A 45,315-nucleotide genomic window follows, 5' to 3' on the forward strand; every position below is an offset into this window, starting at 1 on the left:
CGGGCTGAAAACTGCGCAGCTGCTGGCGAGCTTGCCAGTGCATCGGACCAATGCCGTCGGTCTGTAGGTCCGTAATGTGAGCGATCCTTACTGGCGCCGAGATGCGCCGATCCTCAATTGCGAAATGATCGGTCTGCAACTGTCTGGGTTCAATCGCTTCCGCGTACAGCTTCAGCAGCAGCAAGGCAAATGCCGCCAGGGCCAGCGCGGCGCGCGCCGCACCTGACCAGCGTCGAGCTATCAATATACAGCTGAGCGGCAGGGCCGCTGTCAGCATGGTCCAAAAGTAGTGAACCACGAGGAATCCAGCGTGCGGACGGGCCGCTATGAATATCATGGAGAGCGGGAAATGCAAGGCAAAGGCCAAAAGAGCGCTGCGTCCGGCGCTCTGCGCTGGCCCGCGCAGGCCGCGAAATAGCAGTGCGCATAGCAGCCAGACGACGCCAAATCCTCCTACAAAAGCCAGGTCGTAGCTGAGGTTCAGCGGACTCCAGTCATTCCAGTAGAAGTTCATGCGCTTGCTCCTCTGCGCAGCGCGGACGCTGCGTCACGATCCAGCATTGCCAGTGAAGATGGGAACGCAATGAAGCGGGAGTGAAGAGGGCATGAAGTTCGCTGCAGCGAGCTATTACAAATAGGCATAGTAAGAATAGGACATATCTATTTGCATTATGACTCGGAGCGTGCCATACCATTCCTCTGCCATTTGCAGAAGGAGAACTCTATGAATCCCTCCAATGCCGCCAGACTCTGGGCGGCCAATGCCGCCTACTACGATCCGGAACGACGGCGCTTGATTCCTTGCTTCGATGCCTTTTACGGAGCAGGTCTTAAATTTGCGGAATCCGAAACACACACGGCCAGCATCCTGGAGCTGGGCTGTGGAACAGGAATGTTCAGCGCCATGCTTCGCCAGCGTCATCCGGCGGCTTTGCTTACGCTGATCGATTCCTCGCCGGAAATGCTGCAAAAGGCCGGCCGACGCTTTGCCGGCGATGCGCGCGTTGTGTTACGGCAATGCGACTACAGCAGCGACGCTGATCGCCAGGCATTGGAAGGGGGGCAATTTGACCTGGTCGCCTCTGCGCTTTCCATCCACCACCTGGAGGATGAAGCAAAGCAATCGCTCTTCGCTGCAGCGTATCGCTGGTTGCGGCCCGGCGGTCGCTTTGTCAATGTCGATCAAGCGCGCGGAAGCGGCGCCTGGTTTGAACGGAGATTTGAGGAGGATTGGCTGGAGCAGGTACGGGCTACGGACCTCAGCGCTGCGGCAATTGCTGCGTCGCAGGAGCGGCGTAAACTGGACCGCAACGCCACGGTCGAGGAACAGCTTGGCTGGCTGCGCGCTGCTGGATTTCGCCACGCAGATCTGGTTTTTCGCGATGGGTTCTTTGCCGTTTTCGTCGCCCTGGCCTGACGACCTGCAGTCATTTGACCTGCGCCGCCGCGCAGATTCAGCGCGGCGGTAGCGAGGCGAAATAAGCGGAGAAGCGGCGTCGGCCTTGTGTGTCGAAGCTTCGCATTTCCTCGCGACCATCGGCATATAGCAGATGCCAGACAGTAACCACGCCGTCCACAGGCGGACCCGGCGGCGGATCTTCGGACTGAGCGCTTGAGCCTTCGACAGTAAAGCGCGAACCAATCGTTCCGGAGGCGTAGTAAGAGGGGAAGCTGAATTGCCGGAGATAAGGACCGCCAGCACCGCCCTGGTAGAAATTGTCGCCGTTGGCTACGCTGGGAGGCCCGACCGGCGAATAGCCGTCGGCAACGGCAGCCAGCTCAGCGGCGTTGGGCGTATTGGCGCCAGAGGTGTCCGGATACATGATATTGAGCGTAGAGGCAGTATGCTTGAGGCCCAGGCAGTGGCCCACTTCATGAGTAAAGACGGATTGCGCTTCCACGGATGAAGCTGATTGCTGAAAAGTGTCCAGCATTACGGCCGTTGTATCGACAATCTCGCCTGTTGCGGTGTAGTAGCGCGTGGCGCAAACGCCGATCACACCGCCAGAAAGCGGACAATTGCTGCCCTGCATATCCCCAGGCACCCCTTTGGCGGCACAGGTCGAACCGGCTACTGTAATCCAGTTCTTGGGATTGTACTGAAAGCTGCTGATCGTAGAGCGACCGCTGGCGCTGAGACCGGTCTGCAGTCCAATTTGCCAGGCATCAAGCGCATTGGCGGCTCGGTTGACATAGAGTTGTACGGGCGGCGGATTGTCGATGATCAAGTAGGCGACGAGAAAGGTCAGAAAGTCGTCGCTGCCATCTTCGCTGCTGGAACATTGCAACGCCCCGCACAGACTGCTACAAACTACTAGAATAAGTAATGCTCTTTTCGGCCTCATCGATGAATCTGCAATCGACGTCCAGCAGCCAGTTCTGGCAAGAAGCGATTGCAACCAGTATTTTGGAGCCGTCTGCATGGGAAGCAAGCGAATGTTCTCAATTCGACGCAAATTCAGGGCAATTGTCTGCAGTCTGTTCATGGGCCTGAGCGTCTGCCAAAGCCCTGCGGACGCACAAAGCGGGGGCCGGCAGTGGCAGGATGCAGATCTGCGACTGGATCTTCGCTCGGGATTTGTCAGCACGGCGCAAGCCTACAGCCATAGCATTGCAATCGTCGGCCCTCCAGGAGCGCGAGGCCTGGAGCTGGAGCTCAACGCCGGCTCTTACACTGGCGCAGTTTGCGCGAAAGCGATGATCGCGTTTGCGCTGGCCAGCAGCGCTTTTCGGACGCCCTGCGTCCCTTGATCGAGCAGGCATTGCGGCCGGGTTGCCCATCGCTTGCCGACATTCCGCTCAACGGGACGTAATCCAGCAGAGCGCCGCCATGATTCTGTCCGTCCCCAGCCGCAAAGCGCCGGACTTCAGGCCCTTTCCGCTGGCCGATAAGGCCGCTTCCGAGAGCATGGCCAGGGGCCGCACTTATGGACATTTACGAAGAATCCCTGCAGTTTCACCGCGAGATAGGCGGCAAACTTTCCATTGCTCCGCGCGCGCCCATTCGCAATCGGCATGACCTCTCCCTGCAGTATACGCCCGGCGTTGCCCGTGCCTGTCAGGAGATTGCGCTCGATCCCGCGCAGGCCTACCAGTTAACCATCAAGCGCAATACCGTGGCTGTGGTCAGCGACGGGTCTGCAGTACTGGGACTGGGCAACATCGGCGCACATGCCGCTATTCCGGTGATGGAGGGCAAGGCGGTTCTATTCAAGGAGTACGCTGATATCGATGCCTTCCCGATTTGCATCAGCACTCAGGATACCGGCGATCTCATTCAGATCGTTCGCAATATTGCGCCGGTATTTGGCGGCATCAATCTCGAAGACATTGCCGCCCCGCGCTGCTTTGAAGTGGAGGAGGCCCTGCAGGATCTAGGCATTCCAGTTTTCCATGATGATCAACATGGCACTGCCGTTGTCCTCTATGCCGCTCTGCTCAACGCGGCGCGCCTGGCGGAGAAGAAATTTTCAGAATTGCGCGTCGTGATCAATGGTTCCGGCGCTGCCGGCACGGCCATCGCCTATATGCTGCTGGGCGTCGGTCACGAGAGCGGTAAAACGGAGGCAGTGGCCGATGTGATCGCTTGCGATACCAAGGGAATCATCAGCCGCGATCGCGGCGACATCAAAAGCAATCCGGCCAAGGCGCGCCTGTCGCTGGCCACCAATAAGTGGGACCTGCACGGACAACTGGAAGACGCCGTCGCCGGCGCGGATGTATTTATCGGTGTAAGCGCGGCAAACCGCATGACCGTCGACATGGTCAAATCGATGGCGCCACGCTCGATCATCTTTGCTCTGGCCAATCCGATTCCAGAAATCATGCCTGACGTAGCGCTCGGCGCCGGCGCCTTTGTGGTCGGCACCGGCCGTAGCGACCTGCCAAACCAGGTGAACAATGTGCTTGCATTTCCCGGGATCTTTCGCGGCGCGCTGGACATACGCGCTCCGCGCATCACCAACCGCATGAAGCTGGCCGCCGCCAGAGCGCTGGCGGCCCATGTGCAGGAAATTGGCCCCGAAAGTATTATTCCTTCGGCGCTGGACAAAGTCGCTGCCAGTTCTGTTGCCAGCGCTGTAAAAGCGGAATGGGAAAAAGAGCGCGCCCAGGTCTGAGCCGCCGGCGGCTCAGTGCGTCAGCCGGAACATAGCGCCAGAATCCAGCTCAATCTTTTCGTCGGCTTCGGCCGGACTCAGTCGCGGACCTGGCAACTCGTCATAAAGGGCCCGAATCATTCGCCAGTAGGCCGGAACCAGGCGAGGTTCCCCGTAGCGTTCGCCATATGCGTGCGTGGCGCCGCGCAGCCCGCTATCGACGGCCGCCCATGTTGAAGCGCCGCTGATTCGCCAGAGCGGCTCGCCGTCGGTACAGCTCAAGAGCGTTGAGACAACGGCAAGCTGCACTTCATCGTCAGCGATTTGCAATTGCTCAATTTTGCTGCTCAATACTGCGTCTGCACTCCGTCCGCCGAAGCGTTGCCGGCAAAGGGTCGGCGGATTGCCGGCAGCGACCGAGACGTTAGCGGCCTCGGAGACAGGGCTTCCGCCGAGGATCAAGTATTCGCTGTGATGAGCTAGATAGTCGCGCAACATTCCCAAATACATCCACTGCGCCGCCGCCGACATCTCGGCGGGTCCGGCCAGGCTCAGAGCGATACGCTTCTGCGCTGCGGCGCCATCCGGCGCAAAACGAGGATGCGCGTAGCGCGACTGTACTACACAGGAAAAGAGCAACAGGGCGGCAGGCAACGCAGCCAGGCGGCGCGACGCGTTCCATTCTGGAAGCAGACGAATCGTTTTCATATTTTTGCAGATTCCTGAGCAGCAAGTTCCTCTTCATGGCGCCGAGCCTGCAGTCTGGCCTGATGGGCGCGCTCGCGGAGCGCCGGTGTAATCGGTTCCAGCGTACGTAGCAGAGCAGGCAAGAAGATCAGGGTAGCAATCATCATTGCTGTTAGACCGGCGACGGCCAGCAGTCCCATCGAACGCAGTCCTGGATGCGAGGTCAGAGCAATCGCGCCCCAGCCGGCCAGAGAGGTTAGTATGGAGCCGAGTGCAGCGGCGCCCGTGCGGTAGATAGTGCGAAATACATCGCCGCACTCCAGATAGCGATGGAAGATAAAGATTCCGCTATTTACGCCGTAGCCAAAGAGGATGGGAACAACCACGATGTTGAAATAGTTCAGAGAGATCTTGAACATCCCAAGAGCGCCGGCAGTGAGGACAATACCCGCTGCCAACGGGGCCATGGCAATTAGCGTAAATGAAAATCGACGCACGCTGATGGCCAGCATCAAGATAGTCAAAAGCAAACTGGATATCAAAATGGTACGCAGTTCGCGTTGTACGATTTCCATGAATTTGGCGAGGATGGAGTTGGCGCCGGCGGCGCGACCTTGCAGTTTGTGCGCCTGCAAAGCCTGCAGTGAATCGAAGGGACGGCCGTTCAACAGCGTTTGCACGGCCAGCTGCGAAAGTCCAACGCTGCGCCGCAAATAACTCTCATCGGCAAGGTTGGCTACTAGCAGTGCGCCCTGAATGTCGCTCTCGCTGAGATCCAGACCCTCGATGCCGGCGACCGGCTGAGGAATCCGCGAACCGCGCAGGGCCATTCCGCGGCTGGCAGCAAACGAGGGGCCAAAGTAGGCCAGATCGCGAATGCTCTGTCGACCAATGACCGGAAAGCGCACCAGTTCGATCAGTTTGCCAAAAGTCTGTACGCCCGCGGCATCATCGAGCTGGTCGATGATCGGATAGATGATGGTAAGCCAGACCTCTTCGCGGACATCAGGGGCCTGACGGAATGGCGCCAGTGCAGAAGAAGGTACATCTTCGATGCGGAAGGTCGGTTCATTGATCATTGAAAGCGCGTAATGATACAGTCCGCGGTATTCTTCGGGAACCGCGCCGGGCGGGATAGCGCTGCTCTCCGCCAGAAACTTCTGCATCAGACGATGGTTTTCCAGCTGCTGGGTGCGCGGCGGCACAAAGGTAAAGGGCGAAATTACCTGAGCGATCGACTTGCGTTGTTCGTCGGTCAGCGGTTCCATCGCTTCCCAGAGGGCGCGCGTTTGGTCGAGGTCGGGCAGGGCGATTACTGACGGCGATCCTGCCACATCAAAACGGACGGAGAGTTCGTCGGTCAAACGATCGGCAGGTACGCTTTGATCAACCATCGTGCTGGCGCGGCCGTCGAAGGAAACGCGGCTGGCAAAGAGCGCTGCAATGGTCAGCAGCGCCATCAGTGAAATCAAGGTGATGCGCACTACGCGCGGCCCGCTCAGTCGGTGTTTCAGCCGTTCCTCGTTGCGAGCATAAACCTTGCGAGCGCTGGCATCGCCAAGCAGTCCCGGCTGCAACTTGAGCATCAGAGCCAGAAAAATCGGCGTTACAAAGAACATACACAGCCAGGTAAAGAGCAGGCCATAGGCTGAAATCAGGCCGAGCTGGCTGAAGCCGCCAAAGGCGGAAGGAATCAAAGTTGCGAAAGCGGCAATCGTCGTGGCGGCGGAGAAGGCAGCCGCGGCGCCAGAGTGCCAGATCGCCTGCGCCACCGCCTCGGGAAAGGCAAGGCCCTCGGACAATTCCTCGCGAATCCGATACACCAGATGAATGCCAAAATCAATGCCAAAACCAGCCAGGATGCCGCCAAAAATTGACGTTAGGACGTTCAATTGTCCAAGCACATAGCCTGTGAATCCGGCGGCGATTGCGATTGAATAGAGCAGGCCAAGCATCAGCGCCACTACGGCGCCAATGCGACGGATGAATGCAGCCAGGACCAGCGCGACGCCGGCCAGCGCAATCAGCGTCGTTGGCGCGAGACTGTTTCGAATCGAATCGTAGCCTTCTACATACAACGTATAGTTTCCAGCAAATGCAGTCTCGATGCCTCGATCCTCCAGTTTCAGCCGGGTTACGGCCATCTGAATGCGCTGGATCAGGTCGCGGCTGCGCGCCAGATCATCCGAGCCAAAGACCGGCTTGATGCCGATTACCAGCATCTTCTTATCGATGGAGATGTTGTATTCGTCGCTAATATCCTTTTTGCCGACAGTGCGATAACGATCAATCAAGTCGCCGACGTCCAGGCGATAGCCGGGTTGACCGAGGTCGACGTAGAAGGGGCTGGCGCGCTCTACCAGTTCGTCGCGCTTCAGTCCAATGCGTCGAAAGCCCTCGCGTAAATCATTTGTACGTACAAAGTACAGAGCCTTGCGCCGCATCAGGTCCAGTTCAACCTTGTAGGATGCATACTGGACGTCGGGCATCTGCTGAATCAATGCGCCGAGCTCTTCAGCGGCCTGCTTCAAGCTTTGCGATTGTGCGCGATTGGCGGGCAGCAACCGGCGGTACTCCTGGCGCGCACGCTCCAGCAATGCGTCGCCCTCGGCGCGCGAGCCAGCGCGGCGCAGATCCAGTCCGCGGTAGAAGAGTTCATCGCCGGCATCGCGATCCTTCATGCGCAAAGCCACGGACAGATAGCCGGCGCCGCCCAGCAAACGGGCGACGCGAATCGATTCGGCCACAGTCGGATCGCTGGCCGGCAGCAAATTTAGCTGGTTCGAGTCGATGGTCAACCGCATCGCGCCGTTGACAGCAACTGCCAACAGCGCCATCACAACCAGCAGGCTGCGCCACGGGCGCGAAAGGTAGTAGACGCAAAAGCGTCGCAATCGTTGTCGAATCACAATATCAGTGCGACTTGTTGCGCAGCTCTTCGACCAGAGCGTTCAGTTTTTCCAGAACCAGGTCGATGCCGCCCTGCCGCAGCAGCGGTTGGATTTGACGATCGCGCGAACTCTGCATGCTGGATACGCCCTGCGCATTCAGAAAGTCGACCACTTGGTAGCGTCCTGCCGTTTGTTCCAGCACCCAGCTGAATCGGGCGCGTTCGCTGCCCAGATAGGCGATGGAAGAAGGAATGCGCACACGCCCTCCCGTGAAGGCCGGCGCACCGTAGCTGATATCGATATCCTTAAAATAGCCGCGGGCCTGAGGAAAGGCGTTGAGGCGAATGTATTCGCTCAGCAACTCCTCAAAACGAGCGCGCTTCTCCGGGGGCGTGCGTGAATACTCGGCGCCCAGCAATTGCTGGGCGAGGGCCTGCATATTTACAAGCTGCAGGGCACGATCGTCTCTTTCGTATCGAATGAATCCAACCAGCCGTCGAACGGCGGCCACGGCCGGATGATCGTCCGCACCGCCACCCGCCTGAAAGTCCTCGTCCTCGGCGCTGGCGCAGGCGGCCAGACCTGCTACAATGATCAAAGCTGCGATGGAGCGGGACCATCGGCTGCAAGCGCGTTTCCTGGTCAGGATATTCAGACGGAAGCTGGGCATGAGTTTGGGCTCTCCTCGATCGACGAACACATGACTGCGCCTGGCTTGCGCCGACGCAGCCACTTTTTTAGGCCGAGCCTGGGTTTCCTTTTCTTGTGGTCGTGAAGGCGGCGGCAATGCTTGCTGACTCCAGGATGACACAAATTGATCGCAGCGCTCCTGTTCTGGTCACCGGCGGGGCTGGTTTTATTGCGTCGTGGATTGTCCGCTATTTGCTGGAGGATGGATTTGTCGTCCGGGCCACGGTACGCAACCCGACCGATGAGCAACGGCTGACCCATCTAAAAGAACTCGGTCAGAAGTATCCCGGCAAGCTTCAGCTATTTGCAGCAGACCTGTTGCAGGCCGGCGCCTTTCAAGAAGCGATGCAGGGCTGCCAGCTAGTGATGCACACAGCATCGCCCTTCATGATCACGGGCATCAAGGATGCACAGAAACAATTGGTTGAGCCGGCCGTACAGGGCACGCGGGAGGTGCTGGAAGAGGCCAATCGTTGCGTCTCGGTCCGGCGAGTCGTTCTAACCTCAAGTATCGTCGCCATTATGGGCGATGGCGCGGACGCTGCTCAAGTCGACGGCGGCGTATTCAATGAGACGCACTGGAATTTCAGCAGCAGCTTGAAGCGGCAACCCTATGCTTTTTCCAAGAAACTGGCGGAGGAGGAGGCCTGGAAAATCGCCCGGCAACAGCAGCGCTGGGATCTGGTTGTCGTCAATCCAGCATTTGTGCTGGGTCCGGCGCTGTCCGGTCGCGCCGAATCAGTGAGCATCAATTTCATTCGGTCAATGACCAATGGCGAGTATCGTCCTGGCTGTCCTGATTTGACGATGAGCATTGTCGATGTCCGTGATGTGGCTCGCGCTCACATCCTCGCCGGCCTGATTCCGTCGGCCAGCGGGCGCCATATTCTGGCGGCGGACACAGTGCCAATGATCGAGCTGGCCCGGCAACTGAGCGCCCACTACGGCCGGCGTTTCCCCCTGCCAACGCGGGTGCTTCCGAAATTCATGCTCTACTTGATCGGGCCTTTCTTTGGGTTGAGCTGGGATTATATTTCGCGCAACGTAGGCGCGCCTTACTCCTTCGATGCCAGCTACAGCAAGAAGGACCTTGGTCTGGAGTATCGACCGATCCAGCAAACCCTGGTCGATGCGGTGGAACAAGCGCTAAGCGCCGGCCAGGTCTAATAGCAGCTGCCGTTTCGCCTCTGTGGCAAAACGGCTTGCCTCTGCATCCTTAGCGGCGCTGGCTGGCCTATGGCCGGCAGCGCTCATTTTCCCTTTGAAATCGAAGAACGCAAACGCGGCAAGGTTGCCATCCTTACAATTCACGCGATCGATCCCAACAACACGCTGAGCGGCGCAATGCTTCCGGAGATGCTGCAAAGCATGAAAGAAGCCTGCGCTGTGGCCGATGGCATTCTGGTGCGCTCGGCGCATCCAAAATTTTTTTCCAATGGTCTTGATGGCAAACTGCTGCTGGACTCGTCGCCTGCCGAACGCTTGAAGACTATTCAGGGCATGACGCGCTTCCTGGGCGAGCTGCTGCGCATTGAGAAGCCCTGGATCGCTGAAATCGCCGGCCATGCCATGGCCGGCGGCGCCGTGATTTCAGTCTGCGCCGACTATCGTTACATGTTGAAGGACAGCGGTCGGATTGGCTTTTCCGAAATGGCCGTGGGCCTGCCCTTGCCGCGCGTCTATACCCATTTTATGCATCGCCTGGTCCATCCGCGAAATGTGCGCGAAATGGTGGAGGGCATGGCTTACAAACCGGAAGAGGCGCTGGCCGCTGGCTTGATCGATGGCGTCGAGCCAAATCTTGAAGCGCTGCGCGCTGCCTGCATGAAGCGAATGGATGCAATTCTGCGCCTTGATCAGGAAGCATGGATCCTGACCAGGAAGTCCTATCGATCGGCAATCTTACACGACATTGAACGCGATGAGCCCGACGATCTGAAGTACATTGAATGGCTGATTCAGCAACCGGTGTTTGAGAGAGCGCTGAACAATATCGCTGGCCGCAATCGCTGAGCTTTCGTCTGGTTTTTCAACGGCGCTGCCGCTCAGCTCAAGGTTGAAGACGAGTGCGATCCCATTGCGATCCGTGGCGCCGATAAATCAGACGATCGTGCAATCGTCCGCTGCGTCCTTGCCAGAATTCCAGGCTGTGCGGCAAGAGCCGAAAGCCGCCCCAGGCGTCAGGCAATGGCGTCTCTTCCTCCGGAAAACGGCTTTCAGCCGCGGCGAAGCGGCGATCCAGCGCTTCACGGTCTTCGATCGGCGCGCTTTGCTGCGAGGCATGGGCCCCCAGCCGGCTCTCTCGCGGTCGTGTCCGAAAGTAGTCGGCAGATTCTTCACGACTGACGCGCTCTACGCGGCCTTCGATACGCACCTGCTTCTCCATCTCGCGCCAGTAAAAGCACATTGCAGCGCGCGGGTTGGAAGCCAGATCGTCGCCTTTTCGACTGCCATAGTTAGTATAGAAAACAAAGCCCTTGTCGTCGGCTTCCTTGAGCAGCAACACGCGAGCGGAGGGTTGGCCTTGATTGTCGGCGGTGGCCAGGGTAAAGGCGTTAGCCTGTGGTATTTCCAGACGCAGCGCCTCTGAGAACCATTCTTGAAAGAGGGCCAGCGGATCCCCGCCCGCTTCCGCTTCCTTCAGTTCGCTCTTGTTGAATACGCAGGGCAGGCTGCGTAGAGTATCACGATCTACGGCCATGGCAACGGACCTCAGTCCTGCATACTGAGGCTGCGCGCCGTCAGCGACTCGGGCAGAGCAAGCGCTGACTGGAAATGAATGCCAGCCATGGTAAGCTGTTCGTGCTCGCCTTCTGCCGGAGCAGTCCACACGATATCTCCGCGAAATTCAATCGGCTCTTTGAGGTGCCGACTGAGAATATTGCCGCGCTCGATTTGCCGGCAATCGTCCGGGATTTCCACGTTCCCGGGAATCAGTACGCACAGCCCATCCTCAGAGATGTTGCCCAGCATTCCGGAAAAGAAGCTGTCTCCGGCCAGCAATTGCACCGAGTAATCTTCAAAATCGCGCGGCGAAACGCGCGGATAGGCTCTTTCGCTCCTCATTCCGACCTCGCCTGAGACTGCACTCAGTCTCTAACGGGAAAATCGACAGTCGCCGGCCGAGGGGCAAGTCCTTTTTTGTGCAGTGCAAAAAAGATTGTGATCCAGTCTCAATGCCTGGCCGGGCGCCAGAAAAGCGGATGCCAGTGCTGGCATCCGCTCTGTGCGCTTCAAAAATCAGGCGAAGCTGCGCCGCGAAAGACCACATTCAATGCGCTTAGAACGGCGGTCGTGATGCTTACGCCGTCGCCATCTGCCGCGCCGCCCAATTCGCCAAAGAGCGCATTGACGCTTGCCACAGTCGGATAGTTCGGGTCGAGGTCTGTAGTAACGCCCTCCTGAACAAAATATCTACTGGAATCGGATGCAAATCCGTTGGCGTTGATGTTGAAATAGGCGTTGTTCAGCGGATTTGCGCCGCCGCACACTGTTGCGGCGATCGCGTTGTCGTTGAAGCCAAAGCGCGCCGTGGTATAGAATGGATTTGCATTTCTGGCAATGAAAGCCATGGCGTAGACATCGGCATTTCCGCCAGCGCAGGGGTTGGCAATCGCTATAGCGGCGCCCTTCACGCTGACCAAGCCTGAAACGCTGTTCGGATCGACTTTGAATCTTCCAGCGGTCACGGCGCCGGGATTCTCGATCGGTCCGTTCCAGGAACAGACCATGAAGCCATTGCTTGCGCCTCCGCTCATTGCACATTCGATTTTGTTAGAGCCAGCGGGGTTGACCGTTGCGTCCACGACGTTTGGCTGCCAGATCACCAGCGCCTCGTTCCTGGCAGTGGCGCTATCGAAATACAATTCGAGAAACTTCACTCCATCGTTGCGCCACGCTTCAAAGCTCACGTTGTAGCTTCGCGCGCCCAGGGCGGTGCTGGTAACGGAGCTGCTGAAGTTCGGATTCAACTTGATCTTTAGATTCCCCGAAGTGGTGCGCAAGATGCTGCTCTGGCTGAGCGCTCCGGAATTTTGCAGACCGACAATGATCCGGTCTACGCCTCGAGTCACATCGTTGATGAATGTGGTCACGCCACGTACGCCGTCCCAGCTGGAGGAAGCGGCAAATACCGGCGCCAGTCCAGACAGCTGTAAATCGCCGGTGGGCAAGAATACCGACGGGTCCGTTCGGCGTTGCTTGTAGCTGGCGGATACGCCAAAAAAAGCCGCCGCGACGGCGAAGGCTGCGACCCATACCTTGATTTTTCGCAATGCATTCATGTTCTTACCTCGTGGCCATGCCGAGCGGTATGGTAATGAAGAATCCTGAGCTTTGCGACTGCAGCGCCGCAAGTCCCAGCAACAGTAGAAGCTCATCATTGTTTGAGTCTTCCTTTTGACAGCCGCTCTGGATTGTCAGAGCGACTGCTATGAACAGCGTTACCGCTGCGGTTACAATCGCCCTGCGGCTCAGGGGAATGATCTTTGGTATCATCTTGACACATCTCCTGCTGCGATCCGCCAGCAGACCGCACGTCAGCAGTAGTCCGCCGCCGCCAGTTCCGTACCAAAAAAAGTCCAGAGGCGCTTACAGCGAAATCGGACAAAAATAGCGGGGTTCTACTTGGACCTTCCAAAAAAATGGTTCCGCTGGGGGATTGCTGGACTACGGCAAGAGCCGGCGCAAGCACGGATTGCGTCATGGAATCGGAGGCTGTTCCAGACATTGCTGAGTTGTATCGAACCCATCGCCGGGCGCTTTGCTCGCGACTGACACAGATGTGCGGCGACGCTGACCTGGCTGAGGAACTGACGCAGGACGCTTTTCTGGCGGCGCGCCGCTACCTTCACACTTTTCGACCGGAGAAAGGCGACGCACGCTCCTGGATATTTGCGATTGGCGCCAATCTGGTGCGACGGCGCCAGCAGCGTACGGCGGGAAGGGAGAGTGTTGGGCTGGACATTGAGCCAGCGGATATGCGGCCAAATTTTGGCGAGGCTGCGGAACGCCGGGAGCGCGATCAGGCGATCGGCGAAGCTCTGGAATCCCTGCCGGAGCCGGACCGCAGCCTGTTGCGCTGGAAATACTATGAGAACCTGTCGCTCAAGGAATGCGCCGAACGATTGACTATGCCGCCAAGCACGGCCGCCCGACGCTTTGCAGACGCGCTGAAGCGAATGCGCGCTGCATTGCAAAGCAAGGGTTTTGAATTCGAGGGAGGGCTGTAATGGAAAAGATTCCAAAAGCAACAGCTCGCGCCGAATTCGAAACATTGCTCGGTCGATTGCTCTGGAACGATCTGGATCGTTACGGGAAACGACGTCTGCTGCTGTTGATTCTTGCCAGCGAGGACTTTGCCCGCGAGTTTCAGGAGGCCTGCGAGCTGGATACACAGCTGCTGTCCGCTACGCCTGCAAACTCGGCTCTGGCCGCAGCCGCAAGCGCCAGGCGCAGCCATTTTCAAGAATCCGCTTCGCGCCGTCGAGGCGGCGCTCGACGCGGGCCCTGGCAATGGGCGCTGGCCGCTCTTGTTTTTGGCGCGATGGCCCTTGGTCTGTGGTTGTCGCGCCAATCGATTGAAACTTTGTTCAGGCCACAGACCACCGTCGCCTTTGGCGAGTACTGCCGGCGCGAAAATGGCATCAGACCTGGACCGCTGCTGGCCGGGAACTATGCCGGCTGGATGATTGGCAACGCCAGTCCTTCCCATTTCTGCGAATTGCGCCTGGCATCCGGATACGTTCTGGTGCGACTCTTTCCAGGTGCGCTCAGCCGAATCTACCAGAGCGAAGGTCGAATCCAGCTTCGTCTGGAAGAAGGACGCCTTCTGGCGATCGGATTGCGGTCGGGCGCCGACCGCGAATTTGAACTCTACAGCGGCGCCGCGCGCGTACGATTGATTGGCACTCGCGTTTACTTGAGTCGTACTAACCATCATCTGCAAGTATCGGTGCTGGAAGGCCGGGCCTCGCTGCAACAGGATCCGCTGTTTCTGGCGCCTCCGGCCGGTCAGGCATCGCTGCGCGAGGCGCTGGCCCAGCCGACTTCCACAGAATCGTTACAGACCATTGCCGATGGTCAAAGCGTATCGATTGAGGAAGACGCAACGCAGCTTGCAAAGGCGCGTCAGGCTTTACTGCGCGCACCGCAAGGCGACGCCGCTGCCGATCCCGGCAATTCCAGTCCGGACCGCGCTCAGTTGCAGAGCTGGCGCCAATCGCTCTCTGCGGAAGAGTTGCGAGCCCTGCAGGGACTGAACTCGGATTCACGCGTGGTTCAACTGGATGCCGGGCACAGTCGACTCTTGCAATCGCTGAGCGAGGCGGCTGAAATCACGGAATCGCAGCACAGGGAGCTTGGCGAGGCGCAAGAGTCGTCCTTGCCTCGACATCGTGCACGCACCGCAGCCGGCTCGCCTCATCGAATTCTCTTAGTCGACGGCCGAATCCTGTATGGTCGCGCGGTGCAGGAGGGCGAGTCGCTGCGCGTTTTTGATGCAAGCGGCGGCGTCCAGTCGATCCCGCTGAGTCAGGTGCGGAGTGTTGAAAGCCAGTGAATCCGCATCCTACAGCTGCCGCCGTTTTGTGCTCGGCTCTTTGCCTCGCCATAGGTTTCCGCGGACTAATTGCCGATACCGTCGTGTTGAAGGATGGCCGGCGCTTTGAAAACGTTCGCACCAGACTTGGTCGTCGCGTGGTAGAGGTGCAAACGGAAGATGGGCGACGGTTGAATTTTCCGGTAAGGTCGATGCAATCTCTGCGCTATGCGCCGGTGCAATGGGCGCCCGGTGCAGTTGACAATCAAACAGCATCGCCCTCGGTCCGTGAAGCCGATCGCCAATCTGGATCGAACGATGTAAGCGAAACGGCGTCCGTGGCGTCGTCGTCGACGATCGGTTCGTCTGAACCAGCCGTCGTTCCCGGCGCTTGCCGCAGCGAGTTTCCTTTTCTAGAAGGTCTGATTCCCATCTGGACGCCGCACTATTGTGCGGGACGACCCTACTGGGGCTTGTTTTTCTCAGCCAGCGAATCTCTGCTCTTGTGGCAGGCCTTATTGTGGCGTAACGCTCCGGTTCTTCAGAATGACGACTTTGGATATACTGTTACGGGGCTGGCCGGCGCCAATGCCCTTCCGTCGGGCACAGGCGAACGATTTGTATTTCTTTACTATTGGTTTGATCAGGGCGCAAGGACTGTGCGCCACCCGCTTTCCAGCAAAGGTTACTTGAGTGAAGCTGACTACCGCAAGCGGCGCAATGCGTCCCTTGGCCTGTTACTTTCGGCGCTGCTGCTAGACGGATATCTGGCCTGGCTCTGGCAACCCGATTCAGCCGCCGGAAACGATGCCAGCAGTGCGGCAACCGTTGATCTGCAGCTTTTGCCCATCGGTCGCGACCAATCGCTTAGCTTTGCTTTACGCTGGCGATTTTGACGCCGGCCTGACCCGGATTGGCTTGCCCCTGGCCCGCTTTTGCCCGAAAATTGGCGGGGAACAGATGAACAATTTAAACATCAAGGACCCAGAACTCAGCGTCATTGTACCCTGTTTGAACGAGGCGCGCTACCTGGCGGCAACAGTCGCTCGCTTGCGTCAGGTCGGCGGCGCCGAAGATTACGAGCTGATTGTGGCCGATTCTGGATCAAGCGACGGTACGCCGGAGCTTGCACGCCAATTGGGGGCCCGGGTCCTGGCCGATGCGACAATTGATTGTCGCGCCGACGCCTGCAATCTTGGCGCTTCCCAGGCCCGCGGTCGCGTGCTACTTTTTCTCGACGCCGACAGTGAAGCGCCGGAGGAAATGTTCTTACACATCCGCAGGCTTCTGGCTGATCCGCGCGTTATCGGCGGCGCTTTTGAATTCGCCCTGAGCGGACCAGGAATTCCCTTGCGAATTGTTGAGCTGGTCAACCGCCTTCGCTACCGGATCTGGCGGCGATACTATGGCGATCAGGGGCTCTTCGTGCGCACGGAAATCTTTCACCAGGCTCAAGGCTTCCCCCGGCGCCGCATACTGGAGTCCTCCGACTTGTGCAAGAAGCTGGGGCAATTTGGTCAGTTGCGTCTGGCGCCAGCCAGAATGTTTACTTCTTCGCGACGCTTCAGAGAAGGCGGCGTATGGCGCGTATTTGGCCGCGATATTGCAATTTGGTTTTTAGACCTGATCGGTTTGCCGACCGATCGCTATGGCGCCGCTTACTGGCGTCAAAATCGCGAACGTCGCTAAAAACGCCGGCCGTCGCAGAAGCCTCTCCGGATCCGACCTTCAGTTAGCCGCGCCCGCGCAGCAAGGCCTCTTTAATCTCATGAATATGCTCGTTGGCCGTTCGCCGCCCGGCTTCGATAATGGCGTCGCGTCGATGAAAATCAAATACGTCATATTCCGAAACGGCCGGCGAGAGAATGAAATCAAAGTCATCGAAGCGCAGTTTCATCAGCTCTATGCCCTGTACGGCAATGGAACGCGAAATGATCTTCAGGATTGGCGGCAAAGATATGTAGTCCTTAATCTTTTGCAGCGGGCCGCCGCGTCGATCCTCCAGGCGCGTGCGCGCCGCGCGACGATCCTCCATCGGAGTCACAGTAATGCCGACCACGCGATGGAACCCCTTGCTGCGCAGTACGTTGCCTGGCAAATTGTTAAGTACTCCGCCGTCCACCAGCGCTCTTCCATCCAGTTGCATGGGCGGAAAGACCCCGGGCAAACTGACTGAAGCGCGGATCGCCGTAGCAATGTAGCCCTGTTCAAAGAGCACGGTAGCGCCGGTATCAAGATCGACTGCGTTGCAATAGAATGGAATCTCCAGGTCCTCGAAGCGCAGATCGCCAAAAGCGCGCAATATCGTCCGCGCCAGACGCCGACCGCGAAAGAAGCTCACGAGGGGAACTGTCTTATCCAGAACCGACGTGGAATCGGGGATGATTTCCTTCACCATGCGTCCGATTTCGGCGCTATCGCGGCCGGCGGCGTAGGCCGCGGCGATCACGGCGCCCATCGATACGCCGATTACGGCATCAAAGTCCACATCGGCCTGTTCAAAGACTTCCAGCGCGCCAATGTGGGCAAAGGCGCGCGCGCCGCCGCCGCCCAGACAAAGCGCACGGCTCGCCCCGCTCAGGCGACGGGCGGCGCGGTTAACCCCGGTATGGAAGTTCCGTTCTGGGTTAAGATGCGGCGGCGCTCCGCTGCTGGAGCGAATTGTCAAATGGTTGCGGTAAAGCGCCGAATTGATATTGAATTCATAACGCGAGCCCCCTTGCGTAGTGTCTTCATCGCTGAGGATCAAGACCCGCTCAAAAAAATCCTCGATAGCCTCCGTGCAAAAAGCCGAGATCTCCCGCCAGCGCAGGGATTCCGCAGCAAAAGAGCTGCGCACCAGTACGACCTGGTCGCACTGCGATACAAAGCGCTCCAGCGCCGGGCTGTTGCAATTGTCGCCGGCATCGATCAGGATTCGCGAGTAGTACTGGCGCAGTCTGCCCAGCAAGTCCGCAGCAATTTCCGCCAGTCGATCGCCTTGCTGCAAATCATCGGCGCAGGAGGCGGCATTCAAGGTGTCAAAGTCGACGCCGGATTGATCAATCAGGCGCAGGACCTCCAGCATGTTGGCCTGCGGCCAATGATTCAAAATGTAATCAATGGCATCGTCGCCGCGATTGGCCAGCGGCGAGTCGCGATTGAAACACAGGGCCAGCGTCGGACCTGGATTCTGATGCAGCATGGTCTCCGCCAGCGCCGAAACGTACTCGCCGCCCCGACGCGCTCGGTCCGGATAGAAGAGCACCGCGATGCGCGCCGGACTCCCGCCCGGCGCTTCCACCAGCGTGGAATGTAAGCGCTCGGATAGTAATTCGCTCATGGCGCGGCCCACGGAAGGTTCCGCGGCCAGCAATTGTAGAAATGCCTCGCCCTTGATGCGATAGATACTGGAGTCCAGCGAAGCGACCGCGTCGGAGGAATGATCCTCCTGAGTCATCAAACTTACTTCGCCAAATAAACTGCCGCGCCCGTGGATGCTCACCGGCTTTTGGCCGAAGCTTTCGCCGCCGGATTGTAAAATGTGCACCTCGCCATGCCGCACCAGATAAACAAAAAACGATCTTTCGCCGCGCCGATATACTACATCGCCGCGATCTATATGGATCAGTTCAAGAGCAGCCAGAAAGCGCTGAAACGCCTGGCTGCGCGGTGCAACGCGTTGGAAGAGTGGCTGCGCGCTCAGGAACTGAGCGTGGCTGCGGCGGTCCTTTTGGTCAGCGCTGCGGACCATGGCAAGACCTTAAAAACGCTCATGCAGTGCGGAATTGTCTATCGCAAAAATGTCAGCGGGTCAGTTGGCAGCAGGTTCCTCGCCCGGATGATAAACGGAGCGTGTGCGCTCCGCCAGGTCGGCGGGATCGAAGAGACTGTCGCGAAGCTGTCTATGTGCAAAGAGCGGCGCCTGGTCGGCATAGTGTTCGGAGCTGACGCGCTCCGATTGGCCAAATTGATGCAGCGACCAGCTGTGCGGTCCGTGGGGACCAAACTCCACGATATTGATATAGCTGTCGCCGGCAAAGCCTACAAGCCGGCCATCTCTTAATTCACAATGTATGGCGTTGAGTACATCGGGTCCGCCGCCCAGGGGCAGGTCCAGTCGTCCGCGGTGCAGGCGCTGCACCTCGCCCAGCTTTGGGTCCACGCGATCGAAGCGTTGCATCAGGAACTGCACGGCCTTTTGGAAGGCAACGTCCAGCGCCGGCAATTGGTCGCCAGGCTTGCGATCCACTTCGGTTGACTTCCATCGCTCGCGCCAGACTAGTATGGCAAGGGCGGCGGCGCGTGAATCTTCGTCCGTGCTGCGATCCCAGCGACGCAGCAGTTCAAGCGCCCGGGCCTCATCCTCATTCTCCGGCTTATATTCGGCCAGCAGCGGCAGGATTGCTTCGCGCATGATGGGAGCGTCTGGCGCGTAGCTGCGGTCCCACTTATAGCGAATGAAATCGGCGCGCGTAATTTGAGCGTCGCCGCCAAAGAGCTGCAGCGCACGCAGCGCTCGATTGGTCATTCGCGTTTCAATGCCGGCCTCCACGGGAAACCGACGCGGGTCGGGATTTCCCGGATCGAGAGTGGTGCGCCAGGGCGTGGAGTTTGCGTTTTGCAAAAAGTCGGCAGGCGGATTCAAAATCTGCGGCAACTCCGCAAAGGACATATAGTCCTTCCAGAAATAGTCGCTGCGATCGCCAGGCAGCACGCCGTGATAATTGACGCCCGCCTTGCGCCGCGGCAGGAGCGCATTGTAGACATAAAATATGTTCTGAGAGTCGGCATAGATTGTGTGAAACATTGGCAGACCCTGAATCTCCATTGCCTTTTGCCACTCGCCAAAATTGCGCGCACGATTCATACGATACCACTGTTCCGCGGCGCGCATCAGCCGTCCCTGGCCGGCAAAACGAATGGCAAAGTAGCCCTGCTTGCCCCGCAGTACCGGACCAAATTCGCTATAGAGGTAATCGCTGGCATAGGGAATGGCAGCAATACCAATATCAATTTGAATTGTAGAACGGAGCACATCAAAGGACTTCCACTGGCCATCGATGCTGTACTGGCCAGGATGGGCGTCGTCTGTCTTGAGCTGGTAGACGTCCCAGAGGTCCGGCGCGTTGACGGTATGCGCCCAGCCCAGAAAATCATTGTGTCCATGAAAGATAAAGGGGCCGCCCGGAAACGTCCCGCCAATCATGTTCCATCCTTCCTCGGAGCTGATGTGCGCCTCGTACCAGGCGACGGGACCGGTCCACGGTTGATGAGAATTAATATTTAATCGAACCATACCATCGGCGCTGCGCCGCCGGCCAACGGCATGGGCATTGGAGGCCGCCATATTGTAGGCCGCCAATCCAGTTTGCGGCGATTGCACTTGCAGATCGGTTAGCGGCCATTCGATGAGATCGCCTGCCGCCAGATTGCTGCGCTCCCGAATTGCTTCCAGCGCCCGATTTACGCCCATGAAGAGCGGAATCTTGTGCACAAATCCGGCGGCCAGATCGATGCCGTTGATTGGAAAGAGGCGGCCATCGGCCTCGCCGGGATGGAGCGCGGCGTAGTAATTTACGCCGGCGGCGTAGCCCTCCAGCACTGCGCGCGTCTCTTTGCTCAGCTGTTGCTCGTAGTTGAGTTGCGATTCCAGCTCGACGCGCATCAGTCGCGTATAGTAGTCATTGATCAGCGCCGTCTTCGAGAGATGCAGCAGGCTCAACTGTCCGCGGGTGGCGGCAAGGATATCCTGCAGGGTTTCAAAGTTGTCTTCACACTGTGCATAGGCGAGGCCAAAGGCGGCATCGGCATCGCTCTGGCCATGAATATGTGCGACGCCCCATTCATCGCGACGGATTTGGACGCGCGACGCGTGGCGACGCTGGATGTCATTTGTCCGCGGAATGGGACGCAGGCCGCGCCGTATGGCGAAGACCAGCGCCAGTGCAAGCAGGGCCAGCGTCAGGCCCAGCAAGATACGACGATATCGCAGAAATTTGCGTCTTTTGGATTCTGCCATGCCGAACCTCTGAATTGCAGCCTGTCCGTAGCCGCCTTTGCGGCAACCGCGATTTCCAGTCTGCAGATGACGCTGCTGGCTGTCCCAGTCTGCTTGGCGAGCGGCAAACAATTGAGCACATTGTCTGAAGCGGCAGACAGGCGGGGAGCGTAGAACTATCATGAAGAAAATCTTGATTACCGGAGCAACGGACGGCATCGGTCTGGAAACTGCAGCGCAGTTGGCTGAAAGCGGACATCAAGTCTGGCTGCACGGTCGCAATCAATCCAGGGGCGAGGCGGCGCTGAGCAGCGTGCAAAAACGAGCCCCTGCGGCGAAATTGAGCTTTGTGCGCGCCGATCTGGCCGACCTCGAACAGGTTCGGTCCATGGCTCAATCACTGGGCGATCAGCGCTTCGATGTTCTGATCAACAATGCTGGCGTCTTCATGAAGGAGCGGATTTTGAGCGCCCAGGGTCTGGAAATGAGCTTTGCCGTAAATCATCTGGCGCATTTCTTACTCACCGGTCTTTTGCTGCCGGCTATGCAGACAGGAGCGCGCATCATTACGCTCAGTTCCATTGCCCATCTGCGCGCTGCCCTGGATTTCGACAACTTACAGTTCGAGCGAGGCTTCAGCGGCTATGCATCTTATTCAACTTCGAAACTCGAAAACGCGATGTTTGCACGGGAACTCAGCGATCGACTTGCCGGTCGCGGCATCGCCAGCAATTCGGCGCATCCCGGCGTCATCAGTACCAAACTGCTGAAGAGCGGATTCAACGTAAGCGGCGCAAGCTTAACCGAAGGCGCAGCCACTTCAGTTTACCTGGCCGATTCGCCCGCGGCGGAAGGCCTCAGCGGCAAGTATTTTTCCGATTGTAGCGAGACGCGAAGTAATCCGCTGGTCGAGGATGCTGGAGCGCGTCAGAGGCTCTGGCAGATCAGCGAGCAGCTTTGCGGTCTGCGCTACTGATCCGGCGTCGCACCTCGTCCAGGCCTGTAGCGCGCTGATCTTCGTTTTCTGTATCGAGAGTGATGAGAAATTGCTCCTCGCTTTCGGAAAACTGGTAGCCGCGTTGCAGTTGAGCCTCAAGAACCTCAAGATCAGCTTCCGAGGCATTCTTCCCCTTTTCAATTCGCCGCTGCACGCGAGCGCGCAGAGTTGCGGCGCTGGCATTGCAATGCAGAATCAAAAATGCAGCGCCCTCGGCGGCGGCGAGGTCGGCAAAGGTCTGCCGGCGCCGCGACTCCAGAAACGTTGCGTCGACTATCGTTGGAAAGCCGGCCCGCAGCAGGGCGCGAGCCAGATCCAGCAGCCGCTGGTAGGTTCGCTCGCTGGAGTCGCTGGCGTAGATTCCGCTGTCCATAGCGGAGTAACTGTTAGCCTCGGGCGCCAAACCATGCAGGCGCTTGCGTTCGACATCTGATCTTACTCGGATGACTCCGGCGTCAAAAAGTTCGCGCGTAGCGCGGCTTTTGCCTGAGCCGGACAGGCCGCAGGTCAGGATCAAGATTGGCCGCCGCTCCTCAGCCAGCTCCATAGCCAGCGATTCGTAGCGCCGCAAATCGGCGCCGTTGATTCGGTGTTGCGCTTCGCTAGCAGTCTGCGTAAGACGCAAGGCTGCCACCAGAGCGCGCACCATGGCCCGGTAGCACAGGAAGAAACGCAAGACGGCGGCGCCCTCGTAGTCGCCGCTCAATTCAAGATAGCGATTGGCAAAGCGCCAGGCGTGGTCGCGTCGGCCGCGTGCGCAGAAGTCCATGATCGCAAAGGCGATGTCGGAGCAGACGTCGATCCAGCGCAGTTCGGCGGAAAACTCGATGCAGTCGAAAAGCGCAACCTTGCCTTGAAAGAGGGCCATATTGGCCAGATGCAGATCGCCATGACACTCGCGCACCGCTCCGGCGCGCTTGCGTTCTTCCAGGACGGGCGCCAGTTCCTGCAGCGTGCGTTGCGACCAGTGATGCAGACGCTCCAGTCGTACAGAAAGCTCCGGCGCTTTGCCATCCACGGCGGAGAAGTTTGCCTCAGCAAACTGCGCCGTCTGCGCTACGCTTCCATAAGGCGTCTGCGGTCCCGCCTGCGCCGCCGTGCGGTGTAGCGCCCAGCAGGCGTCTGCGATTTCTTCGACTTGTGCATCACTCAATTCGCCGCGCGCTTCCAGCTGATCCAGGCTCTGACTCTCTTCAAAGCGCGCCATGCGCAGTCCGTACTCCAGCACTTCCGACTCATTGGCCGTTGCTACATCCACAATCTGCGGCGAGCTTGCGCTGCCGACAACGGCAATGATTCCCTGGTAAAGTTGCGGCGTGCTGCGGCTGTTGAGGCGTAACTCCTCCTCGCAAAAGTAGCGCCGCAGCTGAAGCGTGCTGAAGTCGGCAAAATCGAAGCGCACCGGCTTCTTAAATTTATAGGCGTGATCGCCGCTCAAGAGAACCCAGGATATGTGCGTTTCGTGGAGCAGCGCTGCGCCGGCGCCGCCGACGGCGCCAGAAGTCTGAAGCAGGGCTGATAGCCAGGGCGGCATAGGCGTGAAACATTCGGCAAAGCAAGGCGACGCCCGCGCGCAGGCGCCGCGCCTTGCAGCAGTTATCGACTGGCGTTCAGTATGGCGAATTCCGGCGTATCGCCTGCGCCTCCGAAGAGACGATTGAGTCGCGCGCTCAAGACATACGCCTCGTTGCCGCGCAAGGCGGCGGTAGTCGGGAAATCCCATGGCTTTTCTACGCTGCGCGTTTCGGATCCAGTCTTCCAGCCATCTGAGCTGGTAATGAAGTGTACGCCGTCTTTGCCGCCGCCGACGTTGGTAACCACAAGCAGCGTACTGTCATCCATGCGCAACAGTCCGTCGGCGCCGGGAAGCGGCGCTGCCAGGGAAATTGCCTCAAAAGCCTCGGGATTGGCAAGGGGAATGCGAAACAGGGTTCCCTCATTGTACTTCGACACAATCAAGTTGTCGCCAATTACTTCGATGCCGTTGAGATTGAAGCCCTGACCGGCAAAGCGATCGTTACGCAGAAACTCGGTCGACTTGTAGTTTTCATCCACCTTATAGATGACTGGACTGAAGCTATCAGTTACATAGATAGCGCCATGCGAATCGACGACGGCATCATTGGCAAAGTGTTCGCCATCGATTCCCTCGGCCAGGTTGGCGTAGTGCAGCAGCGATCCATCGACCAGCGAGTATACCGCCAAGCCTGCCAGCTTCTTCTGTGTGGCCGGACTGGTGCGCACGGCCACGCCCGGATCGGAGATGCAGACAATCAAGCGATTGCGATCAACGTCGATGTGCAGGCCGATGGCAGATACCAGACGGTTGTCCTTGATGAAGGGCGTGTAGCGTCCATCGTCGGTGACCTGTCCGATATCGCCGCGAGTCAGCGAGCTGACCAGAAAACGCGAGCGCGGTGCGTCGTAGACCACGCCTTCCGGATACAGGTTCAATTCATGGATGGTCGCCTGCTGGATCTGGGTCACGCGACCGCAGGCCGCGCCCAGGCTCACAAGCGCTGCCAGAAACACAAAAGGAAGCGAGCGAGTTTGCATTCCAGAAGCCTGAAGATGGGCCGCTTGCTGGCAATGAAAAAAGCGCTGCCAGACTGGAATGCGCCGGCAGTCTGGCAGCGTGCGTCGCCGCAAACAGAACGCCTTTCTTTTCAGCTATCGCCGCCGTTGGCCCGTTCTTCTGCTGCAGGGCATCGTCGGCCTGACGGCTGCCATATGGTCTGCGACCTTGTGCCGGCAAGAACCACAGCCAGATTTGCAGAGTCCGACTGCGGGAGGCGAACGCATCCAGGGAGAAGTCCGACTGCAGGGTTTTGCCTTTGGCGCCAACTATCAGGTGCGCGCCTATCCCGCCGATCCGCAAGCGCCGCTTGATGTGCGGAAGCTGCAGGCCTTGATCGATGACTGGATAGCTCGCTTTGATCTGCAACTCTCCAACTGGCGGCCGGATAGCGAGGTTTCGCGCTTCAACCGACTGCCGCCCGGCGGGACACTGAGGGTCGGATCAGAATTCATAAGTGTATACCAAGAATCATTATGGCTGGCGCGGGCCAGCAGCGGGGCCTTTGACCCCGGTCGCGCTGTCCTCTTTGAGCGCTGGGGTTTTGGGCCGGCCGCGGCCTCGCAGCAGCCGCCGGACGCCGAGGAATTGCAGCTCTTGCTTTCCGAGAGCGGGATCGTGCAGACCCGGCTGCGCGGCGGGCAATTGACCAAGCTGGGCCGTCGGGCGGAGTTGAACTTTAGCGCCCTGGTCAGCGGGCTGGTCTCGGATCGAATCTTTGCCAGCCTGCGCGCCGCGGGGGCCGGCGCCCTGTTGATTGATTTCAGCGGCGAGATCCGCGCCGGCGGGGCCCCGCCAGGCGCTGCTGCCTGGCGCGTGGGCATCGAGCGGCCGGAGTACGACGGCAGTCGCTCGGTGGAATACGTACTGCGATTGCGCGACTTGTCCACGGCGACCTCTGGAGACTATCGCAATTACATAGAAGCAAATGGTCGCCGCCGATCGCATATTCTCGATGCGCGCAGCGGTCGCCCCAGCGCTACAGGCATCGCTGCTGTTACTGTCGTCGGGCCAGGCTGTATGCGCGCCGACGCCCTGGCCACCGCCTTGCTGAGTCTTTCCCTGGACCAGGCGCTGGAATTGCTGAAAAAGGTCCCCGGCTATCACGCGCTCTTCTATCTTCATGGAGAAAACGGGCGACTGCACGCTCGCTGGAGTCCCGGCATGAAGGCGCTGCTGGAAAGCGGCAGCGAGGCCGGGCCGCCGACGCCATGAGCATGGCGCTCCGTTGTAGCATTTCAATCTGGCGGCGAAATCTGGTTTGCCCTTTCGCGGCGGCAGGCCCAGCTTGTCGGTATGGCGCAATGGTCCGCCCCCGAGGAGCAGTCGCACCGGCCCCGGGAAGAGTGCGGCATCTATGGGATCTACGGCTGCCCGGAAGCCGCCAACTACACCTACCTGGGATTGTACTCGCTGCAGCACCGCGGCCAGGAATCGGCGGGCATTGTCAGCACCAATGGCGAGCGTCTGTTTCGCTATGCGGGCATGGGTCAGGTCGCTCACGTATTCAATCGTGACAAATTGCGCGATCTTGTGGGCCATGCTGCCATCGGACACAATCGCTACAGTACAACCGGCGCTTCCTTTCTGCGCAACGCGCAGCCAATTCGCGTCGATTCCTATCTGGGCGGCTTTTCTCTGGCGCACAATGGCAACCTGACAAACTCCTGGACCATTCGTCGTCAGTTAGAGAGCAGCGGCTCTATCTTTCAGACAACCATCGATTCGGAAGTTATTGTTCATCTGATGTCGCGATCCGGCGCTGCAGATTTCATCGAAGCGCTGGGCGTCGCCCTGCGCGAGATCAAGGGCGCCTACAGTCTACTGGTACTCAACAAGGACGCGTTGTACGCAGTCCGCGATCCCAACGGCTTTCGGCCGCTGGTGCTCGGCAAACGCAACGACGGCAGCTGGGTCGCGGCCTCCGAAACCTGCGCCTTCGACATCACCGAGGCGGAATACGTGCGCGACATCGCGCCGGGCGAGTTGGTACGCATCGACCAGAATGGCGTAACATCATATTTTCCATACGGCGCCACCCGCGAGTCGATGTGCATTTTTGAGAATATCTACTTTGCCCGTCCGGACTCGATGATCTTTGGCGGATCGGTCTATGATGCACGCAAGCATCTGGGACACTATCTGGCGCGCGAGTTTCCGGTGGAGGCCGATGCCGTGGTGCCCGTGCCGGATTCCTCAACCGTTGCGGCTCTGGGCTACGCCGAGGAAAGCGGAATTCCCTATACCGTTGGTCTGATTCGATCGCATTATATTGGCCGCACCTTCATCGAACCGGAGCAGAAGATCCGGGACTTCGGCGCCAAGATCAAGTACAACGTCATTCCCGCCGCAGTGCGTGGAAAACGCATTGTGCTGGTGGACGATTCCATCATGCGCGGAACTACATCGCGCAAAATCATTAAGATGATACGCAAGGCGGGAGCGAGCGAGGTGCACATGCGCATCAGCGCACCGCCCACGCGCTTCCCCTGCTACTATGGCATCGACATACCAACTCGTCAGGAGCTGATAGCCGCCACGCATACCCTTGAGGAGATGGTGAAGTACTTACGCGTTGATTCGCTGGGTTATCTCAAATTGGAATCGGCGCACGCCGCGATGCGCGAGGCCTTTGGCAATCAACGCCGTTGGTGCGATGCTTGTTTTTCCGGAGACTATCCGGTAGCCTTCGAAGATGGACGGGAGGGCAACCAGAAGGATCTGTTTCCGGAGTATCTGGTGGAGGAAATCTACTGAGCGGCCATGCACGCGCTGATACTGGACGATGATCCCGATTCGGTCGCGTTGTTGCGCAAGGCTGTAACGGAAGCGGGCTTTCAGGCGGCGGACTGTAGCCGCGCTGCCGATGCCATCAATCTATTCGATCAATACAAACCGCAGCTGCTCTTGCTGGACATTGGCCTGCCCGGGCAGGATGGATTTTTTGCCCTGCGCCGTCTGCGCGCCCGCCATCAAGCGCTGAACGACGGCGTCCATCGCGTTTTTTTGATGGTTTCGGCGCGCAGCGACTACAACGCCGCCGAAGACGCCGCTAACTTTGGCGCTGATGGTTTTGTGAATAAGCCTTTCAATATTCAAGAATTACAGGGGAAAATACGCATGCTCTTTGGCCGGAAGGATTGAGCAGGCGCAACGTAGGGCGGACCTATGCGAATTCGCTTTTTTGGCGCGGCCGGCACAGTGACTGGGTCGCTGCATCAACTGCAAACCGAGTCCATTTCTCTGCTGCTGGATTGCGGACTGTATCAGGGGCGCCGGGCGGAGTCCTTCGAACGTAATCGGAACCTGCCAGATTTTGCCATCGGAGCGGACGCCGTGGTGCTCAGTCACGCTCACATCGATCACTGCGGCAATATTCCAAGCCTGGTGAAGCGCGGGTTTCGCGGCAACATCTACATGACTCCGGCCACACGCGATCTGGCTGCCGTCATGCTGCAAGACTCTGCGGAGATTCAGGAGCAGGACGCCGCCTTTCTTGGCAAGCGCGCTCGCAAGCAGGGCAGAGAAGCCAGCTACGAAGCGCTGTATACCGTGCAGGATGCAGTGAAGTCTCTGGATCAATTTGTATCGGTAGGCTACCGTCGCGAGTTTCCGCTGAATCGCGAGATGAGCTTTCAATTCTTCGACGCCGGACACATTCTCGGATCGGCGATGGTAATGCTGCGATTTCAGCATCGCGGCGAGGAAACGCGTCTGCTCTTCAGCGGCGACCTGGGTCGACGTAACATGCCAATCCTGCGCGATCCGGATTTGCCCGATGGCGCCGACTACCTGATACTGGAGTCGACATACGGCGACCGTTCGCACGAGGCGCGCGACGCCATGGATGGAAAAATCGCCGCCGAGATTGAGCGCATTGTCAATACCCGCGGAAAGCTGTACATTCCAAGTTTTGCTCTGGAGCGCGCTCAGGAAATTTTGCTGTCTCTGCATCGCCTGGAAATGGCCGGTCGCATTCCCATCTTGCCGGTATACCTGGATTCGCCGCTGGCCACGCGAGTAACCGATGTTTTTCGTCTGCACCCGGAATGTTTTGACGCCGAGTTGCAGCGCGAGGTGAGCGCGCGCAACGCATTGTTTCGCACGGAACAGCTGAGCTCTGTGCATGACGCCCAGGAATCGCGACGCATCATGGCGCTGGATGAATCGGCCATTATCATTGCCGGTTCTGGGATGTGCGAAAATGGCCGTATACGTCACCACCTGGCTTGGGGTCTGTCTGATGTGCGCAATACGGTGCTGCTTGTTGGCTTCCAGGCGGCGGAAACTCTTGGACGCAAGCTCAAGGAAGGGGCCCGTCAGGTGCGCATCTTTGGCGAGGACCAGCGCGTCGACGCACGCATCGTAAGCCTCGATGGATTCAGCGCCCACGCCGATCGCGAGGACTTGATTGAATTTGTGGAACGATTGAATGAGCGCCGTCCGCTGCGCCGCGTATTTCTGGTGCATGGCGAAGACCAGGCCCGTCGGGCGCTGAAGGATTCGCTACGACAGCGAATTCCGGCAGAGATCCTGGCGCCGCAGTCAGGAGAGGCCTTCGAACTCTAGGGAGCAGGCTAATCTCGATTGACGCAACCCGAGCCTTGCCAGCGCACTTCCGGCCATGATGATTCGGGCGACTGCCTTCCGCGGAATTGCGCTATTGCTGGCGACCATCGGCTTGCTGAGTTCGGCCTGTAGCGCCGTCGAAGTCCAGGTCAATAATATCGTAATCGAAAGCTCCGAGCCCCTGCGCGTGGCGATCCTGCCATTTCAAATCCAGGGCGCAGACTGGGGTCGCGAGTTTGCCGATTCCCTTGGCTTGCAGCTGGCTCGCAGCGGTCGATTTGTCCAGGTAGAACGCGGACGCGAATTGCAGCGTCTGTTGCAAGAGCAACGTTTCAATGAATCAGGTCTCATTGAAGACCGGACCCGCGTCCAGATTGGAAGGCTGACCGGGGCCCGCTTGATTATTACTGGCGATGGTCGCGCCATGAAGATGCGCGACTCGGATGGTCGCATGAATGAAAACCTCATCGATACTTGCACCGTTCGCGCCATCGACGTACAAACGGGCGAGCATGTGATTACCTTGCGAAAGACGCCCGGACGCGCCTGGACTGCCGCCTTTCGCGCCAAGTATTTCCTGACCCTGGGCTTTGGCTGGGATCTGCGCGACATAAGCATCGAGAGCGCCGAATACGATGAGGTGGCGCGCCAGTTTTCGCAGCGCATCGCCGACCATTTTCCGCAAGTTGGGGTCATCGAAGTGATCGATCGCAGCCTGCGATGATCGCCGTCAGTGACTGGCGCAAGGCGCTTTTTGGGCCTGCCTGCTGTTTTCCTGCTTGACCATTTGGCCAGATAAGTGCATATACACCTTATAAGGGTGTATATGCACGGAATTGCCGCGTTTCTGGCAAGCCGCTGCACGAAGGCCGACCGGGCCGCGTTCTCTGGGCCGGATCGGTCCGCCCGCAGGGAGCCTCTTTATGGAAACTGTATATTTGGTCGATGCCGTCCGCACGCCGCGGGGCAAAGGCAAGAAGCGCGGATCGCTGGCGCATATGCATCCGCAGAGTCTGGCCGGCGAAACGCTCAAGGCGCTGGCCGCGCGTAACAAGCTGAACCCAGAAGCAGTCGAGGATGTGATTCTCGGTTGCGTGTCGCAGGTCAACGACCAGGCGGCCTGTGTCGCTCGCTATTCCGTAATGGCCGCGGACTGGCCGGATAGCGTGCCTGGCTACACTGTAAACCGCTTTTGCGGATCAGGTCTGCAGGCAATCAACAATGCCGTAGGCATGGTTGGTTCAGGGACAATGGACGTCGTTGTTGCCGGCGGAGTGGAAAGCATGAGCCGCGTCAAGATGGGCGCCGATATGGGCGACCTTGACATGAGCATTGGCAATCCTTACATCGCTGAGCACTACAACCTGGTGCCGCAGGGTATTTCCGCCGATTTGATTGCAACTATAAACAATATTTCTCGCGAGCAGGTAGACCAGTTTGCCGTCAATTCACAGCAAAAAGCGGACAGGGCAATCAAGGCCGGTTACTTTCAAAAAAGCATTACGCCGATTCCCGATGGCAACGGCGGAATGGTGACGGCCGACGAGCATCCGCGCATTGAAAGCGACCTGGCCTTTCTTTCCGGTCTGGGCCCCGTATTCAAGACCATTGGCGAAAAGGAATTGGATGCCATTGCACTCAAGACCTATCCCGATGTGAAGAAGATCAATCATGTGCATACGCTGGGCAACAGCTCCGGCGTGGTCGATGGCGCTGCCACGGTGCTTTTGGCCAGCGAGAAGGCGCTCAAGCAGTACGGCCTCAAGCCGCGGGCGCGCATCGTTTCCGTGGGCGCAACGGGCAGCGAACCGACGATCATGCTGACCGGACCGGTCAGCGCATCGAAGAAGGCTCTGGAAAAGGCCGGTCTGAAACCGGATGACATCGATCTGTGGGAGATCAACGAGGCCTTTGCCGCCGTAGTTCTCTACGTGCAGAAGGAGCTGAAAATCCCTGACGAAAAGATCAATGTCAACGGCGGCGCGATCGCTCTGGGCCATCCGCTGGGCGGCACGGGCGCGATTCTGCTGGGAACTGTGGTCGATGAGCTGGAGCGACAGAACAAGCGCTATGGCCTGGTGACGCTGTGCATTGGCGGCGGCATGGGTATCGCCACGGTCGTTGAGCGTATCGCCAATTGATTGATTGCTACACAGCATGCGGCTGGCGCAACTACGCGTCGGCCGCAGCGCCTGGAGCTATTGCATGGCGCGCCTGAAGCTCAATCCGAAGCTGGATCGCGCTCGTCGAACGCAATTGAAGCGCGCTGGAATTACCTGCGTGTGCTACAATCTGCGCAAAGCCAGCCGGGTGGTCACGCGCATCTTCGACCAGCACCTGGAAGAGGCCGGCATGAGCTCGACGCAATTTCAGATTCTGGCCGCCATCGCCCGTCATGATACCCTATCCATCAGCCAGCTGGCCGAGCTGATGCTGATGGACCGCACTACGCTGACGCGCAATCTGAAGCCGCTGGAAAAATCGCGCTGGATTCGCCATGCCGACGAGGACGAAGACCGTCGCCGTCGCAGCGTGCAGCTGAGCGCCGCCGGCGATCGGGCGCTGGAGAAGGCGTTGCCGCTCTGGGAAAAGGCTCAAGAAGATGTACTGGCGCGCGCAGGCGATGAGAACACCAAAGCCTTGCTGGTGAATCTGTGGCGCTTCATCTACGGCAAGCGCTACCTGGGCGCCTGAGCCGATCAGGCCGATGCCCGGACGAATCCTCAGACGCTCTTGTGCAATTGTATGCGCTCCAGAATGCGCAACAGCAGCGTTTCCGCGGAGCGTTCCTGCTTGAGAAAATGCAGATGGCCCATTTGCTGCAGGCTCAAGAGTCCATGCACTGCAGCCCAGTGCGCCACCGCCATATCGGCGCCGGTCGAATCGCTGATTCGTGGATGAAGCTGGCGCACTGCGCCCTGCAGTATGAGAAAGCAGCGCATGGAGGCCTGCTCCAGCAGGGCGTGGTCGGGCGTCGCAAAGAGACTCTCCTTCCACATCAGCTCGTAACGCTGGGGATTGGCCAGAGCAAAGCGCATGTAACAGCGCGCCAGTTGCAGCAGTCCTTGCCTTGCGCCCGTCGCCTTCTGTGTTTCCAGCAGGGCCTGCTCCAGATCGGCAAAGGCCTGTACGGCGACTGCCGCCAGCAAGGCCTCGCGGTCCGCAAAATGGCGGTAGGGAGCATTGTGACTGACGCCGACGCGTCGGGCCGTTTCGCGGATGGTCAGCGCCTCGTAGCCGGATTCGGCAATGAACTCGGTGGCGGCGGCGACCAGCGCGGCGCGCAGATCGCCATGATGATAGCTGTCTTTGGCCATGATCGATTGTCGGGCGCCTGCATTTTGCCCCCTGCCTGCAAGCCCGGCAAGTAAAAAATGTTGACGTCGACAACATCAATGTGGACAATGACAACATGGCCAGTGGCGAGGGGCCTGAAAATGAAGAAGATACTTGTGGTGCAGGGCAATCCGCGCCTGGACAGTTTTTGTGGAGCGCTGGCCGATGCCTATGCCCACGAGGCGGCGCAGGCTGGCGCCGAAGTGAAGCGCTTGGATCTTTCGGAGCTGAGTTTTGATCCCATTCTGCGCGAGGCATATCTGCGCGATACGCCGCTGGAACCGGACCTGCAGCGCGCACAGCAGTGGATCCAGGAAAGTCAGCATCTGGTCTTTGTCTATCCGGTGTGGTGGGGTTCGATGCCCGCTCTGTTGAAAGGATTTGTGGACCGCACCTTTCTGCCTGGCTTTGCCTTCAAGTACCGCAAGGACTCCTCGCTGTGGGATCGATTGCTGGTCGGCCGTTCGGCGCGGATGATTCTGACGATGGATGCGCCGCTCTGGTACAACGCGCTGATCTATCGCAAGTGCAGCGAGCGGGCGATGAAGGCCGCCGTACTGGAGTATTCTGGCATCAAGCCGGTGCGCGTTACGGCCTTTGGGCAGATTCGCAAATCGACTCCTGAGCAACGCGATCGCTATTTGTCGAAAGTCGCTGCGCTCGGAGCGCAGATGATCTGAAGGCTATGGAGCTGGAAGCGATTCGCAATTTCCGACGCCAGGACGAGCGGATTGTCACCGGCGGTCAGCCCAGCGAGGAGCAGCTTCGAGTTGTGGCGAGCGCCGGCATTGACGTCGTTATCAATCTGGCACTCCACGACCAACCGCAATACTCGCTGCCCGATGAACGGGCGCTGGTTGAAGGTCTGGGCATGGAGTACGTACATATTCCGGTACAGTGGGATGCGCCTCTGGAAAGCGATCTGCTGGCATTCTTTCAAGCAATGGATGCCCGCACTGCGCAACGCATTCTGATTCATTGCGCGGCAAACAAGCGGGTTACTGCTTTTCTTGGTCTTTACAATTTATTGCGTCTGCACCACAGTCGAGAACAGGCCTTCCGTTTGATGAACGACATCTGGCAACCGGAAGGCGTTTGGGCGGACTTTATCAGGGCAATGTCACTCAAGTACAGTAAAGCCTGAATGACATTTTCGAAGTTGACTGTGGCTTTGATGGCCGATGGCTGCGGCTATGAAACTACGAAGCGGCGCCAGACTGTGTACGTTTAGTTTACTTCTGCTTGCGTTGCCGCCGCTTGTCGCTCAAAGCCTGGTAATCGATAGGCATGAGCCACTGGCCGGGACCGGCGTTGCCGTCGACACCTACAAGAACAACGACAGCACTATTTTTGAAATTCGCGTCTCCAATTCAGAAAGCGTAGCCTATCACATTGATTTGACCTTCGAGCTGGAAAATATGAGCTCCAGCGTTCCAACGCCGCTGCGGGCCGACGTGCCAGCGCTCTCGACCGAACTTGTACTGGTGCGTTTCCAGCGCAGCAATGCAAGTCGACCCTACGCCTTTCGCGAACTGTACTGGTTCGTGCATCCAGGTCCGCTGCCGCCGCCAGGCGGAGTGCAAAATTCGGCAGTCTATGAACTGCCCTGGGCGCGAGGCGCAAGCTTTGATGTGGCCAACGCGTTTCATGGCACGGGCGCTCACCAGGGGCTGCTGGCCTACGCCGTCGATTTCACCATGCCGCCTGGCACGCCGATTCACGCTGCGCGCGGCGGTCGGGTGATTGCTGTGGTCGACCGATTCACCAGAGGAGGTCCGGATCCGGCGCTACCGGCAAACTATGTGGCGATTTTGCACGACGACGGCAGTGTAGCCCGTTATCTGCACTTGCGTCGGGGCGGCGCTGTGGCGCGCATTCATGCAATGGTTCGCGTCGGAGAACTCCTTGGCTACAGCGGCAATACCGGATGGTCTCTTGGACCGCACCTGCACTTCGATGTCATTGCCTACGATGACGAGCAGGGGATGCGCAGTTTGCCCTTTCAGTTTCGCGGTGCAGATGGGCAGTCCTTCGAGCCAGTCGCGGGCATGCGGCTCAGGCGCGGCCCAGAGGGGGCGGAGATCGAAGAATAGCCATTGCACCAGCTCAATCGCTTTGATTGACGAGATGCAATGGCGGCGTCCTCGCTGACGGAGGAAACCAAAACGCAGGACGCCATGAAGATTCAAAATACAATCGCCGTTGTTCTCGGCGCATCGCAGGGCATCGGCAAAGCTATTGCATTGGAGCTGGCCAGTCGCGGCGCTACAGTTGCGTTGCTGGCGCGCAGTGCGGGTGCATTGAAGTCCGCAGCGACAGAGGCGCCTGGCGGCCGCGCGCATGCCTTTGTCTGCGATGTCAGCAAGGATAGCGAGCTGGTTGCTACGCTTCGGAAAATTGAGAAGCAGTTTGGTCGCATCGATATTCTGGTGAACAACGCTGGCGTGGGAACCTTCAAGCCGCTGCACAAAATGAGTCTGGAAGAAGCGACTGCGCCGGTTCAACTGCCGCTACGCTGCGCCCTTGTCGCCTGCCACACTGTACTGCCAGGCATGCGCTCTCGCAAGGGCGGGCAGATCGTGAATCTGACCAGTCCCTCGGCCTATTTTCCGTTCCCCTACATGGCGCCTTACCTGGCAGCGCGCCATGCTATGCTGGGCCTTTCCCTTGCACTGCGTGAAGAACTGCGTCCGGCAGGTATTGGCGTTTCGCTGATCTGTCCGGGACACGTTGACACTGGCTACTTTCAGCGAAACGATGCGGACATTGAGTATTTCCCGCGGATTGAGAAGCTGTTTCCGGTTCTGACGCCAGTTCAGGTTGCAAAGCGGACAGCCGCCGCCATTGAGAAGAATCAACGGGAGGCTATCTTTCCTGGCTCATTGTGGTTCATTACCCGCTTTTTTCAGACCTTTCCGAGGCTATCATTGGCATTCTTGCGCGTCACCGGCCTGCTGCGACCTACCCGGCAGGTCGCCAATGCATAGCTGCCGCGCTCGGTCCGGGTTAGCCATCCTTTCAGTCGCCGAAGTTTTTTTTGTTTGACCGTCCAGCGACGCGCCTGAAGATGCCGGCAGGCGCTAATAGAGAGGGGGTCACACCCGTTCCCATTCCGAACACGGAAGTTAAGCCCCTCATCGCCAATGGTACTGCACGGTTCGCTGTGTGGGAGAGTAGGACGGCGCCTGCTTTGCAATATTTTACATGATGCGCGCTGCGCAGGAAACCCGGCCTTCTGGCCGGGTTTTTTTATGATCCGGGGCCAGCGGCCGGGGACTTTGCTATCGGCCGGTATTGTTCAGGGCGATCGGAATCTGAAACCTTGTGATTTCTGGCGCAGCCCCAAAGGCGTCGCGAAATTGCGTCTGCCAGGCGGCGTTCAGGCCCTCGTCAGCGTGCGCTTCGTCCAGCCATTGGTATACCAGGCTCAGATTGCCATCGCTGTCTGCAATCAGATAGGCGCGCCTCAGACCAGCCACGGCGCTCAGCTGCGATTTTCGCGCCGAAAACCAGTTCATTGCGTTGCGCCGGTCGACGCCAGCGGGGAGGGCGACCAAACAATCGATCATTTCACCCTCGCGCACCGCCGGCTGCGCATCGCTTTCGATTGCCTCCAGAATACTGTAGATTTTCACATAGTAGGCTGATCCAAATCGTTCCCTGCTGCGCTCCATGTAAGTCTGATTGTAACGCGCCTGGGCCTGGCGCCGCGTAGCGTAGCTGTAAAGGCCGCCAAAGGCGCCTTCCTGATCATTGATTGCGAAATCTTTGTAGCGCAGGCCGTCAATCGCCTGGTACTCCGGGATGCTGCTGCGCATCTTGCTGCGTACCAGAAACCACGGTGCATACCAGGGTCGCGGCGCGGACACGCGGATCAGCACTGGATCCGATGGCTCGCCAGCTCCTTGAGCAAAGGCCGAGCCAGCGGCCAGCGCCGCCGGGATGGCCAGCGCCCGAATCAATAGAAAATGTTTCATGAATTCCTCCTCAGCTCCGGCGTCAGAAGGCCGTCCGGAATAGACCAGATGGTCTATCTGCAGGGAGCGCAATATAGACCATATGGTCTACTACTTTTTCTGGACGACGGGCGGGTTTCCTGCGTCGGTAGTCAAATCGGAAACTTCTGTTATGCCCGAGGAAGGTCCCAGAGAACGGCTGCTGCGCGCAGCGCGCGCCGAATTCATTGAACGCGGCTTTGCCGACGCATCAACCAACCAGATTCTGGCGGCTGCAGGCGCGCATAAGGCCAGCCTCTATCGCTATTTTCCAGACAAGACCTCGCTCTGTCTGGCAGTGCTGGAGGCCATTGGTCAGGAATTTGCCGGCGGACTGGAAGCCATTGCCGGTCGAGCCGCGGACTGGCCGGATTTTGTAACGCGCTGGTCGCGACTGTTGCGCAAGCAGATTCGTGTCGGGCACTTTCAGGGCTGCCCCTTGAGCCGGGTTGTTAGCGCGCTGCCGCAGGATCAGACTGCGCTGCGCCAGGCCGGTCGAAGCGTATTCGAACTCTGGGCGGCGACGCTGAGTCGTATCTTTATTGGACTGCACGGATCTACGCAAGACGAGTCGCTCGCCGCAGAATACGGGCGCACCATCTTGATTCTCTACGAGGGCGCCGCCCAGATGTTTACGCTGACCGGCGCTGTGTCCGCCTTCGATTTGATGGAGAAACAACTCAAGGCGATGGACGATCGGCCTGCCGCGTTGCGAGGTTGAGCCTTTCAAAGAAAATGGCTTTGCTCAACGCTGGAGCAAGGCGATCGCCTCGCCAAGACGCACCACGCGATCTTCGCCGGGGCCCGTTGGACGGACAGCGCCCTTGCTGAAAAGAAGTACCACGGTGCTGCCCATTTCAAAGCGGCCAAGTTCCGCGCCGCGCGCTATGGCCTGTGGAACCGGAAAACGAAATTGAGCTGGATTGCGATGCCAGCGATTGGTGCGCACGTCGGCGTAGGTGACGCGCATTGAGCCGACGTTGGTGGCGCCTACCTTGACCATCGCAAACATATGTCGCCCGCACTGCATCAAGGTGGTCAGTCGCTCATTTTTTGGAAAGAGATCCCGGACCTGGGAAACGGCCAGCAGATTCACCGGCAGGAGCAGTCCGGGTCGATAGTCATAACCCAGAATTTCGCCGGCCAGCGGCGTGTGGATGCGGTGGTAGTCGCGCGGACTGAGGTAGATCGTACAATACCAGCCGCCCTCAAATTGATTGGCCAGGGCGGCGCTGCCAAGCAAGTCCAGGCAGCTGTACTGCAAGCCCTTGGCCTGGATCATGGCGTCGCCGTGAATTAAACCAGAGCGCGCCAGCACGCCATCCACGGGCGAAACAACGGCTGCTGGATGGGCGTCGATGGGGCGCAGGCCTGGCTTCAGGGCTCTGGTGAAGAAATCGACCATGCTGCCGTACTCGGCCGGCGTCTTTTCGGCCTCGGCAATATTGACTCCAAATTTCCTTATGTACCAACCAAATATTTTTGGACGCAGCGCCGGCGCGATGGGCAAACGGGCGATCAGGCCAAACAGCCTGCTGAGCAAGGCCGAGGGAAAGGCGTGCAAAAACAACAGCATCAGCGAATCGCCAAAACCAGGCGCATCGAAGAGCGCTTCCCTCTCACGGTAGCGTAAGTACTCGCTCTGCGCTTCCTCGGCGTGCATGAAGCCGCGCAGCCAGGCTGCCAGCGTCGAAAGACCGCCGGCCAGCAGCACGCCGCCCAGAATAGTCGCGTCTGACTCCGGACTGCTGACGCTCCAGAACCAGGCAATCAGCAGGGCCGGCGCCAGCAGCAAAAGCAGCCAGCGCGCCGCCATCGCTCCAATCGCCAGACGCAATGTGCGCGCTGCCGTTTCAGCAGCGGCCATGAACTGAATCAAGCCCAGGCTGAGCGCGGCCAAACCAAGGGCGGCCAGCACAAACTCGTTGATAGCAGCGCCTGCTTGCGGCATGCGCAGCAATACGACGCTGGCCACGACAGCAGCGAGGTAGGGACGAAGCATCAGCGCCAGAGCCGGGCGCGCCAGTTCAGAATCCTCTAAGCGCAGCGCCCAGTCGACGCTGCGCAGGCCGCCCGAAGCGGCCACTGTAAGAAAAACGCCGGCCGTGAGAAGGCGAAGCAAAAGCCCTTCGACGGAATCGGGAACGAACTGAGCAACGATCGCCGCGCCATGGCCGGCAGCGGAGCGCGTGCACAAATCGATCAATAGCGCAACCAGCGTCGAGACAAGGCCCAGTTTCGCGGCGTAGCGAATGAGAACACGCTGCGCCAGGGGACGCGCCATCCAGATCAGAGTATAGCCCAGAGTGCAAGCAAGCGCCAGCGTTACAAAAATCCAGGGCGGCAAGGCAAAACCCTCCCACAGCTGCACAGTAAGCGAAGCTGGCAGTGCGGCGCCCTGGAAAATGGCGCAAAGGATAGCAATGAAGGCAAGGGCCGGCGTGAAGCGCAGCGAGCGCAAGGCCGGCGCCGCCGCAGCGTTGAATTCCATAGCGCCCGCGGCAATGGCGGCAATCCAGATGTAAATCAGGGCTCCAGGACCAACATGCGCAGCGGCAAACCAGCCAGCAATTGCGCCGCCCAGGATTACATCGAAGCTGGCGGCGGCCAGAAATGCCTCCCAGGGGCGCGGCCGATCAACCGTGGCCGCTCGATCGCGCACGCCGGCCAGGGCAAAGAGCGAAGCGCGCAGTGGCGGCAGGAAAGGCAAACGGAAAGCGATGGCCAGATAAAGGGCGCCTGCAATACCAAGCAGGACCAATGCGATTTGCAATAGTTCCGTCATTCTTGCGCTCCTGGGCGAGCGCTTTGCATCGCTTCGCAGCAGGCAAGCGTCAATCAAAAACGTTGCGGCAACGAAGGGCGCAATCGCCAACCGGCGGATTTGTGGCGCGCCTGGCAGGCCCCGTCGTCCTTCTCAGCGCACTGATTTCAGCGTCGCTCTATGCCGAAGCCGAAAGCAGCGCTTCCTATGCGGAATTAGGAGTAGCGGGCGCGCTTGGCTCGCGTCTTCCAGATCGTTTCGATCGCGGCATGACTCATTTTCGTTCCTCGTTGCAGACCAACGTCTACAATGTCGTGGAGGTCGACGGCTGGACGGAACAGGCGACGCCATCCTTTGAGGTCTTTCTACGTTTGTATGGTCTGTTTGGCGAGGCCGATCACAACGCCCTGGGCTTTGCCGCCGGTCAGTATGATGTAAGCGGCATCCAGTTGCGCGAGTATCGCAGCGATTTCGCGCTGACACAGCAAAATTGGCGCTTCACTTTTCCATACTTTATGTTTACATATCATTATGGCGAGGACATCGGTCTGCGGCCGCTGCGCGGCTGGCGCTGGGAGGCCGGCGGAGGGTTTGGGCTGATATTCAATCCGCTCTGGAACTCCGAGGGATACACCGCAGGCGCCGGCGGGTTCTCACAGCTGGGCAGCCGGCAGCGCGGCCGCAGCGGCGTCATGGCGCGCGTTGACCTGGCCCTGCGTCGCTCGCTGGGCGAACATCTTGCCTTGCGTCTTGGACCGCGCTTTGTTTATGCATACATGGGACAATTTCGCTCCAGCAGCGGCGGGACATTCGGCGCGCGCTGGTTCTATCTGCGCAACGGCGGCTTGTTTCTGGCGTCGACGCCGGCGGCGATTGCAGCGCCACGCTTGATCTTTGATGAGAATCTGGGACTGGGCCAGGCGTTGCTGGCAAAGCAAGCGGCCGACGTTTCCTACAGCGCCCTGGAATTGCAAGTATCGCTGGCATTGCGCTTTTGAGGCCGACCGGCGCCGCGCCGATTGCTTCGGCCGGCCCAGCATTTCCGATTTACAGCGCTGCATGAGGGCGCATGCTGCCCGCAGCCCATGAAAGCCTTGCCGAAAGTAATCGGGCTTGCTTTGTTGAGTCTGGCTCTAGCCGGTTGCGGTATGGACGGCTTGTATTCGCCCTCGGTTATTGGCGGCGATGAGGCCTTGGATCGCCTTTCCGACGCCGCCTATGCCGGTTACAGCGCCTGTCTGCAGCGTACAAATCCGAGCTCGATCGCCAGCGCGGACGCGGTGGCTCTGCTTCTGGCGGGCCAGGCAGTTCAGCGCGGCTATCTGAAAGATTTCTATGGAATTGACGAAAGCCGCGGCTACAAGTCGGCGGATGTCGATGACTGCGCCACGCAAACGGTCCAGCTGCTGGCATTGCAAAGCACTTGCGCAATAGCGCCGCCCAAGTGTTATCTGGCGCCAGTGGACCGCTATACCGGCAATTGAAGCCGCCATCGCCAAGAGGACGCATGAATCAAGACAAAGCCATTTCGCTGCCGGTCAAAGAAATCGCCCATCTGAAGGTCATCCTGGCCACCTGGTACTCTTTCCTGCGCGATCAAAGCGACAGTCTGAGCAAAGAGGAATTCACGCGCTACTTGAACACTCCGGTAATCTATGATCTGGAAAACGACGAGATCGAGCTGCTGTTCACCGGAAGTGAAGAGTTGCTGGGTCGTTTTAAAGACCACGTGCTGAAGGGTCAGCCCGCAGGCTGAGACTCGGCTACAAAGCCTGCCGCCAGCGGCCCGCGCGCCGCGAAAAAGCAGTTTCCCCGTCGGCTTGCAGGCGTCCTATGGCATACAGGGTGCGGATCTGGCCGCAGCCCGGCGGGAGAGGGGAATCATGAGCACTATTGAACCGGTCATTCTGGGCGGGTCGCAAACCGATTTTGCGCGCAACTGGAGCAAAGAGGGTAAGACCTTTATGTCGATGATGCGCGAGATCGTCGACGACGGCCTTGGCGCGGTAGGTCTCAGCTACGAAGAGATCAAGCGGCTGAATCAAGACAATCGCATTGCCGTCTTTGTAGGCAACTTCGACATGGAGCAGTACGGCAACCAGGGTCACCTGGGCGGTTTTCTTACTGAAGTGCACCCGGCTTTCTACGGCGTGCCCGGCGCACGTTACGAGGCGGCCTGCGCCTCCGGATCGGTGGCGCTGGATGCAGCTGGCGCTCACATCCGCGCTGGCGACTACGATGTTGCTGTGGTGGTCGGCATCGAAGTGATGAAGACCGTCAATTCTAAGATCGGCGGCGACTTTCTGGGCACCGCCGCATACTATGAGCTGGAAGCCAAGGGCGTGGAATTCCCGTTTCCGAAATTGTTCGGAAAGCTGGCCGATGTGATCCTGGAACGCAACGCCGCCATCGGCGACGAGCGGGTAATGAAGGATCTGGCCGAAATCTCGCGCATCAACTATGACAATGGCAAGTTGAATCCGCGGGCGCAAACGCGCAGCTGGTTCATGAATCGCGAGCACGCGGAAAAACGCGGCGGCGAATTCAATATGGCTGTCGGCGGCAAGCTGGCCATTACCGACTGTTCGCAGGTCACAGATGGCGCGGCCTTGCTGGTGGTTGCGTCGCCTGAATACGCGCGCAGCTTTGCCCAGAAGAGCGGCAAAAGTCTGAAGCAGATGGCAGTGGTTAAGGGCTGGGGCCATCGCGTGGCGCCGATGCGTTTCACTAAGAAGGTGGAAGAGTCGGCAAACAATGAATACATCCTGCCCTGGACGCGTCAGGCGGTGCTGGACGCCTACAAGCGCGCCAAAATGGACATCGACAAGATCGACGTCATCGAGACGCACGATTGCTTCACCTCCAGCGAATATGCGGCCATATCCGCCTTTGGCATCACCGGCCCAGGCAAGGAATACCAGGCGATTGAAGATGGCGTCATTGATATCAAAGGAAAGAAACCAATCAATCCCAGCGGCGGACTGATTGGCGCCGGGCATCCGGTGGGCGCCTCCGGCGTGCGCATGGCGCTGGATATTTACAAGCAGGTGACCGATCAAGCGGGCGGCTATCAGGTGGCCGGCGCAAAAAATGGCATCATGTTGAACATCGGCGGCAGCGCCACTACCAACATGACCTTTGTCATTTCCAACGCCGCACAGTAGCAGCCAGAGAAATTAAGGCGATCGCGGCATTGGACCGCGACAGTCTGAGAAAAGCCGGGTCAGGTGGCCCGGCTTTTTTTCTCCTGAGTCAGAGTATGTCGTAATCAATTGTTAAGAATCCGGGGCCTTGATCCGGCTGCGAAACCAGATGTAGAGTACGGCAAATACAACGCCAGATGTCACAAGAATTAGAACGGCCGAATTGAGGATCGGATGCAGCGCCAGAATGGTGTCTCCGGAATTTGCTGAATTGATTCGGTACCATCCAGGCCAGGTTGCTACAACGGTCTCGCTGGCGCCAGCGCCGCGAAAAGGCGAATAGCGATTCGCAAATAGCCAGCATCCGGGTTTTTCCGGGACCTTAGGTCTTTCCAGTATGTAGATACAGTAAGCGCCGGGTACTGGCGCCAGAAAGCTGTTCTTGCTGACAGGCATACCGGTAAATACAAGGACCAGTAGCACGAAGCAGTAAAGGGTGCATGCAGTTGCAAGGACTGCAACCGGCAATCTGAGCATTGGTTTCGATTTGCCGGTACCTGCGGCTTGATCGGGGTTCATGACAGAGTGCGGCTGCTATGGATTGGCCCTGGCCAGGGCGTCCTTGCGCCCTCGTGCGGCAGCGAGGAAGGCGTTGCCAAGCGCCGAGCGGGAGATTTGCGATTCTGATTTTTCTCCGCTCTCTATTTCGACATATCCCAGCGCGCAGGCATCTTCCCATACCGGCAGGCGCGGACAGGACGTGCGCCACGCTTCCATAACCTCGGAGTAAGGCCGCGATCCGTCCCCGATCCACTCCAGCAGATCAAGTATCAGCGGTTTCAATGTGGCAGAGGGGGCTTCATTCATGTCTTCGGCGCTATTCACCTGCAATATACGGCTTCCTGAGTACGGAGTCAAGATGTCTAAGTCGGCCAGGCGCCTTTTCCCAATTGCCCAAGCGGTCGATGGCGCCGTTGCCATCATTCAAGAGCACAAATTAACTGGTTGAAAATGGAAGGATATGTGCCCTGCTGCACAACGAATCGAGGGGAACAAGCATGTACAGATGGACCGGATGGGTTGCGGAACTTCTCCTGAAGTTGCTGAGCAGAAAAGCGCCTTTATCCTTCGAGCAGAGCTGTCGTTCCCAGAGCAAGATCCTTCAGGATTTGGTGCATCGAGCAGCGGCGACCAGGTTTGGGATCGATCACGATTTCAAATCCATTCGGACGATTGAAGAATACCAGCAGCAGGTAAGGCTGCGCAGTTACGCTGATTTCTGGAGCGAATACTGGGAAAAGGCCTTTCCGCGTCTGGTAAACAACACCTGGCCGGGGCGGATTCCCTATTTTGCAAGGACCTCGGGAACGACCACTGGCAAGAGCAAGTACATACCCTGCACGCTGGAGATGGTCCGGTCAAACAACAGAGCGGGCCTTGTCGTTATGCTGGAGCATTTGCGAAACAGGCCCAGAAGCAAGGTCCTTCGCGGCCGTTACTTTATGTTTGCTGGCAGTCCAAATTTGGAGCAGTTGAGCGCGGACGTTTTTGCCGGCGAATTGAGCGGCATTGCAGCCCGCGAAACCCCAAGCTGGGCTGGCAAGGACCGTAACTACCCCCCGCCTGAACTGGCCAGGATTACGGACTGGAACGAGAAACTGGATGCAGTCAGCGCCGATTGTCTGAACAAAAACATTCGTGCGATCAGCGGACTTCCGTCCTGGCTTCAGATTCTCTTTCTTCGCATCTTTAAGGATAAGCCCGTGGCCAATGCCGGCCTGGCGAGTTATTTTCCCGATCTTGAATTGATTGTACACGGGGGAATGAGCCTCGAGCCCTATCGCCAGTACTTCCAGCAAATCGCTGCCGGAATGAATCTTGATTATAGAGAAATCTATGCCGCCAGCGAAGGATTCTTTGCCATCGCCGACCGCGCTCACGGCGAGGGCTTGCGCTTGATTCCCGACAACGGAATCTTCTATGAATTCGTACGATTGGAAGACTTTCATTCATTGAATCCAAAACGCAACTGGATTGAGAATATCGAAAACGACGTCGACTATGTTCTCGTCGTGTCTACCTGCGCCGGCCTATGGAGTTATGTCGTCGGAGATATCGTTCGCTTTGTCGACCGGAAGAACCTGCGGCTGCTGTTCAGCGGCCGGCTTTCACAGACGCTGTCGATGTTTGGCGAAAAAGTTCTGAATGAAGAGGTCGAACTGGCTCTGTCGAAGGCCTTGAAGGCCCTGAACGCGACCCTCAAGGATTTTGCCATCCACTCTGCATTTACAAAAGAGGACAGGGCAAAAGGTATTCACACATATATTATCGAACTGGCAGAGGAAGCCGCTGGAATCGAACAGAAGCTGGCGCGAATGATTGATCAGAACTTGATTGATAGCAATTCTGGATATGCCACCAGGCGAAAGAGCGATATCAATATTGTCGAACCGCGCGTGATCCTTGGCCGAAAGGGACTCTTCGAGAGCTGGATGAATTCCATGGGAAAAACCGGGGGACAGCATAAGGTTCCCCGGCTGATCAATGATGCGCAGATGACCGATCTTCTTGCCAGGAATCAGGCGCAGTGAAGCGAGCGTCCCTCGTTTTTGGGGCGCAAGCGAGCGCGCTGCAAGCTACTGCTGGCTCTTTCTATAGTCGTCGGTTAGCATACCCGAATATCCCCAGTGATCCTCCGCAATCTGCTGAATCACAATATGGGTATGTTCCGGCCGTTTGCCGAGGATACGCGTCACTGAATCCGTGACCTCTTTGACCAATTGAGAGCGCTGTTCTCGCGTTGCTCCTTGCGTAATCTGGATGTTCACATAGGGCATAGGCATCTCCTCCAAAGACCGGTACAGGAGATTGCTTCGCGATGTCACGGGAGAAATTCAACCCGCAGCAGATTCGGCGGGACCGGGCGGGATAACGTGCCGATTCTTTCGCAAATAGGAGCGGGTTCCACCTGACTCAAGCGCTTGCCGACTCCTGCGCTTCGCCTCTTAATAGATCAATATTCAAATACTTCCGCGATGTCCACTGCGTTCCAG

46 protein-coding genes and 1 rRNA gene are annotated in these 45,315 nt (G+C 58.5%); 28 read left to right on the forward strand and 19 right to left on the reverse strand.

What is annotated here, in order from left to right:
• Positions 1-514 (reverse strand): hypothetical protein (locus K1X75_17330; GenBank protein MBX7059829.1); only part of this gene is annotated, 514 nt, incomplete at its 3' end.
• 210 nt (positions 515-724) lie between these two features.
• Between K1X75_17330 and K1X75_17335 the strand changes: the two genes are divergently transcribed.
• Positions 725-1,417 carry a class I SAM-dependent methyltransferase gene (locus K1X75_17335; protein MBX7059830.1) on the forward strand — a complete coding sequence of 231 codons (693 nt, stop codon included), beginning with the start codon at positions 725-727 and terminating at the stop codon, positions 1,415-1,417.
• 37 nt (positions 1,418-1,454) lie between these two features.
• Here the strand turns inward: K1X75_17335 and K1X75_17340 are convergent, their stop codons facing one another.
• Complete coding sequence (locus tag K1X75_17340; protein MBX7059831.1) at positions 1,455-2,345, reverse strand: matrixin family metalloprotease; 891 nt, start codon at positions 2,343-2,345, stop codon at positions 1,455-1,457.
• 91 nt (positions 2,346-2,436) lie between these two features.
• Between K1X75_17340 and K1X75_17345 the strand changes: the two genes are divergently transcribed.
• Both K1X75_17345 and K1X75_17350 read left to right on the forward strand, forming a co-directional pair.
• Positions 2,437-2,751 carry a hypothetical protein gene (locus K1X75_17345; GenBank protein MBX7059832.1) on the forward strand — a complete coding sequence of 105 codons (315 nt, stop codon included), beginning with the start codon at positions 2,437-2,439 and terminating at the stop codon, positions 2,749-2,751.
• A gap of 176 nt (positions 2,752-2,927) precedes the next feature.
• Entirely contained in the window at positions 2,928-4,118 is a 1,191-nt protein-coding gene (locus tag K1X75_17350; protein MBX7059833.1) for an NADP-dependent malic enzyme, read from the forward strand.
• Between the two features lie 12 nt (positions 4,119-4,130).
• Here K1X75_17350 and K1X75_17355 read toward each other — a convergent pair whose 3' ends face one another.
• Genes K1X75_17355 through K1X75_17365 form a run of 3 tightly spaced genes read right to left on the reverse strand, consistent with a single transcriptional unit; the run spans position 4,131 to position 8,345 of the window.
• Complete coding sequence (locus K1X75_17355; GenBank protein MBX7059834.1) at positions 4,131-4,805, reverse strand: MXAN_6521/LA_1396 family lipoprotein; 675 nt, start codon at positions 4,803-4,805, stop codon at positions 4,131-4,133.
• Positions 4,802-7,693 carry an MMPL family transporter gene (locus K1X75_17360; protein MBX7059835.1) on the reverse strand — a complete coding sequence of 964 codons (2,892 nt, stop codon included), beginning with the start codon at positions 7,691-7,693 and terminating at the stop codon, positions 4,802-4,804. Before K1X75_17360 ends, K1X75_17355 begins: the two co-directional genes overlap by 4 nt.
• Positions 7,694-7,697: 4 nt before the next feature.
• Positions 7,698-8,345 carry an ABC transporter substrate-binding protein gene (locus K1X75_17365; protein MBX7059836.1) on the reverse strand — a complete coding sequence of 216 codons (648 nt, stop codon included), beginning with the start codon at positions 8,343-8,345 and terminating at the stop codon, positions 7,698-7,700.
• A 134-nt stretch (positions 8,346-8,479) separates the two neighbouring features.
• Between K1X75_17365 and K1X75_17370 the strand changes: the two genes are divergently transcribed.
• Complete coding sequence (locus tag K1X75_17370; GenBank protein ID MBX7059837.1) at positions 8,480-9,532, forward strand: NAD-dependent epimerase/dehydratase family protein; 1,053 nt, start codon at positions 8,480-8,482, stop codon at positions 9,530-9,532.
• Positions 9,533-9,601: 69 nt separating this feature from the next.
• On the forward strand, positions 9,602-10,378 hold the full coding sequence (locus K1X75_17375; GenBank protein MBX7059838.1) for an enoyl-CoA hydratase/isomerase family protein: 777 nt from the start codon (positions 9,602-9,604) through the stop codon (positions 10,376-10,378).
• Between the two features lie 37 nt (positions 10,379-10,415).
• On the opposite strand, the gene pdxH is transcribed toward K1X75_17375, so the two are convergent.
• The 4 genes from pdxH to K1X75_17395 form a co-directional block, all read right to left on the reverse strand.
• Complete coding sequence (gene pdxH / locus K1X75_17380; protein ID MBX7059839.1) at positions 10,416-11,066, reverse strand: pyridoxamine 5'-phosphate oxidase; 651 nt, start codon at positions 11,064-11,066, stop codon at positions 10,416-10,418.
• Positions 11,067-11,077: 11 nt separating this feature from the next.
• Positions 11,078-11,431 carry a PilZ domain-containing protein gene (locus K1X75_17385; protein ID MBX7059840.1) on the reverse strand — a complete coding sequence of 118 codons (354 nt, stop codon included), beginning with the start codon at positions 11,429-11,431 and terminating at the stop codon, positions 11,078-11,080.
• A 167-nt stretch (positions 11,432-11,598) separates the two neighbouring features.
• Positions 11,599-12,648: a hypothetical protein gene (locus K1X75_17390; GenBank protein ID MBX7059841.1), complete on the reverse strand. Its 1,050-nt coding sequence runs from the start codon at positions 12,646-12,648 to the stop codon at positions 11,599-11,601.
• A 4-nt stretch (positions 12,649-12,652) separates the two neighbouring features.
• Positions 12,653-12,862 (reverse strand): hypothetical protein, encoded by a 210-nt coding sequence (locus K1X75_17395; GenBank protein MBX7059842.1) that lies wholly within the window; start codon positions 12,860-12,862, stop codon positions 12,653-12,655.
• Between the two features lie 206 nt (positions 12,863-13,068).
• On the opposite strand from K1X75_17395, the gene K1X75_17400 reads away from it, so the two are divergent.
• The 4 genes from K1X75_17400 to K1X75_17415 all read left to right on the forward strand — a co-directional run bounded on the left by K1X75_17400 (position 13,069) and on the right by K1X75_17415 (position 16,592).
• Positions 13,069-13,596 carry a sigma-70 family RNA polymerase sigma factor gene (locus tag K1X75_17400; GenBank protein ID MBX7059843.1) on the forward strand — a complete coding sequence of 176 codons (528 nt, stop codon included), beginning with the start codon at positions 13,069-13,071 and terminating at the stop codon, positions 13,594-13,596.
• Positions 13,596-14,924 carry a FecR family protein gene (locus K1X75_17405; protein MBX7059844.1) on the forward strand — a complete coding sequence of 443 codons (1,329 nt, stop codon included), beginning with the start codon at positions 13,596-13,598 and terminating at the stop codon, positions 14,922-14,924. Before K1X75_17400 ends, K1X75_17405 begins: the two co-directional genes overlap by 1 nt.
• A gap of 83 nt (positions 14,925-15,007) precedes the next feature.
• On the forward strand, positions 15,008-15,799 hold the full coding sequence (locus tag K1X75_17410; protein MBX7059845.1) for a hypothetical protein: 792 nt from the start codon (positions 15,008-15,010) through the stop codon (positions 15,797-15,799).
• A 64-nt stretch (positions 15,800-15,863) separates the two neighbouring features.
• Entirely contained in the window at positions 15,864-16,592 is a 729-nt protein-coding gene (locus tag K1X75_17415; GenBank protein MBX7059846.1) for a glycosyltransferase family 2 protein, read from the forward strand.
• 43 nt (positions 16,593-16,635) lie between these two features.
• Here K1X75_17415 and K1X75_17420 read toward each other — a convergent pair whose 3' ends face one another.
• Both K1X75_17420 and K1X75_17425 read right to left on the reverse strand, forming a co-directional pair.
• Complete coding sequence (locus K1X75_17420; protein ID MBX7059847.1) at positions 16,636-18,636, reverse strand: patatin-like phospholipase family protein; 2,001 nt, start codon at positions 18,634-18,636, stop codon at positions 16,636-16,638.
• Between the two features lie 60 nt (positions 18,637-18,696).
• Positions 18,697-20,904, reverse strand: a complete 2,208-nt coding sequence (locus K1X75_17425) for a penicillin acylase family protein (GenBank protein ID MBX7059848.1) — start codon at positions 20,902-20,904, stop codon at positions 18,697-18,699.
• A 160-nt stretch (positions 20,905-21,064) separates the two neighbouring features.
• Here K1X75_17425 and K1X75_17430 point away from each other — a divergent pair, with 160 nt between their 5' ends.
• Positions 21,065-21,859, forward strand: coding sequence for an SDR family oxidoreductase (locus K1X75_17430; GenBank protein MBX7059849.1), 795 nt, complete (start codon positions 21,065-21,067; stop codon positions 21,857-21,859).
• On the opposite strand, the gene K1X75_17435 is transcribed toward K1X75_17430, so the two are convergent.
• Together K1X75_17435 and K1X75_17440 are read right to left on the reverse strand one after the other, a co-directional pair.
• Entirely contained in the window at positions 21,828-23,414 is a 1,587-nt protein-coding gene (locus K1X75_17435; GenBank protein ID MBX7059850.1) for an AAA family ATPase, read from the reverse strand. The genes K1X75_17430 and K1X75_17435 overlap by 32 nt on opposite strands.
• A 62-nt stretch (positions 23,415-23,476) precedes the next feature.
• The gene (locus K1X75_17440) at positions 23,477-24,436 is read right to left on the reverse strand and encodes a hypothetical protein (protein ID MBX7059851.1); all 960 of its coding nucleotides are present in this window, start codon (positions 24,434-24,436) and stop codon (positions 23,477-23,479) included.
• 79 nt (positions 24,437-24,515) lie between these two features.
• Here K1X75_17440 and K1X75_17445 point away from each other — a divergent pair, with 79 nt between their 5' ends.
• The 7 genes from K1X75_17445 (at position 24,516) to K1X75_17475 (ending at position 31,718) form a co-directional block, all read left to right on the forward strand.
• On the forward strand, positions 24,516-25,670 hold the full coding sequence (locus tag K1X75_17445) for an FAD:protein FMN transferase (protein MBX7059852.1): 1,155 nt from the start codon (positions 24,516-24,518) through the stop codon (positions 25,668-25,670).
• An 81-nt stretch (positions 25,671-25,751) separates the two neighbouring features.
• Entirely contained in the window at positions 25,752-27,212 is a 1,461-nt protein-coding gene (gene purF / locus K1X75_17450; GenBank protein ID MBX7059853.1) for an amidophosphoribosyltransferase, read from the forward strand.
• A 6-nt stretch (positions 27,213-27,218) separates the two neighbouring features.
• Positions 27,219-27,599, forward strand: coding sequence for a response regulator (locus tag K1X75_17455; GenBank protein MBX7059854.1), 381 nt, complete (start codon positions 27,219-27,221; stop codon positions 27,597-27,599).
• Between the two features lie 24 nt (positions 27,600-27,623).
• A complete protein-coding gene (locus tag K1X75_17460; GenBank protein ID MBX7059855.1) occupies positions 27,624-29,024 on the forward strand; it encodes an MBL fold metallo-hydrolase in 1,401 nt (466 codons plus the stop codon).
• A gap of 55 nt (positions 29,025-29,079) precedes the next feature.
• The gene (locus K1X75_17465) at positions 29,080-29,748 is read left to right on the forward strand and encodes a CsgG/HfaB family protein (GenBank protein MBX7059856.1); all 669 of its coding nucleotides are present in this window, start codon (positions 29,080-29,082) and stop codon (positions 29,746-29,748) included.
• Between the two features lie 199 nt (positions 29,749-29,947).
• Positions 29,948-31,165 carry an acetyl-CoA C-acetyltransferase gene (locus K1X75_17470; protein ID MBX7059857.1) on the forward strand — a complete coding sequence of 406 codons (1,218 nt, stop codon included), beginning with the start codon at positions 29,948-29,950 and terminating at the stop codon, positions 31,163-31,165.
• A gap of 64 nt (positions 31,166-31,229) precedes the next feature.
• Entirely contained in the window at positions 31,230-31,718 is a 489-nt protein-coding gene (locus K1X75_17475; protein MBX7059858.1) for a MarR family winged helix-turn-helix transcriptional regulator, read from the forward strand.
• A 29-nt stretch (positions 31,719-31,747) separates the two neighbouring features.
• Here the strand turns inward: K1X75_17475 and K1X75_17480 are convergent, their stop codons facing one another.
• The gene (locus K1X75_17480) at positions 31,748-32,341 is read right to left on the reverse strand and encodes a TetR/AcrR family transcriptional regulator (protein ID MBX7059859.1); all 594 of its coding nucleotides are present in this window, start codon (positions 32,339-32,341) and stop codon (positions 31,748-31,750) included.
• Between the two features lie 120 nt (positions 32,342-32,461).
• Between K1X75_17480 and K1X75_17485 the strand changes: the two genes are divergently transcribed.
• The 5 genes from K1X75_17485 to rrf all read left to right on the forward strand — a co-directional run bounded on the left by K1X75_17485 (position 32,462) and on the right by rrf (position 35,550).
• The gene (locus K1X75_17485; protein MBX7059860.1) at positions 32,462-33,040 is read left to right on the forward strand and encodes an NAD(P)H-dependent oxidoreductase; all 579 of its coding nucleotides are present in this window, start codon (positions 32,462-32,464) and stop codon (positions 33,038-33,040) included.
• Positions 33,041-33,045: 5 nt separating this feature from the next.
• Positions 33,046-33,504 carry a protein tyrosine phosphatase family protein gene (locus tag K1X75_17490; protein ID MBX7059861.1) on the forward strand — a complete coding sequence of 153 codons (459 nt, stop codon included), beginning with the start codon at positions 33,046-33,048 and terminating at the stop codon, positions 33,502-33,504.
• Between the two features lie 49 nt (positions 33,505-33,553).
• Entirely contained in the window at positions 33,554-34,453 is a 900-nt protein-coding gene (locus K1X75_17495; GenBank protein MBX7059862.1) for a M23 family metallopeptidase, read from the forward strand.
• 84 nt (positions 34,454-34,537) lie between these two features.
• The gene (locus K1X75_17500; protein MBX7059863.1) at positions 34,538-35,347 is read left to right on the forward strand and encodes an SDR family NAD(P)-dependent oxidoreductase; all 810 of its coding nucleotides are present in this window, start codon (positions 34,538-34,540) and stop codon (positions 35,345-35,347) included.
• Between the two features lie 86 nt (positions 35,348-35,433).
• Positions 35,434-35,550, forward strand: a 5S ribosomal RNA gene (gene rrf, locus K1X75_17505).
• Positions 35,551-35,641: 91 nt separating this feature from the next.
• Here rrf and K1X75_17510 read toward each other — a convergent pair.
• Positions 35,642-36,337 (reverse strand): hypothetical protein, encoded by a 696-nt coding sequence (locus tag K1X75_17510; GenBank protein MBX7059864.1) that lies wholly within the window; start codon positions 36,335-36,337, stop codon positions 35,642-35,644.
• An 82-nt stretch (positions 36,338-36,419) separates the two neighbouring features.
• Here K1X75_17510 and K1X75_17515 point away from each other — a divergent pair, with 82 nt between their 5' ends.
• A complete protein-coding gene (locus K1X75_17515) occupies positions 36,420-37,076 on the forward strand; it encodes a TetR/AcrR family transcriptional regulator (protein ID MBX7059865.1) in 657 nt (218 codons plus the stop codon).
• Positions 37,077-37,100: 24 nt separating this feature from the next.
• On the opposite strand, the gene asd is transcribed toward K1X75_17515, so the two are convergent.
• A complete protein-coding gene (asd, locus tag K1X75_17520; protein ID MBX7059866.1) occupies positions 37,101-39,140 on the reverse strand; it encodes an archaetidylserine decarboxylase in 2,040 nt (679 codons plus the stop codon).
• A gap of 101 nt (positions 39,141-39,241) precedes the next feature.
• Here asd and K1X75_17525 point away from each other — a divergent pair, with 101 nt between their 5' ends.
• From K1X75_17525 to K1X75_17540, 4 genes are all read left to right on the forward strand, one after another.
• The gene (locus K1X75_17525) at positions 39,242-40,117 is read left to right on the forward strand and encodes a hypothetical protein (protein ID MBX7059867.1); all 876 of its coding nucleotides are present in this window, start codon (positions 39,242-39,244) and stop codon (positions 40,115-40,117) included.
• Positions 40,118-40,204: 87 nt separating this feature from the next.
• Positions 40,205-40,603, forward strand: coding sequence for a TIGR04452 family lipoprotein (locus tag K1X75_17530; protein ID MBX7059868.1), 399 nt, complete (start codon positions 40,205-40,207; stop codon positions 40,601-40,603).
• Positions 40,604-40,626: 23 nt separating this feature from the next.
• Complete coding sequence (locus tag K1X75_17535; GenBank protein ID MBX7059869.1) at positions 40,627-40,875, forward strand: hypothetical protein; 249 nt, start codon at positions 40,627-40,629, stop codon at positions 40,873-40,875.
• 127 nt (positions 40,876-41,002) lie between these two features.
• Positions 41,003-42,283, forward strand: coding sequence for an acetyl-CoA acetyltransferase (locus K1X75_17540; GenBank protein ID MBX7059870.1), 1,281 nt, complete (start codon positions 41,003-41,005; stop codon positions 42,281-42,283).
• 111 nt (positions 42,284-42,394) lie between these two features.
• On the opposite strand, the gene K1X75_17545 is transcribed toward K1X75_17540, so the two are convergent.
• Together K1X75_17545 and K1X75_17550 are read right to left on the reverse strand one after the other, a co-directional pair.
• Positions 42,395-42,745: a hypothetical protein gene (locus K1X75_17545; GenBank protein ID MBX7059871.1), complete on the reverse strand. Its 351-nt coding sequence runs from the start codon at positions 42,743-42,745 to the stop codon at positions 42,395-42,397.
• Between the two features lie 111 nt (positions 42,746-42,856).
• Positions 42,857-43,129 (reverse strand): hypothetical protein, encoded by a 273-nt coding sequence (locus K1X75_17550; GenBank protein MBX7059872.1) that lies wholly within the window; start codon positions 43,127-43,129, stop codon positions 42,857-42,859.
• 191 nt (positions 43,130-43,320) lie between these two features.
• Here K1X75_17550 and K1X75_17555 point away from each other — a divergent pair, with 191 nt between their 5' ends.
• The gene (locus K1X75_17555) at positions 43,321-44,853 is read left to right on the forward strand and encodes a GH3 auxin-responsive promoter family protein (GenBank protein ID MBX7059873.1); all 1,533 of its coding nucleotides are present in this window, start codon (positions 43,321-43,323) and stop codon (positions 44,851-44,853) included.
• A 45-nt stretch (positions 44,854-44,898) separates the two neighbouring features.
• Here K1X75_17555 and K1X75_17560 read toward each other — a convergent pair whose 3' ends face one another.
• Entirely contained in the window at positions 44,899-45,099 is a 201-nt protein-coding gene (locus tag K1X75_17560; protein ID MBX7059874.1) for a 4-oxalocrotonate tautomerase family protein, read from the reverse strand.
• Between the last annotated feature and the right edge of the window lie 216 nt (positions 45,100-45,315).

It is taken from the genome of Leptospirales bacterium, assembly GCA_019694655.1.
Taxonomy (GTDB): Bacteria; Spirochaetota; Leptospiria; order Leptospirales; family Leptonemataceae; genus SSF53.

Excerpts from the sequence above, each read along its gene's own strand:
- K1X75_17335 (MBX7059830.1), top strand. The coding sequence starts at position 725 with ATGAATCCCTCCAATGCCGCCAGACTCTGGGCGGCCAATGCCGCCTAC.
- K1X75_17340 (MBX7059831.1), bottom strand. The coding sequence starts at position 2,345 with ATGAGGCCGAAAAGAGCATTACTTATTCTAGTAGTTTGTAGCAGTCTG.
- K1X75_17345 (MBX7059832.1), top strand. The coding sequence starts at position 2,437 with ATGTTCTCAATTCGACGCAAATTCAGGGCAATTGTCTGCAGTCTGTTC.
- K1X75_17350 (MBX7059833.1), top strand. The coding sequence starts at position 2,928 with ATGGACATTTACGAAGAATCCCTGCAGTTTCACCGCGAGATAGGCGGC.
- K1X75_17355 (MBX7059834.1), bottom strand. The coding sequence starts at position 4,805 with ATGAAAACGATTCGTCTGCTTCCAGAATGGAACGCGTCGCGCCGCCTG.
- K1X75_17365 (MBX7059836.1), bottom strand. The coding sequence starts at position 8,345 with ATGCCCAGCTTCCGTCTGAATATCCTGACCAGGAAACGCGCTTGCAGC.
- K1X75_17370 (MBX7059837.1), top strand. The coding sequence starts at position 8,480 with ATGACACAAATTGATCGCAGCGCTCCTGTTCTGGTCACCGGCGGGGCT.
- K1X75_17375 (MBX7059838.1), top strand. The coding sequence starts at position 9,602 with ATGGCCGGCAGCGCTCATTTTCCCTTTGAAATCGAAGAACGCAAACGC.
- pdxH (MBX7059839.1), bottom strand. The coding sequence starts at position 11,066 with ATGGCCGTAGATCGTGATACTCTACGCAGCCTGCCCTGCGTATTCAAC.
- K1X75_17385 (MBX7059840.1), bottom strand. The coding sequence starts at position 11,431 with ATGAGGAGCGAAAGAGCCTATCCGCGCGTTTCGCCGCGCGATTTTGAA.
- K1X75_17390 (MBX7059841.1), bottom strand. The coding sequence starts at position 12,648 with ATGAATGCATTGCGAAAAATCAAGGTATGGGTCGCAGCCTTCGCCGTC.
- K1X75_17395 (MBX7059842.1), bottom strand. The coding sequence starts at position 12,862 with ATGATACCAAAGATCATTCCCCTGAGCCGCAGGGCGATTGTAACCGCA.
- K1X75_17400 (MBX7059843.1), top strand. The coding sequence starts at position 13,069 with ATGGAATCGGAGGCTGTTCCAGACATTGCTGAGTTGTATCGAACCCAT.
- K1X75_17405 (MBX7059844.1), top strand. The coding sequence starts at position 13,596 with ATGGAAAAGATTCCAAAAGCAACAGCTCGCGCCGAATTCGAAACATTG.
- K1X75_17415 (MBX7059846.1), top strand. The coding sequence starts at position 15,864 with ATGAACAATTTAAACATCAAGGACCCAGAACTCAGCGTCATTGTACCC.
- K1X75_17420 (MBX7059847.1), bottom strand. The coding sequence starts at position 18,636 with ATGGTCCGCAGCGCTGACCAAAAGGACCGCCGCAGCCACGCTCAGTTC.
- K1X75_17425 (MBX7059848.1), bottom strand. The coding sequence starts at position 20,904 with ATGGCAGAATCCAAAAGACGCAAATTTCTGCGATATCGTCGTATCTTG.
- K1X75_17430 (MBX7059849.1), top strand. The coding sequence starts at position 21,065 with ATGAAGAAAATCTTGATTACCGGAGCAACGGACGGCATCGGTCTGGAA.
- K1X75_17435 (MBX7059850.1), bottom strand. The coding sequence starts at position 23,414 with ATGCCGCCCTGGCTATCAGCCCTGCTTCAGACTTCTGGCGCCGTCGGC.
- K1X75_17440 (MBX7059851.1), bottom strand. The coding sequence starts at position 24,436 with ATGCAAACTCGCTCGCTTCCTTTTGTGTTTCTGGCAGCGCTTGTGAGC.
- purF (MBX7059853.1), top strand. The coding sequence starts at position 25,752 with ATGGCGCAATGGTCCGCCCCCGAGGAGCAGTCGCACCGGCCCCGGGAA.
- K1X75_17455 (MBX7059854.1), top strand. The coding sequence starts at position 27,219 with ATGCACGCGCTGATACTGGACGATGATCCCGATTCGGTCGCGTTGTTG.
- K1X75_17460 (MBX7059855.1), top strand. The coding sequence starts at position 27,624 with ATGCGAATTCGCTTTTTTGGCGCGGCCGGCACAGTGACTGGGTCGCTG.
- K1X75_17465 (MBX7059856.1), top strand. The coding sequence starts at position 29,080 with ATGATGATTCGGGCGACTGCCTTCCGCGGAATTGCGCTATTGCTGGCG.
- K1X75_17470 (MBX7059857.1), top strand. The coding sequence starts at position 29,948 with ATGGAAACTGTATATTTGGTCGATGCCGTCCGCACGCCGCGGGGCAAA.
- K1X75_17475 (MBX7059858.1), top strand. The coding sequence starts at position 31,230 with ATGGCGCGCCTGAAGCTCAATCCGAAGCTGGATCGCGCTCGTCGAACG.
- K1X75_17480 (MBX7059859.1), bottom strand. The coding sequence starts at position 32,341 with ATGGCCAAAGACAGCTATCATCATGGCGATCTGCGCGCCGCGCTGGTC.
- K1X75_17485 (MBX7059860.1), top strand. The coding sequence starts at position 32,462 with ATGAAGAAGATACTTGTGGTGCAGGGCAATCCGCGCCTGGACAGTTTT.
- K1X75_17490 (MBX7059861.1), top strand. The coding sequence starts at position 33,046 with ATGGAGCTGGAAGCGATTCGCAATTTCCGACGCCAGGACGAGCGGATT.
- K1X75_17495 (MBX7059862.1), top strand. The coding sequence starts at position 33,554 with ATGAAACTACGAAGCGGCGCCAGACTGTGTACGTTTAGTTTACTTCTG.
- K1X75_17500 (MBX7059863.1), top strand. The coding sequence starts at position 34,538 with ATGAAGATTCAAAATACAATCGCCGTTGTTCTCGGCGCATCGCAGGGC.
- K1X75_17510 (MBX7059864.1), bottom strand. The coding sequence starts at position 36,337 with ATGAAACATTTTCTATTGATTCGGGCGCTGGCCATCCCGGCGGCGCTG.
- K1X75_17515 (MBX7059865.1), top strand. The coding sequence starts at position 36,420 with ATGGTCTACTACTTTTTCTGGACGACGGGCGGGTTTCCTGCGTCGGTA.
- asd (MBX7059866.1), bottom strand. The coding sequence starts at position 39,140 with ATGACGGAACTATTGCAAATCGCATTGGTCCTGCTTGGTATTGCAGGC.
- K1X75_17530 (MBX7059868.1), top strand. The coding sequence starts at position 40,205 with ATGAAAGCCTTGCCGAAAGTAATCGGGCTTGCTTTGTTGAGTCTGGCT.
- K1X75_17535 (MBX7059869.1), top strand. The coding sequence starts at position 40,627 with ATGAATCAAGACAAAGCCATTTCGCTGCCGGTCAAAGAAATCGCCCAT.
- K1X75_17540 (MBX7059870.1), top strand. The coding sequence starts at position 41,003 with ATGAGCACTATTGAACCGGTCATTCTGGGCGGGTCGCAAACCGATTTT.
- K1X75_17550 (MBX7059872.1), bottom strand. The coding sequence starts at position 43,129 with ATGAATGAAGCCCCCTCTGCCACATTGAAACCGCTGATACTTGATCTG.
- K1X75_17555 (MBX7059873.1), top strand. The coding sequence starts at position 43,321 with ATGTACAGATGGACCGGATGGGTTGCGGAACTTCTCCTGAAGTTGCTG.
- K1X75_17560 (MBX7059874.1), bottom strand. The coding sequence starts at position 45,099 with ATGCCCTATGTGAACATCCAGATTACGCAAGGAGCAACGCGAGAACAG.